This window comes from Arsenicibacter rosenii, from assembly GCF_001870735.1.
GTDB lineage: Bacteria > Bacteroidota > Bacteroidia > Cytophagales > Spirosomataceae > Arsenicibacter > Arsenicibacter rosenii.
This window is the reverse complement of record NZ_MORL01000026.1, coordinates 1-57,426: the sequence shown is the minus strand read 5'-3', so window position 1 is coordinate 57,426 and position 57,426 is coordinate 1. Positions and strand designations below refer to the sequence as shown.

Sequence of the window (57,426 nt, the reverse complement as noted above, 5' to 3'; positions counted from 1 at the left end):
TCTTTGAGCAGATAGTTCAGGGTCAGCTGCTTATTGGTGAGGGTGTTCAGGACCGGAAGCAGTACGCCGATCAGCACCAGCGATGATACCAGTGCCAGAAAGCTGAGCAGGAGTGATTCGCCTAAAAACTGAGCGATCAGCTGTTTCTTTTCGCTGCCCAATACCTTCCGGATACCTACTTCTTTGGCACGGCGCAGCGAGCGGGCCGTCGACAGGTTGATAAAATTGATACAGGCAATCAGGAGGGTAATGCCCGCAATGCCCATAAAAATGTAGACATAGGTAATGCTACCGGCAGGCTCAGGCGTGTTCTGGGCGGTTGAGCGGAGATGAAAATCACGCATCGGCTCCAGGGTGTATTCGATACCGGATGCGATTTCCTTATCGGCATGGGTTTTCAGGAAAGCCGGAAACCGGGCATTTACCCGCTCCGGCGCATGGCCCGGCCGCAGCAGTACGTAGGTGTACGAATGCGAAATCACAAAGTTATACGGCAGATTCTTGCGGGCCGCCTCGTTTTCTGTCGCAAACATGGTCTCATAGTTGGCGATCATGTCGGGGTAGATGTGCGAGTTGTCCGGGAAGTCCTCAATAACGCCGGTAATGGTCATCGGGTGTTTTCCTTCGTAGATCAGTGTTTTCCCGATCGGGTCGGTACTGCCGAAATAGCGCTGAGCAGCCTTTGCGGAGACCACAACCGCGAATTTATCGCGCAGGGCGGTATGGGGGTCTCCTTTCAGAAAGTGGAACGAAAAGATAGTAAGGATAGCCGGATCGCTGAAGAAAAATCGCTCTTCGTCAAACTTAACCGGTGCATGTTGTCCGGTAGCCCGCACCTCAACCGTGGCCGGGCTCCGGAACATCCGCGCCGACGTTTCCACTTCCGGGAAGTTTGCGGCCAGCAGCGGCGATACCGGCGGTGGCGTCAGGGCCAGCGGCTCCGTCAGCCCCGCGAATTTCGGCAGGTAGTTGATCCGGTAAATGCGGTCATACTTCGCATGAAACTTGTCGTAGCTGAGTTCATGCCGTACAAACAGCAAAATCAGGAAGCAACAGGTCAGGCCGATAGTCAGCCCGAAAATGTTAATGAACGAAAACCCCTTCTGTTGCAGCAGGTTCCGCCAGGCGATCTTAAGGTAGTTTTGGAACATGGTAGTTGATGGATTTAGTGATTGAGTGATTTAGCGGGGATTTACACTGATACCCGCATTTACGATTACGACCCACTCAATCACTCAATCGCTCAATCACTCAATCAATTCGCTCATTCACTCTTTAAGGACCGTACAGGATTGATGAGGGCGGCGCGGATGGTTTGATAGCTGATGGTCAGGAGGGCAATCAGCAGGGCCGCGATGCCGCCGATGATGAATATCCATGGGCTGAGCGGGGCGCGGTAGGCATAGGCGCTCAGGTATTTGTCGAGCCCCCAATAGGCGATTGGTATGGCAATGAGTGCCGCCAGGGCCACCAGCCACAGAAAGTGGCGGCACAGCATAACCGTGATACTGACTACCGAAGCACCGAGGACTTTCCGGATACCGATTTCCTTCGTGCGCTGACGGGCCGCCAGGGTAATCAGCCCGAAAATGCCCGCACAGGCCGTCAGAATGGCCAGAATCGCCGTGAAGTTGATCATTTTCCAGACGCCTTCGGTCCCTATGTAGGTCTTGTCAACTTCGTCGCTCATGTAGACGTATTTGAAGGGCCGTTTGGCGGGAATCTGTTTAAAGGCTGCTTCCAGTTCTGCCACGATAGCCGGGCTGTTCCGGACGTCGTCGAGCCGGATCGTGAGGTAGTCTTTTAGGTCCATTTTACCCCCGTACCAATGCAGCAGCGGCTCAATCTTGTCTTTCAGCGACTGGTAGTGAAAGTCTTTCATCACGCCGATCACCGTCAGGACTTCCGAGGAGTTGCGGCCCTGAATCTGTTTGCCGACTGCCGTAGTCCAGCCAAATGCCTTTTTGGCTGATTCGTTGATTAAAACAGGTTTCGAGGTAGCGTCGCTGGCAATCGTCTCTGAAAAATCACGGCCTTCGACCAGCCGGATGCCAAACGTTTGGGTATAGCCGATACCGCCGGCAACGTGCCGCAGGTTCACAAACTTTCGGGCGGTGCCAACGGGCTCATAATCGTTGTAATTAGACCAGTAGCGGGTCGGGATAACCGCCGAACTAGCCAGGCTGGTGACATGCGGGTTTTTGCGGAGCCGGTCGATGATGCCGGTAAACTGACTGTTGGCCGTTTTCGGGTCTTTATAATCCAGATTTGTGCTGACAACCAGCAGATTGTCTTTGTTGAATCCTAAGTCTGCACTTTTCATAAAGCTGATCTGCTGGCGGACGGCGATGGTGCCGATGATAAAGAGTACGGCAATGGCAAACTGAACCACAATCAGGCTGTTTTGGGTCATCCGGTTGCCGCGCGGATTGCTTTGCAGCTTGCCTTTAAGGCTGTTGGTCAGGTTGAGTTTGTTGAGCTGGTAGGCAGGGTAGGTACCGGCTACCAGCGTAACCAGCAGCGCAATGCCGAAAACGCGCAGAAACGTCGGATAATCCGTAGCCGGATCGATGGTCAGCTGCATACGTCCCTGCCGGAATTCATTAAACTGCGGCACCAGCACATAAAAAGCAAAGAGCAGGGATAGCCCGAGCGAGAGGAACACCACGAGGCCGGCTTCGACCCAGAACTGAGCCAGAATCTGACGGGTAGCCGAACCGATAACGCGTTTTACGGAGACCTCTTTGATGCGCATCAGCGAAGACGCCATACTCAGGTTAATAAGGTTGATGCTGGTAATGAGCAGGATGAAGGCCGCTATGGTGATAGCCCCGTACAGAATGTTTTTGAAGTTGGGCTCATCAATAAAAACACGGTCTTTGACCGGTGCCAGCAGAATCTGCCGGTTCTGAGCCTCCCTGTGAAAGTGCGTTTTAACCAGCGCCGGAAATTTGGCTTCCAGCTTGCGCGGGTCGGCGTCGGGCCGGAGCTTCACAAAAATCTGCGCAAAGGTGTTATACCAGTCGGCATTCTCTTTAAAGCCCGGAAAGTCGTACAGGTTGGCAGCCGGCAGCAACACATCAAACTGAGTAGAGGAATTGGCCGGCAGCTCTTTCAGGACGCCGGTGACGGTGTATTGCAGGGTGTCATCCAGCGTTACCGCCTTCCCGACCGGATTCGTATTGCCGAACAGGTTTTGAGCAACCTTATCGACCAGTACAACGGACTGTTTCGTTTTGAGCGCCGTGGCCGCGTCGCCGTATTTTAACGGAAAGGAAAATACATCAAAAAAGGTAGAGTCGGCGTAAACTGTTGACTCCTGGACGTTCTTGCCATTGGCTGTAATCCACGGATAACTCCAGGTCTGAATGTGCGTACCGGTTTCAATCTCAGGGTACTCCTTAAGCAGCTGTCCCAGCAGCGGATAGACGGTTTGCCCGTAGGCCTTGTCGTCGCTTTTCGTTTGTACAAAATACAGCCGGTCAATATCGCGGTGAAACCCGTCAAACGTAAAGGACTTCTGCACAAACAAGAGCAGTATAATCACACTGGCCAGGCCGGTAGACAAGCCCACGATATTGATCGTCGTAAACAACCGGTTTTTCCACAGACTGCGGACCGCGATTTTAAGGTAATTACGAAGCATGGTGAAGTTTTGGGGTTACTGAGTTATTTGTTGTTGCCGGGTTGCTGGTTGTTGCTGGTAGTGGTGGCACGACTCTAAGTCGTGCCACCACTATTCTATATACTACCACTGCATAATCCCGTCAAATCCTGTACCGGATTGGTAAGTGTCTGATAATAAGGATTTATGTTGAGTGTGTCAGCGTTTTTTGTCCGCCATCGGACACCGTCCGTTCATTTGCGGACGTGTTTTAAAGAGTGAGAGAGTGAAAGAGTGAGAGAGTGAAAGAGCGATAAAGGGATAGAAGTGAAAGCCGCTGTTTGGCAAGAGGGCTGCGTCAGCACGCTTTCGCTCTTTCGCTCTTTGCTGCAACGCAGCCGCTCTTTCGCTCTTTAGCCACTGAGTAGATAAGGGAGGGGTTGTTCTCTTTTTAACATGCAACGACGAACGTTTATTCAGCAGGCCGCTGTGGTGGCAGCAACGGTAGGGGCGACGGGACCGGTAGCGCTCGCAGGCCCTGAAGCCAAGCCGCAGAACAAACTGCCGAAATGGAAAGGCTTTAATTTACTCGACTTCTTTTCACCCGATCCGGCCCGTAGCCGGCCGGCAACAACCGAAGATCACCTGAAATGGATGCAGGACTGGGGCTTTGATTTTGTCCGGCTCCCGATGGCCTATCCCTACTACCTGACGTTTGACCGCAGCCGGCCCATCAAACCGGATGAGGTCTATCAGATAGATGAACGGGCCGTTGACCGTATCGACCAACTGGTACATCTGGCCCATAAACACAACCTCCACGTCAGCCTGAACCTGCACCGTGCCCCTGGTTATTGCATCAACGCCGGCTTTAACGAGCCCTATAATCTCTGGACCGATCAGGCGGCGGTCGATGCATTCTGCTTCCACTGGAACATGTGGGCAAAGCGCTACAAAAACGTATCAGCCAAAAAAATCAGCTTCGACCTGCTGAATGAACCCAGTATGCGGGCCGATATGAACGATCAACATTCCAAAAGCGGGCCGGTGCCCGGCGTCGACTACCGGCGCGTGGCCATAGCTGCGTCCGACGTAATCCGGCGCGAAAACAAAAAACACCTGATCATCGCCGACGGAAACAGCGGAGGCTCCACCGTGATTCCCGAGCTAACCGATCTCGACATTGCCCAAAGTTGCCGCGGCTATACGCCAGGTATTATTTCCCACTATAAAGCACCATGGGCGGTGAAAGACCCCGACCAGCAGCCCGAACCAAAATGGCCGGGGCAGGTCGGTAACCAGTACCTGAGCCGTCAGATGCTCGAAACGTTTTATCAGCCGTGGATCAACCTTGTGAAACAGGGCGTTGGCGTGCATTGCGGCGAGTGTGGCTGCTGGAACAAAACACCGCACGATGTTTTTCTGGCGTGGTTCGGCGATGTGCTGGATATTCTGTCGGCCAACGGCATCGGCTTTGCGCTCTGGGAGTTCATCGGTGATTTTGGCATTCTGAACTCAAAGCGGGCCGATGTGGCCTATGAAGACTGGCACGGCTATAAACTCGACCGTAAATTGTTGAATCTCCTGATAAAAGCCTGAGTTAATGTATCGTAACCTCCTTTCCCTTTGTGTCGGAGCGCTGATGGTGAGCTGCGCGCCGCAACGCCCTCTGAACCTGAATGTCGATAGCTTCTACAAGCCCGACCAGAATCCCATCGTCCGTGCCGATTCCAGCTACACGTTTTTGTGTCCTGTTAAAAAGCAGGAAGTACGCTGGCAGAAAGCCGATGTCTTTAACCCGGCGGCTATTGTACGGAACAATAAAGTGTATTTGCTGTATCGCTGCGAAGACAACCCGGCGGCTCACCTCGGGGGCCGTACCTCCCGTCTGGGGCTGGCCGAAAGTGAAGACGGTATCCACTTCAAAAAATACCCGACGCCGGTTTTGTATCCCGACAACGATGCGTTTAACCAGTATGACAGTCCGGGCGGCTGCGAAGACCCGCGACTGGTCGAAACCGAAGACGGGACGTATGTAGTCGCCTATACCTCATGGAATTACAAAACGCCCCGCTTGTCGATTGCCTTTTCGAAAGACCTGATTCACTGGGAGAAAAAAGGGCCGGCCTTTGCCAAAGCCCATAATCAGAAGTTCCTGAACGTACCCAGCAAATCAGGGTCTATCGTGACGAAAATGGTGAAAAACAAGCCCGTTGTGGCCAGGATCAACGGCAAATACTGGATGTACTGGGGTGAACACCTCGTTAATCTGGCGTGGTCGGAAAACCTGTACGACTGGTATCCGCTTCTGAACGACAAAGGCGATCTGCTGGCCGTAGCGCGGCCCCGTCCCGGTAAGTTCGACAGCAGCCTGACCGAGTGCGGGCCACCGGCCGTCATCACTGAAAAAGGCATTGTATTGCTCTACAATGGCCGGAACGCGACCAATCAGAATGCCGACCCGAATCTGGCAAAAGGGACGTATTCGGTCGGGCAGATGATTTTCGATCCGGCCAATCCCGAAAAGCTGATTGGCCGCTCCGACAATTCGTTTCTCAAACCAACGCTGCCACACGAGGTAGCGGGCCAGTATAAGTCCGGAACCACCTTTGCCGAAGGACTGGTTTATTTCAAAGGTAAATGGTTCCTCTACTACGGTACGGCCGACTCGTTTGTGGGGCTTGCCATGACCAGATAAGCTAAAAGTCAACCGTCAGGACCGACTCCAGTTGTTTGGTACTGACCGACGCGGGAATTTGCCGGAAAACAAAATTACGGATGGCGGCCAGCATCGGGCTGCTGAGCTGAGCGATTTTCCCGACCTGCCGCGACCGGTTTACGATGGCGTGGGTCCGCGAAAGCCGCCGCTTTTCAAACGCCTGAAAGGCCGCTTCAACAGTCAGGTGTTTGTACCATTCCTGGGCCAGCACCACCGCATCTTCAATGGCCTGACACGCGCCCTGCCCCATGTTAGGCGTTGTGGCATGGGCGGCATCGCCGAGGAGCAGGATGTTGCCGAATGCGTACCGGTCAATCGGCGTCAGATCGTTGATGTCGGACCAGATCAGCTGGTCGGGGCGGGTCTGTTCCAGCAGGGCCGGAATGGGGTCGTGAAACGAACCGAAATGCCAGAGCAGGTCATCTGGCGTGTAGCGTTTATAAGCTTCGTTTTGGGGCGTAGTGTTGATGCAGGCAAACCAGTAAACCTGATTATTTGTCAGCGGCACCACCCCGAACCGGCCTTCGGTTCCCCACGTTTCCGTTGCTTCGGTCAGGGTCAGGCCGGGCATATCAACGACCGCCCGCCAGCAGGTATAGCCCGCATACCGCAGCGGGCGGTCGGGCAGCAGCTTTTGCCGGACCGGCGACCGGATCCCATCGCAGGCCAGCAGGTAATCGGCTTCGGCCGACGTGCCGTCGCTGAAGTGGAGCGTTACGCGGCCGGGCGTTTGAGTAATATCCAGGCAGCGTTTGTTGGTCCGGATACAGGCCGGATCGATGAACGAAAGCAGGGTCTGGTGCAGGTCGGCACGGTGGATGGTGAAATTGTCGGCCCCGAACCGCTGCGACATAGCCACGCTGTCGGTTTTGGTCACGACCCGGCCCGATGGCTCTTTGATGGTGAAGGCATTGAGTAAGCGCCCCTTACGCATAATGGCGTCCTGAATGCCAAGCCGCGCGAATGCCTGCATGGCGTTGGCCGCCAGGGCAATACCTGCGCCCACCGGCCTGATATCGGGAGCGGCTTCGTAAATAGTGCAGGAGACCCCTGCTTTCCGGAGCGCAATGGCTGTGGTCAGCCCCGCAATGCCTCCGCCTGTAATCGCTACGTTCATTGTATCGTTTGTGAGATAAGGCCACAAAGGTCCTGAACGCCCGCGGGTTCTTTTTTTACATACGTTAAATTATTGGACGCCTGCGCGGATACGGCTGAGGCTGACCTGGGTAGTGCCCAGATACGAAGCAATGTATTTGAGCGGGCAACGGTTGCTGATACCGGGATACTGTTTTTCAAGTTCGGCATAGCGTTCGGCCGCCGAGTGAAACCGGAGGCTTTCGATCCGTTCCTGTTCCTGAATCAGGGCGAAAAAGGCCATTTTGCGGACAGCCCGTTCGAGGTCATGGTGCGCCGCACAACAGGCTTCAACGTCTGCCAGCGAAAAGCTGTCGACCTCCGAATTCTCGATCAGCTGAATGGCTTTGCGGGTGGGTTGTCGCGTAAAGGCGCTCGGCACGGCTCCGACAAACTGCCCGTCGATGGCAAAATAGTCTGTCACGTCCATTTCCTTGTAGTAGTAGTATACCCGCGCCAGCCCTTTGCGGATAAAATACATGGAGTGTGCGACCTGTCCCATTGTCAGCAGTTCGGTATGTTTGCGGTAGGTGTTCGTACGCAGCACGTCTGTCAGCGCCTGACGGCTTTCGGGCCGGAGGGGGCATACAGCGGTAATGGCCTCAATAATTGTCATCTTTTTAACCCCGGAGATTCGTGTATTTTTGCTTGCCGAACACGGCCATTCCGACCAAGCCATGACGCAACTCGCTATTCTTGAACAGGTATTACACCAGTTTGCCGGCATTGATGCCGAGCACTTTGCCTTATCGGCGCCTTACTGGCAGCCCAGAACCTACAAAAAAGGAGAATTTTACAACGAATATAAAAACGTTTGCAAGCACCTCGGCTTTATTTTCGACGGCCTGTTCCGGACCTATTACGTCAACGATGCGACGGGCGAAGAGCGGAATGTGTTTTTTTTCGGGAAGAATCAGGTGATTGTGGCCTACAAGAGCTTCATGGAGCAGTCGCCGTGCAACTACTACACCGAGTCGATGGTCGGATCAACGATTCTGTATATCCATTACGATCATCTGCAGTTGCTTTATCAGACCTCACACCAGTGGGAACGTTTCGGGCGGCTGGTGGCCGAGCAGGGGTTTGCTACCATCATGAACCGGACGGAAGATACCTTGTTTAAAACACCCGAGCAGCGGTATCTGAACTTAGTGGAAGCCCATCCGGACATTTTCAGCATGATTCCGCTCTACCACATCGCGTCGTACCTCGACATTCAGGGGCCGTCGCTGAGCCGGATTCGTAAACGGATTTCGGGGAAATAGGGTGTTCCTGATGGACCGGGAAAGTCTTATTGATAAATATTTCCTGTGATTGCATTTGTAAGCGTTTGAATAGCGTTGAAAGCATTTTATATTTGTTGAGTAGTAATTAAAAACGCCCCACCTTGGTAGGGTGGAGCGTCAGGAAACTAGCTTACGAATGTCGATACCAGTCTATCAACATTGAGAAGCCAGTACGGATCAGGGCTAAGATTGTTTTAATCCACCCCTGATTCTGGTCGAGCTTTTTGGATGTGTGCTTCATCCATTTGCTCAGTTTCGCTCTCGTCATATTGGTAGTATGATTTGAGTGTGAAACAAATAGCCTCAACCTCCGGCGAGGCTTCGGGTCGGTTGACTGTTGGTAGCAGTTAACCGACATGGCAATTTAATCATTTAAACATAAAACCCCGTTCAGGACATAGCTGAACGGGGTTGTTTGCTTTCAGAGCTGAGCTTCCAGGAGCAAAAAACAACCTTCCCGAAAGTTCTAAACTTTCGGGAAGGTTGTTTTTTGCGGCATCACTTCACCGCCTCCCGCACCAGACTGCGGATGCGGAGCGAGGTAGCGCGGCTGAGGGTGTAGCCCGCGTTGAGCTGGAAGGTGAAAATGTAGCCGGTCAGTTTTTTTGATGGCACAATCCACGGATGGGCGCCAAACAGACCAGGGCTCGAGACCTCTTCGGCCCGGTCGCCGGGGGCCACTACATCGCGCCAGCAGCCGATGCCGTAGCGGATCACCTCGTTGTGATAGGGGTTAAACGGCGGTTTGTCGGGGTAAGGCGAATGGCCGGTCACGACGTTGCCCGACTGGTTTTGCTGCATCGCCAGCACCGATGGCTCACTCAATACCCGTTTACCGTTAAACATCCCGCCGTTGACGAGCATGATCAGGAAATTGGTGTAGTCGCTGGCCGTCGACCGCACACTGCCCGCCAGGGCCGGATTGCTCAGTTGTCCGTAGTCGGTGTCGCGCATCTGGCAAGGCCCCGCAATTTTTTCCTGAAACAAGGCTTCCCACGCTTTTCCCGTTACGACTTCGGCAATGCGGCCGGCTACCTGCATACTCACTCCGCCGTATTCAAATGTGCTGCCGGGTTTGTATTTGAGCGGCACGCGCATGGCAATGGAATCGGCAATGGCGGCCAGCGTACTGTTACGGTATTTGATCAGTTCGTATCGCTGCTCCGAATTGCCGGGAAACCCGGAGGTATGCGACAGCAACTGCCGGATGGTAATGCCGCCCTTGCCATATCGCGAGAAAACCGGCAGAAACCGGCCGACCGTATCCGACAGACTCAGCTTGCCGTCATCGACAAGGCTCAGCAGCACCGCTCCCGTCAGCCACTTGCTGTTGGAGGCAATCGGGCGGCGGGTGGTGGGCGTCAGGTTACCGTATGACCGGACATAGGCCGGTTTGCCGTCAATGGTGATCATAATGACCGCATTGCCGTTGTAGATCGTGCTGACCGAATCGCGCATGATCCGGTCAATGGCCGAAAAGTCATAGGCGGTCTGCGGGCCGGCAGGGGGCAGGCCGGTTGTGCAGGCCATGCTCAGTAGGCCCGCAAAAAGAGTGAATACGGTTAACTGACGCATCATTTCCGGCCCCGACGCTCTTTAACTTCTTTCCGCAACGCCTCTTTCATTTGCTCATATTGCTGATATTGAGCCGCGTCGAGCACGGCTTTCATCTCCTTGTCTTTCCGTTGCATGATGTCCCGCGCCTGACGGGCCGTTTTCAGGTTGCGTTCGCCGTCCTGAAGAATCGGCTGCATTTCCCGGGCGTATTTCAGATTAATGGCCGAAACACTGGTGAGCTGGGTTTCTGTCAGGTTGAGCGACTCGTTCATGCGTTCGGTCTGGCGTTTGGCCCGCATATCGGGTGTACCAACCTGACGTTGCTGCGCGAATGAAGGTACGGCAAGGACAAGGCAAAGTCCGGTGATGATCAGTTGTTTTTTCATGCGATGATAGACTGTTGTTCACGATGTAAAAGTATAGCGGTGACAGACACAGGTGCGGAAAAAAAAGGGCGAAAACGCCGGATCCGGTCGTCAACCGGCCAGATCCGGTGGTCAATGCTCAGTAGGTTTCCATCCACTTCCGGAACAGCGGCACCCGCTCTTTGCTGATCAGCACCTGATGAACCGGCGCCGGCCGGAGTTTGAGCAGCAAGCGCCCGTTAAAATAGTACTCCGCTTCGGCAATGCTGGTCCGTGCGACGATAACCTGCCGGTTTGCCCGGAAAAACAGCGTCGGATCGAGTTGGGTATCCAGTTCGTCGAGGGTGGTATCGAGTGGGTAGCTGGTTTTGTCGGACAGGGTTGCCGAAACCACGCCGCCTTCGATCAAAAACCAGGCAATGTCGGCCGTTTTGACCGGAATGAGCTTGTCGCGGAACGGTACCAGAAAGCTCTGGCGGTAGGTGCGTGGCCGGAAATGCCCGTCGTTCAGCAGTTGTTGCAGCTGCCGCGTCACGGCATCGGTATGAGGCCGGGTAAGCGACCGGTATTTACGCAGGGCCCGCTCCAGGGCTTCGGTATCGATCGGTTTGAGCAGGTAATCAATGCTGTTGAGCCGGAACGCCCGGATCGCATATTCATCATAGGCTGTCGTAAAAATAATCGGGCAGGCTACGTCAACCTGTTCGAGCAGTGAAAAGCTGAGGCCGTCGGCGAGCTGAATATCCGAAACAATCAGGTCGGGCGAAGGCAGGGTCGGCCAGATCAGCCGCCCGTCGGCCACGCTGTCGATAACCTGGATGATCTGCATCGTCGGGTCGATTCCGTGCAGGAGTGCGGTCAGGTGGTGGGCGGCCGTGGGTTCGTCTTCCAGAATCAGTACGTTCATGCTTGTTTCAGAATGATAGGCAACGAAACGGTAAATGTATCGTGCTGACACGCAATACGGATGGATTGGCCGGTCAGCAGCTTGATGCGGGTGTCGAGATTGGCCAGGCCGGTGCCGGTACCGTCGGTGGGTTCGGCTTTGGGCTGGTACGGATTTGATACGCGGATTACGCCGCCGGCGTCGTCGCTTTGCATCAGAATCGTCAGCGGCCGGGCCCTGGAAATAACGTTGTGCTTCACGGCGTTTTCGATCAGCAGTTGCAGGGTCATCGGTGGAATGAGCCAGGGCGGATTGTCGGGCAGCTCGTCGATGATCCGGAGTTGCTCGCCGAAACGCATGTGGAGCAAAAAGGCAAAGGCCGCCGTAAACTGCCGTTCTTCGGCAATAGGCACGAGTTTTTGCTGCTGCACCTGAAGCGAATACCGCAACACCTGCGACAGCTTCTGGACAAACGGCTGGCTCAGCTCACTGTGCTCCCGGATAAGGGAGCTGAGGGTATTCAGGGAGTTGAACAGAAAATGCGGGTTAAGCTGATCGCGCAGGGCGTTGAATTGCGCCTGAATGGTTTGCTGTTTTAAGCGCTCGTTTTCGGCCAGCATCGTCCGGTTCTGGTCCAGCACGTTCAGGAAGTACCCGATCAGCAGCGCCACGAGCCAGATAAAAAAGCCCCGGAAATAAGCGGTAAACGCCACCAGCACAGGGTAGTTGGGAAGGGTCTTCATCACCAATACCACAAACAAACCAATGATAACGCCATACAGCAGCATGTTGACGGTGAGCCAGCCAATAAGCTGTAAGGCCCCCTGCATGGGCCGCCGCGTCAGTCCCCATCGGTTAAATTCAATAAAGAAAAAGGCGAAGGCGCTGTAAAAAAGAAAGCGCAGAACAAAAAACAACACGTCGGGTACGCCCTGAAAGAGGCTGAGCCGTGCCCTTGGCAGGAGACTGATCAGGGGTAGATTGGTTAGCAAAGCTACCAGTATTGCCGCGATAGCCGCAATCTGACGAAGTGAAAATCGACTGTGCATGCCTGAAATTAAGGAGCAAACGGCCAGACCTGGCCCGAATCAGCCTGAAACAGACAAAAAAAGCCCTGAACCCTCTTCCGGAGGGGGTAAAAAAACGGGCGGTTGGATCGATTTTAACCCGGGTTAATTTTTTTCAGCCGCCGCATGCTGACCTTTGTATTGTTCAAACAAGAAAACAACACAAAACCGCATAAAAACATGAAACGCAAAGCTACTGCCGTCTGGAACGGCTCCGGAAAAGAAGGTAACGGTCACTTAACAACACAAAGCACCGTCCTGAATCAGACCCAATACTCGTTCAACAGCCGGTTTGCCGAAGGTATTGGTACCAACCCTGAAGAACTGATTGCGGCGGCTCACTCAGGCTGTTTCACCATGAAGCTGAGCTTCGTTCTGGGCGAGGCTGGTTTTACGCCGGAATCACTCGAAACGACCTCGGTTATTACGTTCGAAAACGGGGTAATCAGCAAGTCGCACCTGATTCTGAAAGCGAAAGTACCGGGCATCAGCCAGGAGGTATTTGATGCCAGCGTAAAAGACGCCGAACTGAACTGTCCGGTAAGCCAGGTGCTGAAAGCCGAGATCAGTGTTGAGGCGACACTGGAGAATTAACGGTATGACCGTTAGTAGTGGCACGACCGCCAGGCGGCCCTGTTAGAGTCGTGCCACCACTTTTTTTATTCCTGATATATCGGTTTACCTCCCTGCTGAATCACCCATTTCCCTGCTTGATGGCTGATCGTCAACTGTTCGTCCTCCCATGTAGTTTGTGATTCGGATCGGCTCAATACCGGTACAGGCGCCTGGTTCGGGAAGAATACTTCGACCTGACTGCTGTCCGCGCCAAAAACGATAAACGCTGACATCGTTGAGTCTTGTCCTGCCGCCGCGTTCAGACGCACTCCCGACTCAAATACCCGGATACATTCTTTTTTTACGGCTGACCAGGTATATCCGGCTGATCTGATGCAATCATGACTATCCCGGTCGCTGCCAGGCAAATTGGGTTCTGAATGAGTAGTTTCCTGATTTGACGACTGACACTGAGTGAATAATAGTAGCGATGCAATGGCAAGTAAACCGTGAAATTTCATAAATACATTTGCTTAGGGCCTTCTATATATACATATATACGCTAAAAAGGTATTAAAAGGCATAAAATTGTGTAATACTTGGCAATTTCATATACAATGTAAATATTTGTGTAATTAATTACGTAACTACCTTTGTATGGATTTTATCGCGCAATTAGGCCCGTTAGCGTTTGTCAGCCGGATGCGGCGGTTAGCCGAAACCGTCAATGCGCAGGCAGGGGCCGTGTATCAGCAGTACGGGCTGGATTTTGATCCGAAATGTTTTCCGGTATTCTGGCTCCTGAGCGAACGGGGGCCAATGAGTATTACGGAGATTGCCGAACAACTGGGCTTTTCGCATCCGGCCATTATCCAGCTGGCCCGGCAGCTGGAGCAGGAGGACCTGATTGTGTCCGGTAAATCGGCAACGGACGGGCGTAAACGCATCCTGCAGCTATCGGAAACCGGGCAGGCGCGGCAACCTGAGTTCCGGCAGGTCTGGAGTTATATCCAGGCCGTGAACACGCAATTACTGAACGAACAGCGGCACAACCTGCTCTGGGCCGTGGAGGAGCTGGAAAACGCCCTGGCCCAACAGGATTACCTGAGCCGGTTCAGCGCGTACCTGAAAGAGCGGCAACAGGAGGAAGTGACGATCCTGCCTTACGAACCAGCTTTCGCGCCCTATTTCAAAGCCCTGAACATTGCCTGGATTGAGCAGTACTTTGCGGTTGAAGCCCATGACCTCGAACAACTGGATGCGCCGGAAGCGATTCTGGCCGGGGGCGGGCATATTCTGTTTGCGCAATATCGGGGTCATATCGTCGGGACGGTGGCGCTGGTGGCCGACGGGCCCGGCGTGTTCGAAATGGCCAAAATGGCGGTCGATCCGAAGGTGCAGGGCAAACAGATCGGCAAAAAATTAGGTCTTGCCGCCGTGGAAACGGCCCGTCAGGCGGGGGCTCGTCAGCTTTGGCTGGAATCCAACACACAGCTCTTTCCGGCGCTTGAGCTGTACCGTAAACTGGGCTTTTACAAAGTCGAAATGAGCGCAACTCCCTATGCCCGCGCCAATATCAAAATGAAACTTGACCTTTAATCCGGCGCTAATTGCTTGATTATAGTGCGCTCCTCCGGCAACAGCTGACCGTTTCTCCCCCTCCAAAAGGGAAGTCCGGACCAGTTTCCCCCTTTGGAGGCTAAGCTTGTAGGGGTTTTGAAAAGTAATGCCTTGGCTGGATACGAACGTCATGTACCCCACCCCAACCCCTCCCCTTGAAATAAGGAGAGGGGCCTTAGAGCTCTGAAACGCATCCCCTCTCCTGTTTTTCAGGCCGTGCCGACGATTCGGGAGGGGCAGGGGTGAGGTAAAACACGACTAAAACCCATAAAAGCTTAGCTTTGGAGGGGGCTAGGGGGAGGAAAAATTGTGAACTAGTTATAGTAGCCTACTTATGATGATACGATTAGCGACCATAGCCGATTTACCGGCATTGGGTGAATTACTAAAACAGGTGGTGCCGGTGATGCAGGCGGCCGGTAATTTTCAGTGGGATGCCGGTTACCCGAACGCAACCGTTTTCGGGCAGGACATCGAACGCGGCGACCTGTGGGTGGCCGACATCGACGGCACGGTGGCCGGTGTGGCCGCCCTGACTACCATCCAGGACCCTGAATATGCCCAACTAGGCTGGGATTTGGCGGAGACGGCGCTGGTCACCCACCGGCTGGCGGTGCATCCCGGCTTTCAGGGGCGGGGGATTGCGGCGGCCCTGCTGCAACAGGCCGAAGCCCTGGCGGTGGCGCGGGGGATCGGCGTGCTGCGCATCGACACCAACTCGGAGAACGCGGCCACACAGCGCCTGTTTCCCAGGCTGGGTTATGCCTTTGCCGGTGAACTGACGCTTGGCTTCCGGCCCGGCCTGCGGTTTCTGGGGTACGAGAAGCGGTTGGTTTAATAAAATAGACGCAAAAACAATTGACTATAAGCCATGATTATCCAGAACGAAGCCGAATACAAACAAGCCTTTGTTGAGTTTGACCAGCTTATTCAAATTCTGAAAGACTCTCCTGAGTTGCAAAGCAAGGCACAGGCACTGAGCGAAGCAATTCAGGCATACGAAGCTACACATGTGGCGTTTCCGAAGCCGACAACGCTGAGTAGCATGATTGAGCTGAAAATGTATGAAATGAAGCTCAAACAAAAAGACCTTGCCCAACTCCTGGGCATCGAATCATCGCGGGTATCAGAAATCCTGCATGGCAAACGACGGGTTACGCTGGAGATTGCCAAACGGCTCCACGAAAAGTTAGGGATAGACGGTAATTTTATTCTGGAAAGGGCCTGACCTGACTAACCCTTTTGTACGGTTCAGTCTGCGTTCCCCGTTTTGTTTATCAGGACTTTACCAATAAAAAGTTTTACCGTATCGTCATCAAGTATTTTAATACTTGCATCTATTTACTTTATTTGCGGATCGCCACCACTAAGTAAACACGATGCACCCATTTACGTACACCACCCCGCTTCTCCACCCGCCTGCCACGGGTACTATCTCTGCTTTACGTTCTGCTAGGATTTTATGGGAGGTATTGGCAACCTGATACGATGATGGTATTGGGAAGAACTCTGCTATGCGCGTTTTGTATTGTTGATGGGGCATCAAACTGCGATACAATACAATATACGCTATTCGTATTTTGTATTGTATCGATTGGGTAATAAAAGATAAAGTGTCATTATGTTGTTCAATATCAGTGGTGTAATGGTATTGTTGGATGGCGAGTTTTGATAAAAAAGAATATTCTTACTATTGCTTCAGATAGGCGTAAGTTGCGTCTATTTGAGAGTTATGCGTCAGGCTATGACGACAGAGCAGACATCAATAAAATATAAACAAAATGGACACTGACAAAATAAAAGAACTAATAAAAATCGGAGTTGCAAACGGACAGTATCCGCAATTCGTATATAAATATCGTATTTCTGACACAACGAAAAATCCGCATTTCGACAGTATCATAACGACAAACTCATTAATGTTTTCATCACCGAAAGCATTTAATGACCCTTTTGATTGTCAATTGCAGCCAGTAACATTTCCAACACCGACAGAAGTTACACAATTTCTAAACAGAGTTTTGCCCAGTGAACCAGCCAATATAATTTCCAATCTTGCGACAAATGCGATTAACAACCCACTCGCTTTTTCGAAAATATTGGAAGACGCAATAAATTTTGACGATAAAGGAGTTTTGTGTTTAAGCCAAGAGCCTGACAATATTTTACTTTGGTCCCACTATGCAGACAATCATTATGGTGTATGCTTAAAGTTTGACATACTTGAAGACCTTGACTTTTTCTCAATTCCGTTGACTGTTATTTACGACCAAAGTTATCCAGTATATAACCATATGACACAGCCGAATGAAATAGTAACCAAAATGATTAAGACAAAATTTGAGTTGTGGAAATACGAAAAAGAAATTAGAATTTTTAAGCAAGCAAAAGGTCTTTACAACTTCAACAAAAAGGCATTGACAGAAATTATTTTTGGTTGCAACAAATCACAAGCAGAAATTGACAGAATTAAAAATTTGGCGAATACTAATGGTTATGCACACTTGACATTTAAACAAACGGAAAAACAAAACGGAACTTACGGATTGACTTTAAAAACTATATAATTGAGACATTTGAAAGATACAATGAAAAAGCCCGAACGCATAACAGCGGTTTGGCGTAATGGCGGGTTCAGTTCTTCGTATGACAGTTTTGTGGTAGGTTCAAGTGCAGTTCTTCGATTGAACTTTTATGCTAAAAATCCGCCACTACGCCAAGCCGAAAAACGTTGGCAGAAACCGTGAAAACAAACAATATTCAAACATCTTGGGATTTAAATAAAACGAAATATGAGTAAAAGAATTGATTTAAGTGACTGGCTTATCCATTTTGTCCATAGAAAGAATCCCGACAATGTACCATTGGACTATACTTATGATGAAGAATATGATTTAGTTGAGGAAGAAGATGCCACTTTTCCAGATTCATTTGATTCAAATGGGAAAGAAATTTACAAGACGATACAATATGAAGAAGATTATTTTGAGTTGAGTCCAGATGAACACGCATTTACAATCCTAAAAAAAATCTTAACAAATGGCTATGTAAAAACAGGTTGGTCGCATAGAAAATCAACTTATGGACAACTTAAACCAACTATTTATGGACCATATTCAGCTTCATGTTTCACAGAAATGCCTCTTTATGGATTAATAGAATATGCGAAAAAGAGAAATTCTGAGAATAATGTGCAAACTTATGGTGTCGCATTTTTAAAAAATGAAATGTTTACATACGGTGCAAGACCTGTAATTTATGGGCTCTCAAACATTCATTCTGAGGCAAATAATTCCACAGACCCTTACTTTGATAAAGGATTGAGATGCTTATCCCATAGCTGTGGACTTGGTTTGCAAGAACAATATAGATATGTGGCAACAAATTTAGCTCAAACAAATAAAATTGATTGGACTCACGAAAGAGAATGGAGATGGGCAGACACAAATAATAAATATGAAACGCCTGGCTTACCATTTTATTTAAAGGACAATGCAACCAATTTTAGTAGAATTATTGTATTTGTTTCAAAAGATGAAGAAGCAGAAGACTTAATAAATTTCTTGAAAACTTTACATCACGCAACTTGTGACCCTTTTGGTAGAGAATATAATTTAAAAGCTATTGAAAATACTTTTGTATTAAGTTTAGAATCTATTAATAAATTAGGACTAAATACCTCAAACATAAGAATAGATGATTTACCATTCAAATCTTTACCAGCAATAAAGCAAAAAATTGAAGTAAGTGCTAAAATATTAAAATTTGTAAAAGATGTATGGGAAGAAGCCTGCATTAAAGCATTTGAAGAATCTGAAAGAATTTATAAAAGTGGTAAATATTCAGGAATGTCCGCATTTGTTAATGTGTCAACTTATACCTCGCACTCTGAAATTACACAAGCTTTAATTGATTTAGGAATTGCAAAAGGATATGCCGACAAGTATTATTTATATGGTTTGAGAACAATTGAAAGTATGAATTCTGTCGAAGTTGAGATTGCAGGAGCAAAAGTAGCAGCAGAGTATCTAACCCAAAAATTAAATCAGAACTTTCATTACGAATATCGCTGGGATTAAATCGGGTGAACAAAACGGCATCTGCCAACATGGGTTTGTGTCAAGTGGGGGCGGACGGAAGTGATTGAGCATTTGTAATTTTATTGTACTTTTGTTTCGGCAGACGGAAACCTATTGAACTTCTGTAAGTAATTGAACAGTAGTAATTTATACTGGAGGTCGTTTGAGCAGACGAGTTTCAAATGCCCCACCTGCCACAAGCCCTGTTCGTTACCTGCTATTTTAAACGACCCTACTGATGATAGAACGTAGACAATTTAAAGAAACTTCAATATTCTTGGTATTTCAAAATCTCATTGAAATGGAGCTTAAAGAAGTCGAAGATTATATAAATGAAATTTCATGTGAATTAAGGCAAAAACAAAAAAAGCTTGAAAAAGATTATGAGAATGCTAATAAGAAAGTTGAAGAAGATGCAGAGTATGATGTTAATTCATTCTTTGAAGATGACATTCATAAATATTTCAAAGTATTTCCCATTTACACCTATAATCCTTTATTGCTAACTCTTTATGGACAGTTTGAGAATTGGTTAAAAAAACTTTGTGATCTTGACAGCCGTAAAGGATTTTCAAAGGTGAGAGTAAAAGATTTAGCAGGGAATAATTATATTGAAAAAAGTAGACGATATTTAGAAATTGTTGCAGAAATTAATTTAGACGATACGAAATTAGAATGGCAAAAGATTACTCAAATACAGAAATTAAGAAATTGTATCGCTCACAATGATTCTAACATTATAAAGGATAAATCTATTCCGATTGAGAAACAGGAACTTTACAAAAATATACTAAATGACAACAGACTTGAGTTTGATAAAATCAAAGGCGATTTTTATATAAAAGAACCTGAATTTCTTTTTGACACAATTGGATTAATAAGAAAATATCTTGCAGCAGTCATTGACAAAATAAAATCCCGAAATGTTGTTGCAAAAAATATGTCAATGCCATTTGACAATGCAAATTGGGGACAAGAGAAGACTGAGAATCTTTTAAAGCAAATAATATCAGCCTTAAACCAGCTTGACGAAAATGAGGCACGAACTGATGAATATAAAGACAGCGATTTAAAAGGTAATTTGAGAGGCATTTTTGAAAGCATGGCCTTTAATGTAACAAAATTGTATTCTTTTTTTACAAATGGAAAATGGGAAACAATAGACCAAAAATATATTATTGAAGAGCGTGAAAAAGGACTTGAAAAAATCAAAAAACTTTATGATATCAAGTAACAAAATAGCATGCAACAAGGGTTGCAAAAATGGGGGCAGAAGTACTGAGTTGAGCATTTGGAATTCTATTGTACATTTGTGCTAAATTGAATATTTTTACTTCTAATTTTCCCGTTATCACTCACATATCGCGTGTGAGCAATATATAGGAGGGCCTCCAGCCCGAAAGCTGTCTTGTCGCAAAACAATTTACGGGGGGGGGCTATACGCATTAACCCCGCTCTCGCTCGCGTTTCGCGAGTGAGAAATATCGAGAAGGGCCTCTGGCCCAAAAATCGGCTTATCACAAGACAATCTATGGGCGGGACGTCCTTCTCGATAAAAAATACTCGCGGAACGCGAGCGATAACGGGAAAAGGTAAAATTGAAACTTAAGGAATGTCGAAACTTTTAGAGAGAATAAATACACTTGCAGAAGAGTTAGAAAAATTCCCACTCGGCAAATGCTCGCCAAGTGATGACCCTGATATGCAGACCGCTTATTTATACTCCTATAAAGATTTGGCAAAAAGGTTTGTAGCATCTTTGAAAAGATTAGATGATTTAAGGCTTATTAGAATGTTAGAGTCAATTGATTTAAATCCTGAATATATAACTGAAGCATATGACCTAAAAGCAGATTTGCAAACCGTTATCGACTACATAAACGATGTAGATAATTTAAGAGAGCGTGTTTCTATATCATCTAAAGAAGTGAAAAAAATATTAGAAGTGATAATAGATAATTTAGCACAAGAATCTGCAAATAACTTGCCTACAATTTGTACAGGTTATGGTCTTGAAGAGGGTACAACAGAAGAAGCTTTTAGAAGTAAGCGAAACTATATTTATAAACGAATATCTTATTTGGACAATTTGCAAATTCTTGAAATAGGCAGGAAAATGATAGGAAAATACCCAGAGAGTAAATTAGATAATCTTGTTTTGCAATACTTCGATTTAGATAAATTAGAAGTAATTTCAGAATTTGAGAATATTAAAGATTTTATTTTGAGAGAGATAAATAAGGCAAAATACACTATTTGGATTGCTGTTGCTTGGTTTACCGACAGGGATCTAGCGAATCTATTATACAAAAAAGTAAAGGAAGGACTGAATGTTCAAATTATATTGAATGATGATGAAATTAATTCCGTATTAAAGGAAAAACTGAAAAGTCACTTTGAAGTGTTTTTGGCTCCAGTGAATGATAAATTTAGTAAATTAATGCACAACAAGTTTTGTGTAATTGACTTAGAGAAAATTATTCATGGCTCATATAACTGGACAAATAAAGCTCAATATAATAATGAAACTATTTCAATTATTGAAAACCGACTTGAAGCTAAAAAATTTGCAAATCAATTTTTGAAAATAAAAACTGAAATAGTAAAAGGGAAATAATTTAATTCTTTCGATAGCTATGATAAAGTCAAGGGTTTAAGTGCAATTTTTTAAGCCTTGGGCATGGCGGTCATTTGGTCGGGCTTACCCTGCCGGATAACCGCCACCAACTGATGTAATAGCTTGTTACGGACGTTGTTAATGACCAGCATTTTGGCTTTACCTTCAGCCACTTTGCGCTGATAATAGGCTTTGAGGGGTTCATTAAAGCGAATGGCGTTCAGGGCCGCCATATGCAGCAGGGCTTTCAGCTTGAGGTGAGCAAATTGCGAGGTATGAGTTCCCTTCTGTACGCTACTGCCGCTTTGGTGGCGATAGGGCGCTACGCCTACCAGAGCAGCAATGCGTCGGGCCGAAAACTCCGCATCGAAATTGCGGGTGTAGACCATCAGCCACAGGACGGTGTATTGCCCTAAGCCTTTGATGGATTGGGCCAGTTGAGCCTGCTGCCAAAGGTGATGGTGGCGGTTGACCCAGAGCCGGATCTGCTCCTGAATGAGCTTCAGGCTCTCCAGCAGGCCGGCCTGAGCCTGTTGCTGAGCCGTGCTGAGCAGATTGGCCGAAGTGGGTGCGAGTTGAAGCAGTTCCTGATAAGCAGTTTTCAACTGATTGAGAGCCAGCAGGTGCCGGTTACGGGCTGTCAGCAGGTCCTGAAGCGTTTCCAGGGCCGGATCATAGCTTTTCAGACAACGGGCCTGTGTGGCAAAGTGATGGGCATAGCGGGCGATCCGATAGCTGTCGGCCTTGTCTGTTTTACCTCGCTGCAGGCCCATCGACTGATTGATCTGTAGGGGGTGTTCCAGCCAGACATGGGCTTGCTGGTCGACCAGATAGTGCATCAGATTGCGGCTGTAGAGGCCGGTATGCTCCATACAATAGAGCACCGACCGCAACGAGGATTGGGGCAGGTGTTGGCTGACCCATTGGGAGAGGCCAATCATGCCCTGAGGCGAGTTAGCGAACTGCTGATACGCAATTTTGTGGGCCTGTTGGTCGATGAGGGTGGCATCCAGCGTCGCTTTACTGACATCAATGCCAACAAAGAATTGGTAAGTGGGCTTGTCGGTAGTCATCAGAGTAAGTAAGTTTAACATGGAGAAACCGGATACCTAAGCAAGCTGAGTGGACGCTAAAACCCTGATAATAGGTCTGCCCCTATGGGGTACCTCAATAGCTATATGGCGATTGGCTCAGTGAAGAAAGCAGGGGGCCTGAATCGAAGAATAGGTGTTTGCCTGATCTCACTCATAGGTCGGCCCCTGCTTTCGCTTAGGATGCATCCATATTGCACAAGATACCGTTCTTCCTGGTTTTGTACAACAATGCAAAACTAAGGGCTCTCGCTCGTCTGTGGCGAGTGAGTAATATCGAAAAGGGCCTCCGGCCCGAAAGCTGGCCTGTCACAAAACAATTTACGGGTGGGAGCAGTCCGCCGCCGCAGTCCTTTTACTAAAAATCACTCTTTAGGAACCGAAAAATAAAGGGTTTTATGCAGATATTAAATAATGTATACTATCAAATATGACTAAATGAAATCGATAATAATAACCACACTGACCATCTTTATTGCACTGACTTCGGTTTTTGGACAGGATCGAAAAGACAGTTTACTGGTTTTTGTTGGCAAAAAAATTGAGGTTACGTATTCACCGGAGGAAAAGAAACCCCCTCGGGTAGTGACATGGATAACAGGCAATGATACCAGTTACGTTAAGGATTTTTCCATAAGTATGGACAGCCGCTATGTAGCAAAGTATAAAATACTGCAGATGGTTCACGGATCATATAAGGCCGATACAATAGTGTTTTTTGTTTTTGACCATTATGGAACACCGGCGTTCTCCCGATATCAAACTGTTTTATTATTCGTCTCAACATACAACGGGGCATTATACCATGAAAAATATCAGTTCTACAGTTTGTACAGGACTAAAAACGGTAAGTGGGCAAGTCCGTATTCATCCGTAGGCTATAATCACCCTTTTACCGATAGTATTACCGTAAAACCGGAACGGATTCTATTTAAAAAGAAGGTATCATATCCCGTCGATAACTTAACAAGCGAAGACAGAAAAAGACTGTATCCGGAACCCTATTATAAAATAAAAAACGGGCGTGCAACAGCTATATACGGTAACTATGTTGATGATCTGTTTACCCTCAAGCAACAAACAGTCTTGAAGGCAAGAGGAATCTATTAAAAAAAACAGCTAACAGGCGTTAGGCATACATGAGGCTGTTAGCATCCGCGTTCAAAAAACTTCCAACCTGAAAGCAGGCTTGTCGCAAAACAATCTACGGGGGGGGGGCTACACGCATTAACTCCATGCTTCAGCCTGGAGAATAGGGGGTAAGTCCTCCTAAAACCGGCCGGATCATGATACTGCAGCAGGAACATGGCACGTCGGGGCCTTGCCTATAGTCGGACCAGGCCAATAGCCGAAGCTTACTGCGATGCCTCAACCTGACGTTTGGGGTTGTGAAAAAAGGGAATAAAACGTAACATGAAAGGTCAAGGTTTACTGGCCTGAATGCCTCCACACTTGCCCATTACTCCTATTCTCTTACCTTTACTACTCATGAAACCCTTCCACGAAACACAACGCATGACCCAATGGTGGCTGTGGCTGATGCTGAGCGGCGTGGCCGGTATCTGGGTCTGGGGCATTGTGCAGCAGATCGGGCTGGGCGAACCGTTCGGCGATAAACCGATGTCGGATGCGGGGTTGCTCCTTTCTGCTTTACTGCCCCTTGGCCTGCTCGGGTTCTTCCGCCTGCTGACGCTCAGAACCACGGTCGATGAACGTGGCATCCGGATCAGCTACCGGCCGCTCTGGCGCACCCAACTCCGGTGGGACGAGATTCAGGATGTACGGCTCGAAACCTACAGCCGCTTCATCGGCTACGGCATCCGGTTTACCGGCACCTACGGCACCGTCTACAATGCCAAAGGCAATCAGGGGCTGCTGATCCGGAAGAAAAACGGCAGCCGCCTGATGATCGGCACCCAACAGCCCGATGCCCTGCTGCTGGCCGTGCGGACGTATCTGGACGCCCGTTAAAGCTCCTCTACCTTGACGTAAAAGCGGGTGGTATCCACCGCAAAATCATCTTCGGCCATCTGCGGGAGGGTCATTGTCTGCCATGCCGTCGTGGGCCGGATCAGTCCGTAATGCCCCGGCCGTCGGGTGACCGACACCGGCATGCGGAACCCCGGCACGTCGGCGGCCCACCGGTAGCGTACAACCAGCGCGTCGGCCTGTTCCTGCAATTGAAGCTGGAGCCGTGGCAGGCCGACATGGTGCAGGTACTGGTCAAAGAACCAGCTGTAATCGGTGCGGGTCACGGTATTGATATACCGGACCAGGTCCTGCGTACGGATCGTCTGCTGGCGGAAATGCTGCTGAATGCCGGTCAGCAGGCGCGCCCACAGGCTGTCGTTGGCCAGGGCGTGCCGGAACGTATACAGCATCAGGCTCCCTTTGGTATACATGTCGCCGATGTCGTAATGGATGTGGTTCACGTCGGGCACACCCGCTACCGGCTCCTTGCCGATCACCTGCGGCGGGAGCGAGGCGATATAGGCGAGCTCCGCATCGTTGCCGAGGATTGTTTCGAGGCAATATCCTTCTGAATAGGTCGCAAAGGCTTCGTGTATCCACATATCGGCCAGATCGCTGCAACTCACGTTGTTGCCCCACCATTCGTGCGAGGCTTCGTGCCAGACCAGCTGCCGGATGCGCAGGGAGTCGGTGGCCGACAGGCTGTCGGCGCGACCGGCGGGAAGCGGCCCGAACGAAACGGCACTCTGGTGCTCCATCGCGTGGAGCGATTCCATCAGCGTAAAGCCGTCGCGCGGGAAGGGGTAGGGGCCGTAGTGTTTCTCCAGGGTGGCCAGCATTTGTTTTGTCCCGTCAAACACCCAGGCAAACGGTTGGCGGTTGTAGGGCATGGCGTAGTAATCGAGCGTCAGGGTGTCGCCGCTGACGTAGTAATCCCGCCAGTGGGCATATTTTCCGATGTTGAGCGTGACGTTGTAGTTGTTGATCGGGTAGCTGACATACCAGTCGTATTCGGTCCGGTTGCCGGGCAGGTTGGTTGTGCCGCGCAGTCGCCCGTTGGAGATATTGATCAGTCCCGCCGGCACCGTTGCCCGAATCCGCATGCTGTCGGGTTTGTCGGACAGGTGGTCTTTGTTGGGCCACCACAAACTGGCCCCCGACCCCTGACAAACGACCTGTACCCACGGATTGCCGTCGCGGTCCTGCTGCCACAGAAAACCGCCGACCATTGGCTGAGTGCGGTCGGCCTCCTGCGGCGTTCCCGAATAGTCCACCTCAATTTCTTGCTGACTGCCGGGCGGCAGGGTTTCCGGAAAGCTGATAAATACGGCGTTATGCTCACGGGTATACGCCAGCGGCCGGCCCTTGTACGTAATCTGCCCGATGGCCATGTTGGCGTACAGATCGAGCTGGAGTTTATCGATTGGCGTCAGCACCCTGAACCGGATGCGGTTGCGCCCCGCAATTGACTTCGTCGCAATATCTACGCTGACCGCCAGATCATAGAACAACACATCGTAGCTGCTCCGCAGGGGTGTCAGCTTGCCCCGCAGCGTATCGGCCCGTCCGAATCCGTTCTGTCGGTTGCCTAAGCGTTGTCTAGGGGCGGCGGGTGCCGGTGAGGCGGCCGGTGTCGCCGGTTGGGGGGGCGGGAGAGTGTCGGCCGAAAGCGCCTGCTGGATGTTGTACTGCTCCCAGAACGCCGGATCGTTCTGATCGCCGACAATCCAGCTCATCGGGTTGCGGGTTCCGGTAATGTCGCCTTCCGCAAACGGCTCAATCCCCTTCGGCCCGACATCCGTAACGGTAAAGCTGGTGGCGACCTGCCATTTTTTGTCGGTCAGGTTGCGTTGCTTGCTGTTAATCAGGGCTTCATACCGGCGTTCGACATTGCCCAGATACCAGCGCCCGTCGGCCGGGTTTTGCCGGTAGGTGGTCATTTCGCTGAAACCGGACATCGTGAATTGCAGGTGGGTCATCATCGACGCCATCTTTTTCATCAGCCAGTTGTCGTTATTCTCGTGATCCAGCCCCTGATCGGTCAGCCGCAGGTCGCTCCGGACAAACGCCAGGGTTTCGGCGTCGATATAGACCTTGCCGGTCACGTAGCCCTTGCGTCGTTTGGGATTGGGTTTAATGTCGATGACGTACAGCATCCGGTCGCCGGTCAGCACCTGAACCGAGAACAGGTAGTATTTATAATTCCGCTCGTTGAAGGTGTTCCGCTTGTCGTGAATGAGCTTCACAAAATCGCCGTACAGCGAGCTGCGGGCCCCGTTGCTGAGGTTGATAAAGTCCGGCATGTTGTGGGCTTTCGGGTCAATGTTCCGTTTGCGTCCTTTAATGAGCCGGAGCTGATCCTTGCCCGCCGGCTGGTTGTTGGCCGATTTATAAACCGACAACACCGCTTCGTTATACCGCGCCGGGCGATTGTCGAACCGCGTGTCTTCGCGGTAAAAGGCCGTAAGCGCCACGGCCGTGGTGTCGTAGTTGCGGGGGATGGCGGCAACGGCCTCGCGCAGGATGTCGGCCGCACTTTTCCGCTGCGCTTTCACCTGCACTTCCTGCAAGGCAATCGTGGCGAGTTTCAGCCGGATCGTAACGGGCGACTTGCCGATGCGGTCGGGCGGCAGGGTCTGCGAGACATACCCGACCGACGAAACGACCAGCTCACCGGCACCCTGACCGGCCGGAAGTTTAAGGATAAAAGCCCCCTTTTCGTTGGAGACCGTGCCGAGGTTTTTGCCTTTTACCAGCAGGCTGGCAAACGGGATGGGCTCACCCCGGTCGTCGCTCAGGACAATGCCCGAAAACGTGGTGATACCGGTTTGGGCGCGGAGGCCGGTAGCATAGAAGGTGGCCCATAAGCAAAGCCACAGAGAACAGATCAGGCGTAGACGCATGGCGGTCATTAGCGTTGTTTTTTGCCAAAACACGCCCAAAATCGGGTGGCAGGCTACTCAAATCCGGATTTGAGCGCTCTTAAATCCGGATTTGCCCTGTTTTCAGGCGGTTTGCTGCTGTAGATAGGCGCCGGGGGTAGCGCCGGTTAGCTGTTTAAACGTCCGCTGAAAGGTGGCCTGCGAGTTGAACCCGCATTCGAAAGCAAGGCCGGTCAGTGTTAAGTGGCTGTGGGCGGGATCGGTCAGTTTGTGCTTGAACGCGTCGATGCGGTATTCGTTCACGAACTGGTTGAAGCTTTTGCCCAGGTGCTGGTTCAGGACGGCCGAAATGGTTTTGGCAGGCAACTGTACGTGGCGGCTGACTTTATCCAGGGTTAGTTCGGGGTCCAGAAACAGCTGGTCGGTGTACATTGCCCGGGACAGGCATTCGGCAACCTCGTTGGCCTGTGCTTCGGGCAAGGGTTTGGCGGTTACCTTTGGCGGGGTGGCTACGACCGGTGCTTCGGCGGGCTGGCTACGGGTATGCAGGTATCCGCGCAGGCCCAGCCAGTAAATCATGACGGCAATCGGAATGTAGAGCGGATACCAGCCCCACGCATCAAGCAGGGCGTTACGTGTGGCGGGTATGATGTACGGAATCAGGTGCATGAGCCACAGGCCCTGAAACGCCAGAAACGCAAGCATAAACTGACGCAGCCAGCGGACATGGGCCTGCTGCTGCTGTGGGTGGTTGCGGGCATACTGCTGTAGCCACCGATAGGTCAGAATGACATAGGTCGTTACCGACAGCCAGCGCGGAATGTCAGCATAGACGTTGTATTCGTCCATGAACCACGCGACGGCCTCGCGGTGGCTATAGTCGATCACCCCAAGCAGGGCGCCAAGGATAAATCCCCAACCCGCGAGTTTACTGCCGCAGTCGATAATTACGGGCCAGAAATGCCGCTTTTCCCGTTGGCTCAGCCGGAAATCAGGGTCTAAAAGCGAGCGGGTATAGAACCAGATCAGCGGACCCATCGGCATGATCACAATCAGAGGCAGCAAATCGAGCATCAGGCTGACCCAACTGTTCGTAACCGGAATGCCCACCGCCAGACAGGCTAGCCCCAGCAAGCCTACCACTGTCCCCAGCAACCGGTTTGCCAGCCGGTTTCCCGACCGGCTGCTCCACAGCAGCGTAGCCAGAATAAACCCTTGCAGCGTTCCGAAAAGCAGAAGGAGGTCAGGAAAAGAAATGTTCATAACGACAGTGCTTGTGAATGAATAAGGTAAACGGAATAACGGAGAATGTCAATCAGGTTACCCGTGTGGCAGAAAAATTCTGCCAAAAGTTTGTGCAACCGAATAGTTGCCTATATATTTGCAATCAAATGGTTGCATAAGGCAATTGTATGAGAAGAGATGTTTTTCAGGCCATAGCCGATCCGACGCGCCGGGCCATTATTGCGCTGATTGCGCTACAGGCGATGACGCCCAATGCCATTGCCGAACATTTTGATACGACCCGGCAGGCGGTGTCGAAACATTTGCAGATTCTGACCGAATGCGATCTGGTCAGGTCGCAGCAGCAGGGGCGGGAAATTTACTATCACCTTGAGGTGGAAAAACTAAAGGAAGTAGATCAGTGGCTGGCGCAGTACCGGAGCATCTGGGAAACGCGGTTCAGCCAGCTCGATGATGTATTAGCAACCCTTAAACAAAATACAAAATGAACACAAACCTGCTTTTCGACTTTGTCGTCGACAAGGAAAACAACGCCATGTATGTAACCCGCTCGTTTGCGGCCGGCCGCGATCTGGTGTGGCAGGCCTGGACCACCGCCGAACTGCTCGAACGTTGGTGGGCACCGAAACCGTATCGCGCCGAAACCAAATCCATGAGCTTCACGGAAGGCGGGCACTGGCTGTATGCCATGGTGTCGCCGCAGAACGAGAAGCACTGGGGCATGGTGTCGTATCAGGAGATTGAGCCGCAGCAACGCTTCAGCGCCCTGAACGGGTTCAGCGACGAAGAGGGTAACCTGAATCCCGACTTCTCGCGCTCCCACTGGACCAATGTTTTCACAGAAGAAGACGGCACGACAACCGTTTCGATCACGATCCGTTACGAAAGCCAACAGGCAATGGAAACCATCCTGCAAATGGGCTTTAAGGGAGGCTTTACGATGGGCCTGAGCAATCTGGACGAGTTGCTGCAGGAGCTTAACTGAGCGAATTAGTGAATGAGCGATTGAGTGAACAAGTCTCTGAAATACAATAGTTTGTTTTCTGGCGGGATCTGATTCTGCCTGATTGCTTTCTTAGTATTTGTAATACCTGCATCCGAAAAAGGCCGGTACTGCACCGGCCTTTTTTCGGATAGTTTAAAACTCACCTTCACCCACGTCTTTGGCCTTTTTCTTGGCCTGGCGCAGGCGGTAGTTAAACGTCAGGTTGATCTGCCGCAGACGACCCTGGGAGCTGCCGTAGGTATAGAAATTATCCCCCTCCGTGATCGACCGGAACCGGCGGGAGTTAAACACGTCGATGACGTTGAGCGTCAGCGTGGCGTTGTTGTTCAGAATGTCTTTACTGATCGCCAGGTCGAGCGTGGCAATGGACTTCCGGCGGCCCTGCGGCGTTTTCTGCGGGGCTTCGTAGTTGCCGCGCAGCTGTAGGTCGGTGTTTTTCCAGAACGTAAACCGTGTGGTGGCACGGGTAAACCAGCTGTAGGTATCGCTCTGGTAGCTCACGTCGAGGTTGCTGCCGTTGGTGATGGCGCGGAAAAAATTCATGCTACCGTCGATTTTCCACCATTTGTAGGGGGTATACGAAGCGGTAAACTCGGCCCCGTACGAATTTTCGGTGGCCAGGTTTTCGGGGCGGGTTGTCGAGTTGCCCAACTCATCTACCCGCCGGATCCGGATGATTTTGCCGTTGGTATGCCGGTAATACAGCGACGAGCTGACCGAGCCTTTTTCAACGTACTTAATGTGGCCGATTTCAAACGCGTTGGTAAATTCCGGGTTCAGGTCGGGGTTGCCGCTCCAGAAATTCCGGGCATCGCTGAAGGTCATAAACGGGCTCAGATCATTGTATTGCGGCCGCCGTACCCGACGGCTGTAACTCACCTGCAACGCATGCTGACGGGGCAGGTCATACGTCGCGTGAACGCTCGGAAACAGGTTGGCGTAATTTCGTGGATTCACCTCATTCGTCTGCTTCAGGGTGGTGGTTACGCCCGTCCACTCGGCCCGTAAACCCGCCTGATAGGAGAGCTTGCCGCTTTTATTGCCCACAATCCCATAGAGCGCATTGATCCGTTCTTCATACAAAAAATCGTTGGTCAGGCCCGGCAACGGAAACCAGCTCCCGTCGGCGCGTTGCTGCGTTACGGTATAATCGTTGGTCATGTTGCGGGTGCTGCTGCGGAGACCGGCCTCGAATTTACCTTTTACCGCAAACGGCTGCACATAATCTACCTGCACCAGAAACTGCTTTTCGGTCTCGTCGTTGAGCGAGCGCTGCAACTGACTGGAAATCGGTTTGTTGGTGGGCGAATAGATTTGCTGACCGAAATACTGATCGGAGCTTTCCCAGTTATCGAGGTAACGAACATCGGCGGTCAGCTCGTGGCCCTCGCGGGTAAACGACCGTTTGTAGGTGATGGCATATTCCGAGTTGGGTTCCGTTTCGGTTTCGTCCTGGGTCCGGTTGGTGATGGTTTGCAGGTTGTTCAGGCTATTGATGTAATCGAGGTAGCGCAGGTCGGTGTAGCGTTTGCCCTTGCTGATCCGCCACGTATAGGCGCCGGTCAGTACGTTTTTCGGGTTGAAAAAATAATCGATCCCGGCGCGGGCGCTGTTGTTCATGCCTTTGAGCTTGCTGGTCGAGGTTTGCTGGTAAATCCGGGTCGTGTCGCCGTCATACACTTCCTGATACAGCGAACCACGGCCGGGCGTATTGCGGAACGACGCGGTGTAGTTGACGAAGAAATTCAGGTTTTTCCGGCGGTAGTTCACGTTGGCAGCGGCCCCGTAGTTGGTCGGATAGCCCGTAATGATGTCGAACGAGCCGTTGAAGCCCTGCTTCTGCTCTTTTTTCAGGATGATGTTGATGATCCCGCCCATGCCCTCGGCTTCGTAGCGGGCCGACGGGTTGGTGATGATTTCGATGCGTTCGATGGCGCTGCCCTGCAACTGCTGCAACCCGCTGCCGCCCTTAATGCTGACGAGCCCCGAGGGTTTGCCGTCGATCAGAATCCGGACGCTGTTGCTGCCCCGCAGACTGACATTCCCCTCCACATCGACCGCCACCGACGGGACATTGCTCAGAATATCGACCGCCGTGCCGCCCGCGTTGGCAAGGTCTTTCCCGACGTTGAAAATCTTTTTGTCGAGGGCGAGCTCCATGGTGCTTTTTTCGCCCTGCACCACCACCTCGTCGAGGGTTTTCGACGAACCGGCCAGTTTGAGGTTACCGAAATTATGGGGTGCATTGGCTTTGGTGAGCTGAAAACCGGCGGTTTTGGTGGGTTTGTAGCCGATAAACTCCAGCAGGGCGTAATAGCTCCCGGCGGGGGCATCTATTGAAAAATCGCCGGATTCGGTCGTGATGCCGCCGGTGACAAACGAGCTGTCGGCCTGTTTAAACAGCCGTACGCTGGCAAACCCCAGCGGGGCGTTGGTCTGTGCGTCAACGATTTTGCCTTTTACTTTCAGCTTGCCGCCCTCCTGTGCCTGCGCCGTATGCACAAAAAACGTGAAGAGCAGCAACAGCCAGCCTGAAGCAGAAACCGGTAATCGGAAAGATAGCAAGGTAAAGGATTGTTTCATCAGGGAAGTAAGTACATGCTTTCTTTGAAAAAGGAAGCTTAGCAGTGTTTTACTCTAAATCTGGCACTTGTTTTTGCTCATACAAAGCTGAGCCGCTTACAAAAGCCCGGTCCTGAACTGATTTTTATGTAAACAAAGAGATAGTTCTCATATGAATATTCTGTTGATCAGTATCTTTACCGCGCCAATCCGTTTATTGACTACGTAAACCATTAACACCGTTGAAACATCTCTATCTTATCTTCGTATGGCTCTGTCTGTTCAGCCTGAACAGCATGGCCCAGACATCCTGCAACTGTGCCGTAACCATCAGCGCCGGTGGGATGTACCAGAACTCAAAACTAAAAGTGCAGCCCGGACAGACGGTCTGCATCCAGGCCGGGCGTTACGATGGTATCCGCCTGGTGGGCTTCGTCGGGACGGCTGCCAATCCCATCCGGATTGTGAACTGCGGCGGGCTGGTCAGCCTCGGCTCCGAAACCAGTAATTATGCAGGGCTTGAGATTCAGGATTGTAAACACATTATTGTGAGTGGTTCGGGCGACAGTGCGATCCCCTACGGCTTTAAAATCGACAGATCAAAGTCGGGCGTGGCGGCGGTGTCGGTCAGTGGCATGAGCTCAAACTACGAAGTGGAGCGGGTCGAGGTGGCCAAAGCCGGGTATGCGGGCTTTTTTATGAAAACTGACCCCGCCTGCGATACCACCGCCAACTACCCTAACTTCACGATTTACAACGTTAAAATTCATGATAATTACGTACACCATACCAGTGGCCCGGGCATGTTTCTGGGTAGTGGCTACACCATGGCTACCGGACGGACAATCACCTGCAATGGCGTGAGTAAAGTAGTGTATCCGGCGCAGACGTATGGCATGCAGGTATACAACAATCGCATCGAGCGCACGGGCAGCGCTGCCTTGTGGGTGAATAATGCGCCCGATGCCAGTGTACACGACAACACCATGTTGTATAACAACCTGGGCGCGGTACCGGCGGGCTGGCAGGTAGGCGGGTCGGCAGCTTGTGGCTGCGATTATACCATCACCAAAGCGGGTACCTACAACAACTGGCTGCTCGAAGTCGCCCCGGGCAAAAAGGTCTGTGTGCAGTCGGGACTGTACGACAACATCACCCTGGCCAACTTTGAGGGTTCGCCAACGCAGCCGATCCGGTTTGTGAACTGCGGTGGCCAGGTACTGGTGCAATCCAGTGCGGCCGCCAGCACGGTGCAGGTGAAAAACAGCCGCTATATTGCCCTGAGCGGTACGGGAGATGCCGCTTATCCGTATGGCTTCAAACTGAATAACCTGAACACCAGTGGCAATATGGGCATTGCGGTCGGCGACCTGAGTTCCGATGTCGAGATTGACCACGTGGAGGTGGCGAAAGCCGGTTTTGCCGGCATTATGGTCAAAACCGACCCGGGGTGTGATTCGGCTACCTGGCGGTCGAACTTTACGATGTATAACGTGAAGGTCCACGACAATTACATACACGATGTAGGTGGTGAGGGGTTGTATATCGGTAACTCGTTTTTCGGCGATGGTATGACAGTGACCTGCAACGGCATAACGAAGCAGGTATACCCGCACCTGATCTACGGCCTGGAAATCTACAACAACCGCATCGAACGGAGCGGGGCCGAAGGTTTGCAGTACGGTTGTGCGCCCGACGCGAAAGTGCATCACAACTGGATGAAAGACACGGGTATTTCGCCGTTTGCCAGCTACCAGAACAACGGGTTGCAGGTAGGGGGCGGTGCCGGCGGCGATTGCTACAACAACACCATTCTGAACGCCTCGGGGATGGGCATTATCGTGGTTGGTCACTGGGGAAATAACCGGCTGTTCAACAACGTGATCAGTCAGGCAGGCGGCGACGGGGTTTTCTGCGACGAGCGGACGGGCTCCCTGCCCAACACGTACGTACAACTGATCAACAACACCATTACCGGTTGCGGTCGCGACGGTATCCGGATGTATAACCAGATCAATAGCAACACGATTGCGAACAACGCGATTACCAATTACGGAACCAGTGGACCAGCGGCCAGCAACGGCTATGTCGGCAAACCATTTGCCTTCCAGCAGGGAGCAACGGCCACGATGCTCAATAACTACACCGTGGCCGCTACGTCGGCGGCTGGTTTTGCCGATCCGGCCAACGCAAACTTTGCCTTACTGCCCGGCTCCCCGCTGATTGATGCCGGGGCCAATGCGGCGCAGTGGGGCGTAACGGTTGCCCAGCTGGATGTGGCCCGTCCGCAGGGAGCCGGTTACGACATCGGGGCCTTTGAGTTTGTGCCGCAGGGTGCGCGTGAAGCGGCCGGTCTTTCGGCCGGAACCACGGCATGGGAAACACAGGCCTATCCTATGCCGGCGCAGGATCAGGTGACGATCCGTGTGCCGGAAGGGGCCTACATCCGCGAGATTGAGGTGTATTCGTTGCAGGGTAAACTAGTCCGGAACGTGCAGCTACCCGGTACGGCCACGACGCACACGCTGACCACCCGTGACTGGCCAACGGGCCTGTATCTGTACATGGTACTGACCAGCAAGGGGCATTTGCAGGGGCGTTTGCTGAAACAATAGGCGGTTGCCGGTAGGATAAAAAAGGGCTGTGCGTGCGCAGCCCTTTTTTATTTATTGACCAAACAGTAGGCCGCTGGCGGGTGTTAGGTACGTGAAGTTCCACCCAACTAACTGATGTGGTATGCGACGTGCGGTAGTGATTTCGATTTGGTTGGCAAGTGCCTCATTTATTTGTTACGGGCAGCGGGATACGGCGCGCCCCGCTCCGGCGCCGGCCAATCCGCCGATTATGACCCCTGGCATTGATTCCCCGATTTCGGCTCCCGGTACGATGTTGCAGTCATCGACCCGGACGCAGCCGGAACGCCCCGTCCGCCGGAAACGAAAAGGAAAACGCGGTATCCGGATCGAGCCGCTGAGTGATCCGCGCGGTTTTGGTGTCGCGATTCCGATCGGGACCGCCAAAAAGGATTCGTTGCGGAAGGAAAAACCGTAACGACAGGCCGGTCGCTTTGTTTCCGGAGTACAGCAAAATCGTTATCTTTAAGGAATGATTACCCGCCCCGTTATGCTGTCGCTGCGGCAACTGAACGGGCTGCGTGGTTGTTTCTTGAACAGTATAGTTAATTAAGAGAATGGGACAGGTAGCACAGGGAGGACTTAATTCGCTGCAAATCAGTTTGCTGAGAATGTTTGATAAGGGCATGACGGATGATCAGGTATTGGAACTAAAGCGTGTTCTGGTCAAACACTATTCATCACTTTTGCACAAAGAAGTTGAAAAGGTAGTTGAACAGAAGCAATTTACCCGGGATGACTTTGATGCAATGCTGAATGTGGACTCCTGATGCTTAAAGCTGTTATTGATACAAACTGTTTACTGGCATCTATATCCCCGAAAAGTGTCTGGTATAGGCTATATGAGCTATTTGAGGAAGAAAAGTTTGAATGGTATGTCAGCAATGAAATTCTGACAGAATATGAAGAAAAGCTGACCGACATATACTCTGCATCAACTGCCAGACTTGTGCTGACTATTTTAATGGTGGCGCCAAATGTTTCATTTCAGGAAGCTTATTACAAATGGCAGTTGATTGAGCAGGATGCCGATGATAATAAATTTGTAGATGTGGCAATAGCCGGTGGAGTAGATTATGTGGTTACCAATGATAATCACTTCAATGTTTTGAAGCCGATTGATTTTCCACACGTTACTATTATCGGGCTTACAGAATTTTTAGAACTTTTTGATTTCCGTAAAAATACTGCCGGTTAGAACTTAATTCCCTATTAGTCAGTCTGTAATCTGTTGTGCCGAATTTTCCTCTATAAAAAAAGGTTACCTTTGCAGGCTCAATTGCTTACGAACATGACCTTCGAGGAGTTAAATCTTAATAAACCCCTGCTCAACGCCCTGAATGACCTGGGCTATACAACCCCCACCACCATTCAGCGGAACGTGTTTTCGGTCGTGATGTCGGGGCGGGACGTATGTGGCATCGCGCAGACCGGTACCGGCAAAACCTTTGCGTACCTCTTACCGATGCTGCGCCTGCATCAGTTTTCGAAAGACCGCCTGCCCCAAATGCTGATTCTGGTGCCCACGCGCGAACTGGTGACGCAGGTGGTCGAATCCATCCAAAAACTCAGTACCTACATGAACCTGACGGCAGTCGGGGTATATGGCGGCGTGAATATGAAACCGCAGCAGGCTGAATTACAGGCCGGTGCCGATGTAGTGGTCGGGACGCCCGGCCGCTTGTTTGACCTGGCCCTGAACGGTTCCCTTAAACTGAAAGCCCTGAAGCGGGTTGTGATCGACGAGGTCGACGAAATGCTGAACCTGGGCTTCCGGCCGCAGATTACCCGTCTGTTTGACCTTATGCCCGCCAAACGCCAGAACCTGCTGTTTTCGGCGACGCTGACCAGTGAGGTAGAAGCGCTGCTCGACACCTACTTTGCGAACCCGGTCCGGGTGGAAGCTGCGCCGGCCGGTACGCCACTCGACAATATTGCGCAGACCGGCTACGAAGTGCCTAACTTCAATACCAAAATCAATCTGTTGCAATGGCTGCTGAAAACCTACGACGAAATGACCAAAGTGCTGGTCTTCGTCTCGACTAAGCAACTGGCCGATCAGCTCTATGACCGGCTGTCGGCGCTGTATCCGGAGCGGGTGGGGGTTATTCACTCCAACAAGGCCCAGCAGCACCGGTTTGCCAGTGTCCGCCAGTTTCACGAAGGTACGTATCGGGTGCTGATCGCGACGGATGTAATCGCACGGGGGATTGACGTGGCGGAGGTGACGCATGTGATCAACTTCGACTTGCCCGAACAGCCCGAAAGCTATATCCACCGCATTGGCCGGACAGGCCGTGCCGACCGGAAGGGGATCGCCATCAGCCTGATCACGGCGCGCGAAGAAGAAGAGCAGGCCGCTATTGAAGCCCTGATGAACTACCAGATTCCGATCACGCCGCTGCCCGACGACCTGGACATTTCGGACGTGCTCCTGCCGGGCGAGATGGAAAAGGTGCAGATGAAAATGCCGAAGCTGAAAGTAGCACGACCCGAAGACGGGGGCGGGGCTTTTCACGAAAAAATTGCCAAAAATAAAAAGGTAAACGTACGCCGGAACCATGCCGAAGAAATGATGAAAAAGTATGGCCGGCCCATTCGTAAAACCAGACCGAATAATTAATTACCGCAGCCAACGGGCTGATTAACAAACTGCCTGACTATGGGTCACTTGTCACGGACCGGTAGTCAGGCGGTTGCTCTTTTACCTATGTCATTTTCATCACTTGGTTTATCCCGGCCGTTGCTGAAGGCCGTTGAGGGACAACAGTATGCGAATCCGTATCCGATTCAGGAACAGGCGATTCCGGCCATTTTGCGGGGCAGGGACATTTTAGGCATTGCGCAGACAGGCTCCGGCAAAACGGCCAGCTTCGTGTTGCCCATTCTGGAATATTTTCAGGGCGAACGCATCGGCCGGAACCGGTTTGTCAAGGCCCTTGTACTCGTGCCGACCCGCGAACTGGCGGTGCAGGTTGCGGAGGTGTTTCAGACGTTCAGCGCCGGTCTGCCACGGAAAGTGAAGACGCTGGCCGTATACGGAGGTGTGTCGATTAATCCGCAGATGATTGCGCTGCAAAATACAGAAATTGTGGTGGCCACGCCCGGCCGTTTGCTGGATCTGGTATCCTCAAACGCCCTGCGCTTATCGGCGATAGAGATGCTGGTGCTGGACGAAGCCGATAAGATGCTGAATCTGGGTTTCGAAGAAGAAATGCAGCAGATTTTTGAGCTGTTGCCGACCAAACGCCAGACCCTGCTCTTCTCGGCAACGCTGGGCGATGCAGTCGATAAAATACAGGCGAATATCCTGAAAAGCCCGCTTCGGATCGACGTAACCGAAACCGCCCCTGATCTGGAAACCATCCGGCAGGTGGCTTACCGGATTGCGCCGGAGCGCAAAGGACCGTTTCTGCGGTACCTGATTAAGTCGCAGAATATGAGCCAGGTATTGGTATTTGTCTCGTCGACGCGCACGGCCGATAACGTGGTGGGTAAGCTGAATAAGAATGGCATTAAGGCCATTGGCATCCATGGCGATAAGGCGCAGACCACACGGCTGGAGGCGCTGCAACAGTTCAAAGACGGGAAGGCTACGGTGCTGGTATCGACCGATTTATTGTCGCGGGGGATTGATATTCAGGAGCTTCCGTTTGTGATCAACTACGAGCTGCCGCGTTCGCCGAAAGATTATGTACACCGCATTGGCCGGACGGGCCGGGCCGGTGCCGAAGGCGATGCTATTACCCTGATTTGTCCGGAAGACGAACACCACTTTAAGATTATTCAGAAAAAGATGGGCAAGCGGGTCGAAATCCGCGAGTCAGAAGGGTTAGATTTGACCGGCGAGTGAGCTTTTAGGGAAAACTAACCATGATGGAACACACAACTCAACGCGTATGGCGGGGCCTGGCCCTTGCGCTGGTATCGGCCGGATTCAGTTTATCGGTGCAGGCACAGATCGGTGTCGGAGCGAAAGCGCCTAAAGATGCTGAGGTCTTATTTGACGGCAGCCGCAGGATGCTGGACGAAAAATGGACGTACTGGGAGGGCCCCCGGCTGGCGGCGTCGTTGCCCATCAAATGGAAAATTGAAAAAGACCCTGCGGGTGCCGGGACGGTGATGAATACCAACGACCCGGCGGCTGCGGGCGGAAAATACGGTGCAGCCGACATCGTGACGAAGGAAGCCTTCCGCGATTTCCGGCTGCACATTGAATTCTACATCAGCAAACCCGGCGGGAACAGCGGGGTCTATCTCCAGAACCGCTACGAAATTCAGGTGCTCGACGGCGATACCACCTCGCACGGCCTGGGAGCGGTGATCAACGAAACGCCGTCGCCGTATTATGCCTACAATGGCGTCGGCAAGTGGAATGCCTACGATATTGTGTTCCGCGCCGCCCGGTTTAAAGATGGCAAGCGGGTCGAAAACGCACAGGTGACGATGTATTTCAACGGCAAAAAGGTCCATAAAAACCAGCCCATCAGTCAGGTATGGGGTGGGCCTAACTCAGGAATTGACGGCGGTAATGACGGAGGCAAGGGGATTACTGACACTCCCGGCGGGCTGAAACTACAGGCTGAGGGGCACGATGTGCTGTACCGCAATATCTGGATCAAACCCCTTGATCTGAAGGCGGCCAATACCGATTTTTCAAAGTAAACAGCGTATACGTCACAGGGGTATAAATGATGGATAAAGCCTGAATCTGCCATATAAACGCAGTTTTTTTCGGCTGAAGCTAGTATTTTATTAGATTGCTGACGTATTACACAGTTAGACGAGTTATCTACTAATTACCTCCTGCCTTAATACATGCGTAAACAGAAATCGAATACAACCAATTCCCGCCGGTCGTTCCTCAAAACGCTGGGCGTTGCGGGTGCCGCAGCCACAACTGCACCGGCCGCGCTGGCCGAAACAGCGAAAGCTGCCGAAGTAGGGGCGCCTCAGTACCTGAATCTGGTGAAAAGCCATGCGAGTACGGCTGCCAATGAAAAAGTCCGGATTGCGTTGATCGGTACGGGCGGCATGGGCATCGGTGATACCCAGACAGCCCTGATGGTCGATGGTGTTGAAATGGTGGCCGCCTGCGACCTCTACGACGGTCGTCTGCGCCGCGCGAAGGAACTGTGGGGCGATCAGATCATGACGACCCGTGATTACCGCGAAATCATTGAACGGAAAGATATTGATGCGGTGATCAACGCGACAACGGATCACTGGCACGAGAAAATTTCGTCGGATGCCATGCGCAAAGGCAAGCACGTATACTGCGAAAAGCCAATGGTGCAGAAAGTGGCCGACGGACATACGCTGATTAAAGTTTCAAAAGAAACGGGTAAGGTGTTTCAGGTAGGCAGTCAGTTTGCCAGCTCGATTCTGGTGTCGAAGGCGCAGGAGCTGCTGAAAGCCGGTGAGATCGGTGAAATCGTGTTTGCCGAGGCGCAGTATGACCGGCACAGCGCGATGGGGGCCTGGCAATATTCAGTGCCACCGGATGCCTCGCCGCAAACCGTAGACTGGGACACCTATCTGGGCAGTGCGCCGAAACGTCCGTGGGATCCGCTCCGGTTTTTCCGCTGGCGGAATTATCAGGATTATGGCACGGGTATCGCCGGTGACCTCTATGTGCACCTGCTGACCACTCTGCATACCATTACCGGCTCGAAAGGACCTAACCGCGTGTATTCGAGCGGGGGGATCCGGTACTGGAAAGATGGTCGCGATGTGCCTGATATTCAACTGAGTATTTATGACTATCCGAAAACAGACGTACACCCTGAGTTCAACCTGACCACCCGCGCCAATTTCGTGGACGGCGGGGGCGGCGGCTATCTGGTGCGTCTGGTCGGTACCGAAGGTGACCTGTCGCTGGGTTGGGATACGGTAACGGTTCGCCGGAACAAATTCCCGAAAGCACCGGGCATGTCGATCGACAACTTCCCGAAAGACCAGAAAGAGCTGTTCCTGGCACAGTACAATAAAATGTACCCGTCGCGGCCGGAAATGGAAGGCCCGAAAGAGTTTAAATATACTGCGCCGAAAGACTACAAAGGCGACCGCTATGAGCACTTTGTGAACTTCTTCAACTCGATCCGGACCAATTCGCCGAATATCGAAGATGCCACCTTTGGTCTGCGTGCCTGCGGCCCGACTCAGTGCGGAAATATGAGCTACTTCCAGAAGAAAATTGTTGGCTGGGATCCGGTCAATATGCAGATTCTGGGTTAATTGTAAAACGAAATGGGTCGCCCGGCGACCCATTTCGTTTTATTGTCTGGCGGATCACTGTACGATCCGGCAGGATTGTTAGATAAAAATTCCACCGGCTACTTCAATCCGCTGGGCATTGACCCACCGGGCTTCTTCTGAGCACAGAAAGGCAACTACCCCGCCAATGTCTTCCGGCAAGCCTACGCGGCCAAGCGCTGTCAGCGAAGAGAGCTGACGGTTATACTCTTCATTGTCGCGGACATGGCCACCGCCGAAATCGGTTGCGACCGGACCGGGTGCTACCACATTGGCCGTAATCCGGCGCGGGCCCAGTTCTTTGGCCATGTAGCGGGTCAGTACCTCAACCGCCCCTTTCAGCGAGCCGTATACCGACGATCCCGGATACGAAAAGCGGGCCAGTCCCGACGAGATGTTAATGAGCCGGCCACCGTCATTCATGATCGGTAACAGGGTCTGTGTCAGGAAGAAAACGCCTTTGTAGTGAACATTGGTTAACTGGTCAAACTCCGCTTCGGTCACCTGACCGATCGGCGTATAACCGGCAATACCGGCGTTATTGATCAGGAAGTCGAAGTGGCTGGTGTCAAATGTGGCTGATAAGGTATTGGTCAGTTCACCGGCGAAGGTGGCAAAGGTGGCCACCTCTCCGGTATTCAACTGAAGGGCTGCTGCTTTCCGGCCAAGTGCCTGAATAGCGGCAACCACGGCCTGCGCTTCGTCCTGGCGGCTGTGATAGGTCAATACCACATCGATTCCTTTTTGGGCCAGACTCAGGGCCATGTCTTTGCCTAAACCACGGCTGCCGCCGGTTACGAGGGCTGTTTTGCTTATTGCTGTCATTGTGTTTGCGTTTAAAAAGTGATGACACAAAATTGCAGCAAAACTGTCCCGCGCTGTTTGCAAACATCAATCGGTTATTTGCAAAAATCAAATTACCCCATCAGGAGCGGAAAGCTATAGGGGATAAGGTTGTCTGTTTACGGAAAAAGTTGGAGAAGTGGGCGACTTCTTCAAAGCCGAGACAGTAGCTGATTTCAGAGATGGTCCAGTTGGTTTGCCGGAGCAGAATCTTGGCTTCCTGAATGAGGCGGTTGCCAATCAGCTCAGTCGTGGTTTTGCCGGTATTTTCCTTCAGTACCTTGTTGAGGTGGTTGACGTGTACCGAGAGCCGTCCGGCATAATCCTTTGCCGTCCGCAAACCCAGTTGCTGTTGGGTCGACTCAATCGGGAACTGGCGTTCGAGCAGTTCGATGAAGAGCGACGAGATGCGGGCCGAGGCCGTATGAGCCGGGTAAAGAGAGGTCGCCGGTTGCAGTTTCTGGCCGTAATGGATCAGTTCCAGCACATACGTCCGCAGCAGGTCATACTTATACGCATAGTCTGACGCGATTTCGCGGTGCATTTTTCTGAAAATCCCTTTTATTTCGACCGTATCATCGTCGGATAACTGGAAAACCGGATAGCCGCCGGGCTGATAGATCGGTAGTTCATCCAGGGTAACACCGCTTTTGGCGGGGACCATAAAGGCATCGGTAAACAAACAAAAATGCCCTGCCTGTTCATCCCCGAGCGGCGTGTAGGTATACGGGATTTTCGGTGTGGCAAACAACAGGGCATTTTTTTCGATGTCAATTACCTTATCGGCATACTCGGCGCGGTTACGGCCGCATATCAGGCTGATTTTGTAGTAAGCACGCCGGTTGTAGGACATTGGGGTCGGTTTGGTTCCTTCGAGCTTCCGGATCATGTCGGCGGTATCAAACACATTGAAGTGGCCAATCTCCTTATTGATGCCTGCCGGAATCAACTGTGCGGTTTCCTGATAAAAATCTTCGATTGTTCTGATATCCATTGTTTGCTGCTGGTTGTAAAATTCAAATATAGGGAATTATAGCTTGTGTGCAGGTTGCAGGTATGAACGGATGGTTAACAAATTTGTCAACAGGGAGAAAAAAAATCCGGTTAACTTGGCCGCCAAACGCTTTTTAATCCATCATGAACACAAAATTCCTTTTCCCGATGCTGGTTGTACTTTGCAGCCTGACATGTGCTCAGGCACAGACGCCGTCTCAAAAAGTTTTACGGCATGTGGTGACGGTTACGTTTAAACCTACGGCTCCGGCCGCTGTGATCAAAGCCGTTGATGCGTCATTTAAAAACCTGGGCACTAAACTAAAGATGACCCGTGGCTATGAATGGGGGATCGCTCCGATGGATGCCCGAAACAAGGATATCCGGCATGTGTATGTTACAACCTTTGCTTCGGAAAAAGAGCTGCAGGCTTACGGTGCTTCGCCCGAACACCAGAAACACATCAAATTGGGGGCGTCCGAAATTGCCGGAGTACAGGCCGTCGATTTCTGGGTTGAAAAGTAAGGCTGTAACACATCGTCACCCAACCGTGTTTATCGGGTAGAGACGCAATATTTTGCGTCTCCTCAACCGGCAGGATTCGGACCGTAGCTGAGACGCAAGATGTTGCGTCTGTACGGGTCCGGCAGGATCGGGCCGTAGCTGAAGCGTGATAGCGTACGTATAGTAAAAGAATATGTTAATGAATCGTTTAATTGCCGTAACACTAAATGTGGTATTTTGCCTGATGGGCCTGGCTGTCAGGGCACAGAATACGCCCTGGAAACTGGAGAAAGATAAAAACGGGATTCAGGTATTCTCGCGCTTGCCTGAGGGAAGCCGGTTTAAGGAAATGAAGGTCATTTGCGAGATCGACGGGACCATGTCGCAGTTGTGTGCCTACGTCAGCGATGTGGAGCATTATCCGGAAGTGGTTTATAAGAATAAGCAGGCATACCTGATCAAGCGGATTAATGAGCGGGAAATGTTGTATTACAATGAAACGATGCTGCCGTGGCCGGTCAAGAACCGTGATTTGGTGATTCACCTTACGTTTATTCCGGACGCGGCTAAAAAGGAACTGCGGATACATACCGAAAACGCGGCAGGCTATGTAGCGGTACAGTCCGATAAGGTACGGGTACCCTACTGGCGGGCCGACTGGACAGTTGTGAAAAGAGGGCCGGACCGGCTGGGCATCGAATATGTTTTCCGCGTTGATCCGGGCGGCGAAATTCCGGCGTGGGTCATTAACATGACTGCTGCCGTGGGGCCTTATACGTCTTTTTCCGGGATGGAAGGTTTTCTGAAATTACCCCGTTATCAGAACCGGCAGTTTTCATTCCTTAATTTTTAACCAGGGAGAATCCTGTACCTTTGTGTTGATAACGGTTATGTGATTGGTCTGCGCCGCGGCCACTCAATCGCTCAACCACAAATCACTCAATAAACATGGAGCAAATCAAAGAAGACCTGTATAACCTTATCACAGAAACCATTAGTGCCGTGATGACCGACGATTGGGCGCTGATTCAACTGAATGTGCAGTTTCTGGGTGAAGGGCTGGATATTGAATTCGATGGCGTGTATCTGACACCGACACAGGACGTAGAGCCGCTGCTGATTGAGTATCCGGAAGAAGTTATTGAGGCCCTGCAGAAACTGTATTTGATCAACAGGGAGGAAACCGGCGAACGGGCTAATCTGATGCAAATCAACCTGACCAGTCAGGGGCAGTTTAAATCGGAGTTTAGCTGGGATCAGGAGCTACAGGACGAAGACGAGCATTTCAGCAAGGGCGGAACTGCCCGTGAATGGATGGAAATCCGGAAGGCAAAATACGGCTCACCGGAAGAGCAATAGGGCCTCCCGGACCGGTGCCGCAAATGCCCCGTTTATTGCCGCAAATACCCCCCGCTGACGGGTACAAAGGATCGTATTTTTGTCAGGTAAACCAAAACACAAATACGATATGGCAACTATGATTTTTGTAAACCTGCCCGTTAAGGACCTCAACCGCTCAATCGACTTCTTTACAGGCATCGGGTTTGCGTGTAACGCTCAGTTTACGGACGAAAAGGCAGCTTGTATTGTCGTTAGTGAAACGATCTATGTTATGTTGCTGACCGCGCCGTTTTTCAAAACCTTCACCAACAAAGAACTGGCCGATGCCACAAGCGTGACAGAAACCATTGTTTGCCTGTCGGCCGATAGCCGCGAACAGGTCGACGAACTGGTTGACAAAGCGATGGCCGCCGGTGCCAGCCCGTCGAATGAGGCGAGCGATCAGGGGTTTATGTATTACCGCAGTTTTCAGGATCCTGACGGCCACATGTGGGAAGTGATGTGGATGGACCCTGCTGCCGTTCAGGCCCAGCAAGCTGCCGCTGAGACAACCACAGCATAACCATACCCAAACAGGCATTTTCGGGAAACCACGTCTCCGCCCGGAGGGGTGGTTTCTTTTTCGGCAGTCATGGCGTATATTGGGGTATTAACCTGATCAACAAACGATAAGCCCGTGACTGACGCTCTTTTTATTCTGTTTATCCTTTCCCTGAATGTTGTTATTTGCGAATGGCTCAGCCAAAAGCCCGTTTTCCGCGACATCGGAACGGCCCTGCTCGTTATCATCCTGACCGCTGTCGAAGCCAATCTGCGCCTGATTCCTACAACCGATACACCGGTTTACGACGGTATTTTTGGCTATGTCGCCCCGTTTTCGCTGTTTTTACTTTTACTGAGCGTCAACCTGAAAGACCTCAGACAGGCCGGCTTGCCGATGGTAACCATGTATTTGATTGGCTCAGTGGCGGTGATCATCGGCGTTGTAACGAGCGTATGGGTGTTTTCGGCTCCTGAAACGGTTGGCAGGCTGTATTATGCACTGGCGGGGATGTTTACCGGTACTTATATCGGCGGGAGCATTAATTTTCACGCCGTTGCGCTGCATTATAATGTATCAAAAGCCGGTAACCTGTTTGTGGCAGCCACAGCGGCTGATAATATACTGACGGCGCTCTGGATGGTGGCTACGCTGGCTATTCCGCGTTATATGCAGGCCCGCTACCCGCGACGGCTACCCACGGCCAGCCGCGTGGTACCCGGTGAGGGGATAGGCGGCCATCCGGTTTTTTCTGACGCCGAAACGGTCAGCCCGATGAGTCTGGCACTGTTGCTGGCTCTCGGTTTCGCGGCCATTTTTGTATCAAAGCAACTGGCTGCCCTGTTTCCTGCCCTGCCTTTTGTCCTGATTCTGACGACCATTGCGTTGGTGCTGGCCCAGTTCCGGACCATCAACCATCTGAAAGGTGGGCGGTTGCTCGGGCTTTTTGGTGTATACATCTTTCTGGCCGTGATCGGGGCTTACTGCGATATTGCCGCCTTGCTGCGGGACGGCAAGCTGGCGCTGGTCCTCTTCGGCATGATTCTGCTGCTGGTGGCCATTCATGCCGTTATCCTGTTCGGTATCGGGGCGTTGCTGAAGCAGGACTGGGATGTACTTGGCATTGCGTCGCAGGCCAACATTGGCGGGGCAACGTCGGCCCTGGCGCTGGCCCGTAGCCTGAACCGTACCGATCTGCAGTTACCGGCCGTACTGGTGGGTACGCTCGGCAATGCCATCGGTACGTATCTGGGTATTCTGGTGGCCGAACTGTTACGGTAAGGTGCATCAGGCCATGGCTACCGGCCGGTTGTATTTCTGCCGGTATTCAATCGGCGAGAGGCCGGTAATTTTCCGGAACGTCAGCCGGAACGCTTTGGGGTCAGAGTAGCCAACGCTGTACATGACCTCATTGATATTATCCTGCGAGGATTCCAGACTCATCTTGGCGGCTTCAATTTTCACCCGCTGGATGTATTCGGTGACGGAATTGGCGGTAGCCTTTTTAAACCGCCGTTCGAGGTTGCGGCGGCTGAGCGCCAGCATCGACGCCAGTTCGTCGACAGTGATTTTTTCCTCTACATGTTGCTCAATGTATTCCTGTGCCTTGATAATACTCTGATCGCCATGTTCTTTCTGGCCGTGGAAAATCATAAACGGCGACTGGCTTTTACGCTCTATTTCAATCTGAAAGGCCTTCGACATGAAAACGGATACCTGCCGTCCGGCGTATTTTTCGATCAGGTACAGGATCAGATTCAGGTACGAAAAAGCCCCGCCGCTCGAATAGAGGCCCTGTTCGTCGGTAATGATGCGGTCTTCGACCAGATTGACATCGGGAAACAAGTGCCGGAACAGGCGGGCCGCCATCCAGTGGGTCGCACACTGTTTGCCGCCAAGCAGCCCGGTCGAGGCCAGCAGAAACGCGCCGACACACAGGCTGCCGGCCTCGGCTCCGGCTTCGTACTGCGTCTTGATCCACGGCAAAAAGGCCTGGTTGAGGGAAATGCCCTGTTGCAGGTCGCCGTCGAGCGCGGGAATAATGATCAGGTCGGTCCGGGCAATGTCGGTAATCAGGGCATCGGTGAAGACCGTGTATTTACCACCGGCTGCGGCCACTTCAGTCGTCAGGCCAACCAGCTGTACATCAAACAAAGCAGGCTTCCCGATGCTTTGCATGTATTTGTTGACTTCGGTAAGTACCTGACGCGGGCCTTCAATGCTACCCAGAATAGCCCCTTGAGGCACCAGGATCGATACGTGTTTCATGCGGAAATACGGGGAATAGGAAGGGGTGTTTCTGTTACAAATTTAGCCATTTTGTTTGTCGGAAACTACCCGAAATTTGTCGGAAATACCCCCTGTCTGCCGGCGGTCGGGTCGTTATTTTTGTCAGGTAATCAACCAGTAAACAACCCGATGAACACAGCAAGCACCCTGACTATGACAACCGGAAACATCGCCGCTAAACAGCCTAAAACTCTGAAAATCGCTTATTGGACCATGCTTGGCCTGTTTGCCATGGCCATGTTGATGGATGGCGGAGCAGGCATCGTACAGGAGAAAAACGGACTCGACGTCATGCACCAGCTGGGGTATCCGGCCTATGCCATGATTATTTTCGGAACAGCCAAGGTACTCGGTGCTCTGGCGTTGCTTCAGCCCTGGTTCCGGACCATTAAGGAATGGGCCTATGCCGGCTTTACGATTAACCTGCTTGGTGCGATGGCCTCCTGGCGCTTTGCTGTCGGCGATCCGGCCTATCTGCTGCCACCGCTGGTTATGTTGGTGTACCTGTTTGTGATGTATTACCTCTGGAAACGGATCCACCGGTAAAAAGCCGGGCATCCACAATGGATCGTTGTAGGCAAGGCAATTCCGGACCGGGGTTGCCTTGTCCGTTTTAGAGAGACTCCTGTCCGATTGTGGACAGGTAACGGAATTGTAAGTGGCTGAAAAGGTTGATTATACGCCGTATGACGTGTTTTTTGCCGGCTGGCACTACTTTTGTGCCAACCTGATTATCAGAAAAACGGCCTTGGCTATATGATTCAGAACTACCTCAAAATTGCCGTCAGGCAGTTAATGAAGCATTGGGGCCATACCCTGATTAACAGTGGTGGCTTGGCGCTTGGTATAGCGTGTTGCCTGTTAATTGGCCTGTACGTGACCGATGAGTTAAGCTACGACCGGTTTCATACGCAGTTTCCGCACATTTACCGGATTGTTGAAAAGCAAACCCAGTCCGGCGGTATTTTTGATGTGGCCGTCACACCCGGCCCGCTGGCTGCCAGTGTATTGCGCGACTTCCCCGAAGTGCAGGACGCCGCCCGTATTGGTCAGTGGCATGGCTTGCTGACGGCCGGCCGTAAATCGGTTGAAGCCAGTCAGATGCTGGTGGTCGATCCTTCTTTTTTCCGGTTGTTTTCATTTCCGCTCGTGAAGGGCAACAGTGACCGCCTTTTCCGGAGTCCGAACGAAGTAGTCATCAGCGAAACCGTTGCTGCCCGGTTTTTCGGCCCCGACTGGCAAAAGCAACCGGTATTGGGCAAACTGCTGACCCTGACCGGCAATGAGCCACTCAAACTGGTCGGTGTGGCTAAAAATCCGCCAAGGACGTCCCACATTCAGTTTGATGTGCTGATCCCGTTTATGTGGCTGGAGAAGAACGATGAGTGGAGTAATAAATGGAACAGCAACAGCTACCATACGTACATACAGCTGCGGCCGGAAGCATCCGGAAAACCGGCCGACCCAGCCGGCCTGGCTACAAAACTAGACGGGCAGCTGGCACAATATAACAACGACAAAGAGACCAGGCTGCTGCTGCAACCGCTTTCAGAGATCTATCTGTATTCCAGATTTGCTTTTCAGACCGACTACGGTAACCGGAGCGATATTACTTACATCCGCCTGTTTTCAATCGTAGGGATTATCGTGTTGCTGATTGCCATTGTCAATTTTGTCAATCTGGCAACGGCCCGTGCTTCGCAGCGCAGCAAGGAGGTAGGCGTCCGGAAAACGATAGGAGCCTACCGGAGTAGTTTAGTCATGCAGTTTTTGGGAGAGGCGCTGCTGCTGGTTATGCTGGCAGTAACCTTCTCGCTGGTGCTGGCCGAAAGGCTGTTACCTGCCTTTAATGAACTGGCCGTGAAAACGCTGTCGCTTCCCTACGCAGACCCGTTATTCTGGGCCATTCTGGCCGGATTTACCCTTTGCCTGAGTGTCCTGAGCGGGCTGTACCCCGCCCTGATTCTGTCCTCGTTCCGGCCGATGCCGGTTCTCCGTGGAAACATCCTGACAAAAGATGGCCGAACCGGATTAACCCTGCGGCAAACGCTGGTAGTCGGGCAGTTTATGCTTGCGATCGGGCTGGTTATTACAACCATGGTTGTGTACCAGCAATTGCTCTTTATGCAGACGAGGCAGCTCGGGTTTGATAAGTCGCAGTTACTTTATGTACGCTTAAAGGGCGCTCTCCGCGAACGTGCCATGCCCTTTAAGCAGGCTGTGGCCGGGCTGCCGGGTGTAGAAAATGCCGCTTTGTCGACCGGGAATCTGGTGAATATGGAGAATAGCAGTAACGTAGAGTGGGAGGGGCAGGCGCATAAAGATGAGTTTCAGATCACACAGATGAACGTGGATGCTGATTTTATGAAAACCGTCGGCATGTCGGTTGCTGCCGGACGAATGTTTTCCGATCGCGTGGTTGCTGATACCCTTTCCGGACAGGCAGCGTACATGATCAATGCAACAGCCGCTAAACGGATGGGCTGGCTGCCCCATCAGGCAATTGGTAAGCGGATGACGTTCTGGGGGACGCCCGGGCGCGTGATTGGCGTCGTAAACGATTTTCATTACAAACCGCTGCGGGTTGGTATTCAGCCGTTTATTTTCCGCTATCGACCAAAAGAATTCTACTTTACGCTGCTTGTCAGAACCAGTCCCGCCCGGGTGGCGCAGGCCATACAGGGCATTTCGGCCGCCTATAAAAAGCTTGAGCCGAATTACCCGATCAGTTACGGGTTTGTTGATCAGGACCTTGACGCGCAGTATCAGTCAGAACAGCGGATCGGGAAAATCATGTTTTGCTTTGCCGTTCTGACCATTCTGATCTCGTGTCTGGGCTTGTTTGGGCTGACCGCCTTTACCGCCGAACAGCGAACCAAAGAAATCGGTGTCCGGAAGGTACTCGGGGCCTCTGTGGGTAATATCGTTGCCTTATTGTCAAAGGATACGATGAAGCCCGTGGGCATGGCACTGCTGCTGGTTGTGCCGCTTGTCTGGCTGGGTTTACAAAACTGGCTGGCCAATTATGCGTATCGCATCACGCTGAGCGGCTGGATGTTTGCGGTTGCCGGGCTGGGGGCTGTCAGTATTGCGCTGATGACGGTAGGGTACCAAAGCATAAAGGCGGCCCTCGCAAACCCATCGAAGGCGCTGCGTTCTGAGTAGGAGAGGCCGTTCACTAAATGATCCGGAAAATTAGTTGTTAAGTCAATTAATTCGCAGAAACGTGCAAGGTTTGGCGGAACAATCCTGTCAGAATCAGTGTAGTTCTAACAGTACTGTTCTTTTTTATCATGACGCGGCGGCAACACTTTATTGTCATTCTGATCTTAGGCACCCTCTCCACCATTAGTCCATTCTCGGTTGATATGTACCTGCCCGGCTTTCCGGCGATTGCCAAAAGCCTCGATACGTCGATTGCGCAGGTCCAGCTTTCGTTAACAGCCTATCTGGTCGGGATTTCGGTGGGTCAGTTGCTGTATGGTCCGCTGATCGACCGCTTTGGCCGCAAACTTCCGCTCTATGCCGGTCTGGTGTTATACCTGCTGGCCTCAGTCGGGTGTGCGCTGAGTAATTCCATCGAAAACCTGATTGCCATGCGGCTGTTGCAGGCGCTGGGCGGTTGTGTAGGCATGGTGGCTGCGCAGGCGCTGGTACGGGATATTTTTCCGGTGAATCAGATTGCGCAGGTGTTTTCGCTCCTGACGCTGGTGATTGCCGTTTCGCCGATGATTGCACCGACCGTTGGCGGGTATGCTACGGTGGCGTTCGGATGGCACTCCATATTTATCATTCTGGCCGCTATCACGCTCCTGATTCTGATTGGTATTTACTTTGTCCTGCCCGACGGTAAGGCCCCGGACCCGACGCTGTCGCTCCGGCCGCAGGCGGTAGCGGGTAACTTCTGGCTGGTGTTGAAACAGCCTCAGTTCCTGACCTATATGCTGGCGGGTGGGGTTGCCATGTCGGCTCCGTTTGCCTACATTGCCGGTTCGCCCGATGTGTTCATGAACATCTACCATGTAAGTGAGCAGGAATACGGCTGGATTTTTGCCTTTCTGGCCATTTCCATCCTCGGACCAAATCAGTTCAACCACTTTCTGCTCAAGCGGTTTAGCAGCGAGCAGGTTATTTATACAACCCTGATTTATCAGTCGGTGATGGGTTTGCTGACGGTCTCACTGGCCGGTATGGGTTTTCTGGGCCTGTATGGACTGATTGGTATGCTGTTTCTGTTCTTTCTTGGTCATGGGATGGTTGCCCCCAATGCAACAGCCTTGTCACTGGCGCCCTTCACGCGTCATGCCGGTAGCGCCGTAGCGTTGATGGGCGCGTTCCGGATGGGGCTGGGTGCGCTGATTTCGGGTGCCGTCAGTGTTCTGCACGATAACACCGCTTTTCCGATGGTAGGCGTTATGACGCTCTGCGCGGTCACGGGGCTGGTCATTTTGCTGATCGGTCAGCGCGTGATTGCCCGCTACCAGGAAAACGAAACGCCTGCCGGCGCTGAAATGGCGCTTTAAGTATACTGGTAGAGGGCCGGTAACCATTGTTAACCCAGCCTTCATATTGGGGTTTCTGGCGAGCCTTTTAACCCGAATCGGTAGGGTATTACCTGTAGCATCATATTCTTGCTTCTGAACTATCGCCATACCTGTTTAGCAGGACTGTCGGCCAGCAACCCTGCGCTAAAGCGCAGGGTTAGCTTGTTTGGGCAAACTCTTACAAGAACAGCGTAAAGCGCGGAGTTACCTGCAATCGTATAACCGATATCTGAAAGACCAAATGTTGACTGATTTTAAAAAGCATATAGACAAATTTGCACAGGTTTCTGATGAAGAATTTGATGAAATTCAAAAATTCTTTGACATAAAAAATGTGGCTAAGAAAGAGAACTTATTAGAGGAAGGACAACTATGCAGACATCATTATTTTGTATTGGAAGGTTTATTGCGAAAGTTTTACATTAACGAAAAAGGTATTGAACAAACCACCGAATTCGCTATAGAAACCTGGTGGATGACCGACAACATTGCTTACGAACACAAAATTCCTTCAGAATTCTATATTCAGGCTGTAGAAAAATCTAAGATACTCTATATCACACAAGATAATCAGGAAATGCTATTAAAGGCATTTCCGATAATGGAGCGCTATTTTCGTTTTGTTTACCAACGGGCTTATGCAGCGGCTCAAATGCGTGTCAAATATCTTTTTTCTCTTTCAAAAGAAGAATTCTATTTTCAATCGGTTAACAGGTATCCCGAATTTGCGCAGCGTATTCCCCAATACTTACTCGCTTCCTTTTTAGGATTTACACCCGAATATTTAAGCGAGATCCGTAAGAAGCGTATTTCTTAAACCAGTTTAAGTTTTATCATTTTCTCATCTTTTACTTTTGCATTGAACAATTTTAAACGGAAATACAATGCAAAAACGATTTAATTTTAAAACAGTAGCTTCAAATGCACTAAAAGCAATGGTTGGTTTAGAAGCTTATCTTTCACAGTGTTCGCTATCTAAAACAACTAAGGAGCTTATTAAAATCCGTGCATCACAAATCAATGGATGTGCGTTTTGTATCAACATTCATACGCAGGATGCAATCAAAAATGGCGAAACAAATCAGCGTATTTTTTTATTGACTGCCTGGAGGGAAGCCGGAGATATTTTTACAGCAGAAGAAAAAGTCGTGTTAGCTATAACGGAAGAAATAAGTTTAATTCACAAAGGTGGGTTATCAGATGATACGTACACAAACGCCTTATATTTTTTTAGCGAAGTGCAAATTGCCGATATTATTACGGCAGTTGTTACCATCAATCTCTGGAACAGAGTTGTATTAAGTACCAACTTACTGATAGGGCAAAGTCTGGCATAAGACAACCACCAATAAAAACCGCAAGTCATTAAACCTGCGGTTTTTATTGGTGAGAAAGCTTGTTTAGTGTGCTTAAACACAATAAGTCAGAAATGTATAATAAAAACTACCTGAGCAATTGTTAAAATAAGTACAAAAGGGAATGCCGGGAGGTTTGAAGCGTACAGGATTCAGATAACGCAGGTTAGCCGGAAAAGTGGCTTAAGTACTATATTGTATCCGGATAAACTACATTAATTAATGAAAGTACATATAAATGATGTAGTTTATTTGCCGGACTTTTCAACGTTGATCGTTACTATAATGTATCCGGCATTAATCGTGCCGGTGGCTGTGCCTTTGGTTTATGCACTTTCCCGTTCAGAAACAAGCCTATAAATGTGTTCCTTACCAGATAGTGGTAGCTTACCAGAGCAACAATACAGGTTGCCGAAAAGGTAATAGCAAACTTTAGCACGGCAGGCAGCGGATAGTCAGCCAGCAAGCCAACAATAAACATGATGATGGGCAGGTGGATTATGTAGACCCAGTAAGCGGCTTCGGCCAGATAGCTCATTCGTGGCGAATAAGCAGCAAAACAGGTCAGGAACAGGGCCAGAAACCCAAAGACAAACAGTGGCGCGTTTAAGGCAGAAAAGGTGATTCTGAGTATGAGCGCCCATTCGGTTTTTGCCTGGACAGACAACTGCACCAGCAGAAGAAGAGTCGCTATACTAAGCTGTAATACCGGGTATCGGGTCATGGTGGTCAGACTGTCGGTCGTATAGATACACCAGCCCAGCCCGAAAAAAAGGAAGTAGGTTGCCATGATCGACGGCACAAGCGACCAGCCGAAACTGGTGAGCAGATACGGGCTTTGCTGCCAGTAGAGGCACAAAAAAAAGAACAGGCTTACACAGGTAAGGCGTAGCCCTGCATGTTGCAGAATAACAGTAAGTGCCTTTTGAACGGATGAGCTGACTGCCGGTGCCCTGCGGAACGCCATGACCAGTACCCGGCTGATGAGGGCATAGACCCCCAGAAAGTACAGGAACCATAAGTGACCAGGCAAAAAAGGCAGGAACTTACCGGCTGCCAGTGCGCCCCAACCCATCCGGAAAGGAGATGAAGCATGTTCAAATTTCGCTTCAGCGAATGTAAGAGCAAACGTTTCTAACGGACCAACGATCAGAACACCAGCCAGCAACGGCAGCACAATCCGTTTGACGCGGTTGATCAGCATGGCATCAGCCCCTTTTTTATAAACCAGTAAGGCGCAGAAAAAGCCGGACACGACAAAAAAAACGGGCATCCGGAAGCTATGAATGAAGCCGTTTGTAAGGTCAAAGAGCAGGCTTGTCGCTGTGTCTTTAATAGGCCATAAATCATTGTTCGTGACCATGTAGGTAAGCGCGCCGTGAATAACAATGCCAAGCAGCATCATCACGCTGCGCAGCGCATCGAGTGCATAAATACGTTCGCTGCTTTGTAATAGCTTTGTTTGCATTTGAGGAAAATCAGTCAGGTGGCCGGGACTGCCCGTCAGTGAGCAGTCCCGGCCATTTCACTTTACGGAATAATAAATTCAGAATCGCTGATACCTGTATTGAGTTGATAGCTTTCGATTTTCAGGATATTGCTTCCTGAGTGAATCATAAACGGGAGCTTGATGCCCTTTACTTCCCGGTAATCACTATACAGGTTTATGTCTCCGACGGACTGTCCGGGAACATATAGTTTTACTTTCAGGCCTGTCTGCGTATCGTAGTATGTGCTCCATGTGCTGCCGTCAGGCATGGTGTGAGTCAGTTTATAGGCCTCTTTTCCTTCCACGGCTTCTTTCCCTGCGAACGTGGTCTTTACGCCCTGGCCGGCTAAGTATAACTCAGGCATTATCTGCATGGTAATCATGAACCGGTCCATCACTGCGCGACTCATGGGCGTTTTGTTGTCACCGAAGGCCATAAACGCCTCTTTACCATCAGAGATAAAGGTGTATATAGCCTGCCCTTGTGCATTCGTTAATGTCGTGGCTTGTTTGAGGGGAGGTTTAAATTTGTTAACTGTCGGAAACCCGGCATCGCTGTTTCCGGTAGTGCCTTTCCAGCTAATGTCTTTGATGGCAAGGAGTGCCTTTTTGCCGCCCACTGCTTTGTAGTAGGCATTTAGTACGTCATCGGCAGTGGTCAGATTTTGGGCGTTTGCGGTTAGCAAGAAAGCAGGCACAAGAAGGAGCGTAATGATGAACGTTTTCATGATTTGATTACGAGTAATATGGTTTCGGTTTGGTCCCGGACAGAGCCTGAGCTGTTCGCTTTGGACAGTACAAAGGTCTCCCGGGCGAGGCAGTTAAGCTGTCACTTTTGGGTTAAATACTGATAGTTTTGGGTAACAGAAAGATAAATTAGATGATAAGAGGCAGCTTTAGTTCCCGGTATTGGTTAACAGACAACCTAAGGCTTTCTGGTTTCTGTATTTATTACATACCTTCTCTTAAAACGATCTTAGCAGGAAAGAATAAAGAGCCTTACCGACAACCTTACAACTATTCAGCAGGAAGCGTAGCCGCGTTGTGTAATAAGCACGGAATATACCCTCCTGACCACCAATGATAGTCAATTCTTCATAAAGTGGCTGATCAACTACCTGCAACTGCATTTTCTGACGCCTTTTGTGAAATGAACCTGCCAGAATTCGTGATTTGCCGGTTTGTAATGTTTTATAAAAAAGGATGCTGTAGAGCCAGATGCGCATCAGTCCGGAGACCTGATGCACATTCGTCCACAGACAACAGATTTCAACCAGATCTTTTTCATTTAATGCGTACTGCTCTAACAGCTGTCTGGTTTTATCAGCCGGAAACGAACTGAAATACCTGAAGTCTTTTTCTGTATTCAGAATGAATCCTCCATACCATACATCAGGTTGTTGATATCGGTAAAACACAAACGGCTTACTTTGTGCCTGATAGGTTTTAGACGCATACGTTTTACTTTTCTTGTAGTAGATAGTGTCGAACTGTTGAAACTCCTGTTCGGTACGTATCTGACGGCAGCACATTGGATTAAACAAGAATGACTTGGCGGATGCAACTTCGGGATGACGTGTTTCTGATAAGGTAAAATCGGTCATGTTACACATAGTTTAGGTGGAAACAAAAACGTACAGGTTTATTCCGCCGGACTGTTAACGGCTGTGCTATGGTGAATTAAAAAATTCCTTTGCTAGCTTATTGACCGCAGCTAATGGCGCTGTTTTTGACAAGTTGTTCCATCATTTGTGGCCATGTATGGATGGCTATGTAATAGGTGTAGCAGAGTAGCCCAAGACCGGATAGGACTATGATAGCCATGACAATGGTTACTGTTTTCTCAATTGTAACCCGCATTGGTGATCTGCTTGATTTAGTAATGGCTGGAAATACTGATTGGGATTGAGTGTGCAGTTCCATAGGAAAACCAGTGTATAGTTTGGCTGGTATCTGTGATAAACGTGTCCGTTAGATACAGTACAAAGGTCTCTCGGGCGAGGCAGTTAAGCTGTCACTTTTGGGTCAAATACTGATAGTTTTGGGTAACAGAATGTTGGCTAAACGGGCAGTCGCATGATAAACACCGCCCCCTCACCCTCGCGGCTCTCAACGGTTAACGTGCCGCCGTGGCCCTTGGTGATGATGTCGTAGCTGAGACTCAGTCCCAGCCCTGTGCCCTCGCCGGCAGGCTTGGTGGTGAAGAAGGGCTGGAAAATTTTGGACCGTACAGCCTCCGCCATGCCTGGACCGTTGTCCTCTACCCGGATGTAGATAAGATCGTCGTGCCGTTGTGTGCTCACCCATACGGTTGGTTGGTAGCCCTCGCCGGTTTGTGCAGCCCGTTGCTGCACGGCATAGAAGGCGTTCTGGCAGAGGTTAAGGAGCACCCG

At 50.9% G+C, this 57,426-nt stretch carries 53 protein-coding genes (1 of these 53 only partly in view); 33 read left to right on the top strand and 20 right to left on the bottom strand.

Going from position 1 to position 57,426, the window contains the following annotated elements; genetic code table 11:
• Positions 1-1,151, bottom strand: the start of a protein-coding gene (locus tag BLX24_RS26005) for an ABC transporter permease (RefSeq protein ID WP_071506151.1). 1,303 nt of this gene lie to the left of the window's left edge; 1,151 of the gene's 2,454 nt are visible here — the first part of the coding sequence; its start codon is at positions 1,149-1,151; the stop codon falls past the left edge of the window.
• Positions 1,152-1,264: 113 nt separating this feature from the next.
• Positions 1,265-3,646 (bottom strand): ABC transporter permease, encoded by a 2,382-nt coding sequence (locus tag BLX24_RS26000; RefSeq protein WP_071506150.1) that lies wholly within the window; start codon positions 3,644-3,646, stop codon positions 1,265-1,267.
• 414 nt (positions 3,647-4,060) lie between these two features.
• On the opposite strand from BLX24_RS26000, the gene BLX24_RS25995 reads away from it, so the two are divergent.
• Positions 4,061-5,203 (top strand): glycoside hydrolase family 5 protein, encoded by a 1,143-nt coding sequence (locus BLX24_RS25995; protein WP_071506149.1) that lies wholly within the window; start codon positions 4,061-4,063, stop codon positions 5,201-5,203.
• 4 nt (positions 5,204-5,207) lie between these two features.
• Positions 5,208-6,302, top strand: a complete 1,095-nt coding sequence (locus tag BLX24_RS25990) for a glycoside hydrolase family 130 protein (protein WP_071506148.1) — start codon at positions 5,208-5,210, stop codon at positions 6,300-6,302.
• Position 6,303: 1 nt separating this feature from the next.
• Here the strand turns inward: BLX24_RS25990 and BLX24_RS25985 are convergent, their stop codons facing one another.
• Both BLX24_RS25985 and BLX24_RS25980 read right to left on the bottom strand, forming a co-directional pair.
• Complete coding sequence (locus BLX24_RS25985; RefSeq protein ID WP_071506147.1) at positions 6,304-7,440, bottom strand: FAD-dependent monooxygenase; 1,137 nt, start codon at positions 7,438-7,440, stop codon at positions 6,304-6,306.
• Between the two features lie 69 nt (positions 7,441-7,509).
• Entirely contained in the window at positions 7,510-8,073 is a 564-nt protein-coding gene (locus BLX24_RS25980) for a Crp/Fnr family transcriptional regulator (protein WP_071506146.1), read from the bottom strand.
• A 61-nt stretch (positions 8,074-8,134) separates the two neighbouring features.
• On the opposite strand from BLX24_RS25980, the gene BLX24_RS25975 reads away from it, so the two are divergent.
• Positions 8,135-8,722, top strand: a complete 588-nt coding sequence (locus BLX24_RS25975) for a Crp/Fnr family transcriptional regulator (RefSeq protein ID WP_071506169.1) — start codon at positions 8,135-8,137, stop codon at positions 8,720-8,722.
• Between the two features lie 519 nt (positions 8,723-9,241).
• Here BLX24_RS25975 and BLX24_RS25970 read toward each other — a convergent pair.
• From BLX24_RS25970 to BLX24_RS25955, 4 genes are all read right to left on the bottom strand, one after another.
• Entirely contained in the window at positions 9,242-10,273 is a 1,032-nt protein-coding gene (locus BLX24_RS25970) for a serine hydrolase domain-containing protein (protein WP_177225926.1), read from the bottom strand.
• A gap of 44 nt (positions 10,274-10,317) precedes the next feature.
• Positions 10,318-10,686 (bottom strand): DUF4890 domain-containing protein, encoded by a 369-nt coding sequence (locus BLX24_RS25965; protein WP_071506144.1) that lies wholly within the window; start codon positions 10,684-10,686, stop codon positions 10,318-10,320.
• Positions 10,687-10,804: 118 nt separating this feature from the next.
• Complete coding sequence (locus BLX24_RS25960) at positions 10,805-11,572, bottom strand: LytR/AlgR family response regulator transcription factor (RefSeq protein ID WP_071506143.1); 768 nt, start codon at positions 11,570-11,572, stop codon at positions 10,805-10,807.
• The gene (locus BLX24_RS25955) at positions 11,569-12,600 is read right to left on the bottom strand and encodes a sensor histidine kinase (protein WP_083422182.1); all 1,032 of its coding nucleotides are present in this window, start codon (positions 12,598-12,600) and stop codon (positions 11,569-11,571) included. Before BLX24_RS25955 ends, BLX24_RS25960 begins: the two co-directional genes overlap by 4 nt.
• Before the next feature lie 198 nt (positions 12,601-12,798).
• On the opposite strand from BLX24_RS25955, the gene BLX24_RS25950 reads away from it, so the two are divergent.
• Positions 12,799-13,212, top strand: a complete 414-nt coding sequence (locus BLX24_RS25950) for an OsmC family protein (RefSeq protein WP_071506168.1) — start codon at positions 12,799-12,801, stop codon at positions 13,210-13,212.
• Between the two features lie 65 nt (positions 13,213-13,277).
• Here the strand turns inward: BLX24_RS25950 and BLX24_RS25945 are convergent, their stop codons facing one another.
• Positions 13,278-13,694 carry a hypothetical protein gene (locus tag BLX24_RS25945; protein ID WP_071506141.1) on the bottom strand — a complete coding sequence of 139 codons (417 nt, stop codon included), beginning with the start codon at positions 13,692-13,694 and terminating at the stop codon, positions 13,278-13,280.
• Between the two features lie 136 nt (positions 13,695-13,830).
• Between BLX24_RS25945 and BLX24_RS25940 the strand changes: the two genes are divergently transcribed.
• The 7 genes from BLX24_RS25940 to BLX24_RS25910 all read left to right on the top strand — a co-directional run bounded on the left by BLX24_RS25940 (position 13,831) and on the right by BLX24_RS25910 (position 21,489).
• The gene (locus BLX24_RS25940; protein WP_071506140.1) at positions 13,831-14,772 is read left to right on the top strand and encodes a bifunctional helix-turn-helix transcriptional regulator/GNAT family N-acetyltransferase; all 942 of its coding nucleotides are present in this window, start codon (positions 13,831-13,833) and stop codon (positions 14,770-14,772) included.
• Between the two features lie 355 nt (positions 14,773-15,127).
• The gene (locus BLX24_RS25935) at positions 15,128-15,631 is read left to right on the top strand and encodes a GNAT family N-acetyltransferase (RefSeq protein ID WP_071506139.1); all 504 of its coding nucleotides are present in this window, start codon (positions 15,128-15,130) and stop codon (positions 15,629-15,631) included.
• Positions 15,632-15,664: 33 nt separating this feature from the next.
• The gene (locus BLX24_RS25930; RefSeq protein WP_071506138.1) at positions 15,665-16,021 is read left to right on the top strand and encodes a helix-turn-helix domain-containing protein; all 357 of its coding nucleotides are present in this window, start codon (positions 15,665-15,667) and stop codon (positions 16,019-16,021) included.
• Between the two features lie 553 nt (positions 16,022-16,574).
• Complete coding sequence (locus BLX24_RS25925; protein WP_071506137.1) at positions 16,575-17,360, top strand: DUF2971 domain-containing protein; 786 nt, start codon at positions 16,575-16,577, stop codon at positions 17,358-17,360.
• A 225-nt stretch (positions 17,361-17,585) separates the two neighbouring features.
• Positions 17,586-18,872, top strand: coding sequence for a hypothetical protein (locus tag BLX24_RS25920; protein WP_071506136.1), 1,287 nt, complete (start codon positions 17,586-17,588; stop codon positions 18,870-18,872).
• A gap of 238 nt (positions 18,873-19,110) precedes the next feature.
• Positions 19,111-20,106 (top strand): hypothetical protein, encoded by a 996-nt coding sequence (locus tag BLX24_RS25915; protein WP_071506135.1) that lies wholly within the window; start codon positions 19,111-19,113, stop codon positions 20,104-20,106.
• Positions 20,107-20,484: 378 nt separating this feature from the next.
• Positions 20,485-21,489, top strand: a complete 1,005-nt coding sequence (locus BLX24_RS25910; RefSeq protein ID WP_071506134.1) for a phospholipase D-like domain-containing protein — start codon at positions 20,485-20,487, stop codon at positions 21,487-21,489.
• Between the two features lie 50 nt (positions 21,490-21,539).
• On the opposite strand, the gene BLX24_RS25905 is transcribed toward BLX24_RS25910, so the two are convergent.
• Positions 21,540-22,562 carry an IS110 family RNA-guided transposase gene (locus tag BLX24_RS25905; RefSeq protein WP_071506133.1) on the bottom strand — a complete coding sequence of 341 codons (1,023 nt, stop codon included), beginning with the start codon at positions 22,560-22,562 and terminating at the stop codon, positions 21,540-21,542.
• A gap of 456 nt (positions 22,563-23,018) precedes the next feature.
• Between BLX24_RS25905 and BLX24_RS25900 the strand changes: the two genes are divergently transcribed.
• Together BLX24_RS25900 and BLX24_RS25895 are read left to right on the top strand one after the other, a co-directional pair.
• Positions 23,019-23,690 (top strand): hypothetical protein, encoded by a 672-nt coding sequence (locus BLX24_RS25900; RefSeq protein ID WP_071506132.1) that lies wholly within the window; start codon positions 23,019-23,021, stop codon positions 23,688-23,690.
• A 378-nt stretch (positions 23,691-24,068) separates the two neighbouring features.
• Positions 24,069-24,551, top strand: coding sequence for a hypothetical protein (locus BLX24_RS25895; protein WP_071506131.1), 483 nt, complete (start codon positions 24,069-24,071; stop codon positions 24,549-24,551).
• On the opposite strand, the gene BLX24_RS31830 is transcribed toward BLX24_RS25895, so the two are convergent.
• Both BLX24_RS31830 and BLX24_RS25885 read right to left on the bottom strand, forming a co-directional pair.
• Complete coding sequence (locus BLX24_RS31830) at positions 24,548-27,454, bottom strand: M1 family metallopeptidase (RefSeq protein ID WP_177225925.1); 2,907 nt, start codon at positions 27,452-27,454, stop codon at positions 24,548-24,550. The two genes, BLX24_RS25895 and BLX24_RS31830, sit on opposite strands and share 4 nt — an antisense overlap.
• Before the next feature lie 102 nt (positions 27,455-27,556).
• Positions 27,557-28,696: a helix-turn-helix domain-containing protein gene (locus tag BLX24_RS25885; protein ID WP_071506130.1), complete on the bottom strand. Its 1,140-nt coding sequence runs from the start codon at positions 28,694-28,696 to the stop codon at positions 27,557-27,559.
• Between the two features lie 149 nt (positions 28,697-28,845).
• Between BLX24_RS25885 and BLX24_RS25880 the strand changes: the two genes are divergently transcribed.
• A complete protein-coding gene (locus BLX24_RS25880) occupies positions 28,846-29,166 on the top strand; it encodes an ArsR/SmtB family transcription factor (RefSeq protein WP_071506129.1) in 321 nt (106 codons plus the stop codon).
• Complete coding sequence (locus tag BLX24_RS25875) at positions 29,163-29,663, top strand: SRPBCC family protein (protein WP_071506128.1); 501 nt, start codon at positions 29,163-29,165, stop codon at positions 29,661-29,663. Before BLX24_RS25880 ends, BLX24_RS25875 begins: the two co-directional genes overlap by 4 nt.
• Positions 29,664-29,816: 153 nt before the next feature.
• Here BLX24_RS25875 and BLX24_RS25870 read toward each other — a convergent pair whose 3' ends face one another.
• Entirely contained in the window at positions 29,817-32,267 is a 2,451-nt protein-coding gene (locus BLX24_RS25870) for a TonB-dependent receptor (RefSeq protein WP_071506127.1), read from the bottom strand.
• Positions 32,268-32,488: 221 nt separating this feature from the next.
• Between BLX24_RS25870 and BLX24_RS25865 the strand changes: the two genes are divergently transcribed.
• The 8 genes from BLX24_RS25865 to BLX24_RS25830 all read left to right on the top strand — a co-directional run bounded on the left by BLX24_RS25865 (position 32,489) and on the right by BLX24_RS25830 (position 41,116).
• On the top strand, positions 32,489-34,861 hold the full coding sequence (locus BLX24_RS25865) for a right-handed parallel beta-helix repeat-containing protein (RefSeq protein ID WP_071506126.1): 2,373 nt from the start codon (positions 32,489-32,491) through the stop codon (positions 34,859-34,861).
• A 121-nt stretch (positions 34,862-34,982) separates the two neighbouring features.
• Positions 34,983-35,297, top strand: coding sequence for a hypothetical protein (locus tag BLX24_RS25860; RefSeq protein ID WP_071506125.1), 315 nt, complete (start codon positions 34,983-34,985; stop codon positions 35,295-35,297).
• A 139-nt stretch (positions 35,298-35,436) separates the two neighbouring features.
• Entirely contained in the window at positions 35,437-35,649 is a 213-nt protein-coding gene (locus tag BLX24_RS25855; RefSeq protein WP_071506124.1) for a DUF8507 family protein, read from the top strand.
• Positions 35,649-36,077, top strand: a complete 429-nt coding sequence (locus BLX24_RS25850) for a putative toxin-antitoxin system toxin component, PIN family (protein WP_071506123.1) — start codon at positions 35,649-35,651, stop codon at positions 36,075-36,077. The genes BLX24_RS25855 and BLX24_RS25850 overlap by 1 nt, the downstream gene beginning before the upstream one ends.
• 93 nt (positions 36,078-36,170) lie before the next feature.
• The gene (locus BLX24_RS25845; RefSeq protein WP_071506122.1) at positions 36,171-37,502 is read left to right on the top strand and encodes a DEAD/DEAH box helicase; all 1,332 of its coding nucleotides are present in this window, start codon (positions 36,171-36,173) and stop codon (positions 37,500-37,502) included.
• A gap of 87 nt (positions 37,503-37,589) precedes the next feature.
• A complete protein-coding gene (locus BLX24_RS25840) occupies positions 37,590-38,732 on the top strand; it encodes a DEAD/DEAH box helicase (RefSeq protein WP_071506121.1) in 1,143 nt (380 codons plus the stop codon).
• Positions 38,733-38,752: 20 nt separating this feature from the next.
• Positions 38,753-39,544 (top strand): 3-keto-disaccharide hydrolase, encoded by a 792-nt coding sequence (locus tag BLX24_RS25835; protein ID WP_143092813.1) that lies wholly within the window; start codon positions 38,753-38,755, stop codon positions 39,542-39,544.
• Between the two features lie 153 nt (positions 39,545-39,697).
• Positions 39,698-41,116: a Gfo/Idh/MocA family protein gene (locus tag BLX24_RS25830; RefSeq protein ID WP_071506120.1), complete on the top strand. Its 1,419-nt coding sequence runs from the start codon at positions 39,698-39,700 to the stop codon at positions 41,114-41,116.
• 78 nt (positions 41,117-41,194) lie between these two features.
• Here BLX24_RS25830 and BLX24_RS25825 read toward each other — a convergent pair whose 3' ends face one another.
• On the bottom strand, positions 41,195-41,959 hold the full coding sequence (locus tag BLX24_RS25825) for an SDR family NAD(P)-dependent oxidoreductase (protein WP_071506119.1): 765 nt from the start codon (positions 41,957-41,959) through the stop codon (positions 41,195-41,197).
• A 100-nt stretch (positions 41,960-42,059) separates the two neighbouring features.
• Positions 42,060-42,971, bottom strand: coding sequence for a helix-turn-helix domain-containing protein (locus BLX24_RS25820; RefSeq protein ID WP_071506118.1), 912 nt, complete (start codon positions 42,969-42,971; stop codon positions 42,060-42,062).
• Between the two features lie 143 nt (positions 42,972-43,114).
• Between BLX24_RS25820 and BLX24_RS25815 the strand changes: the two genes are divergently transcribed.
• The 5 genes from BLX24_RS25815 (at position 43,115) to BLX24_RS25795 (ending at position 46,637) form a co-directional block, all read left to right on the top strand.
• A complete protein-coding gene (locus tag BLX24_RS25815; protein ID WP_071506117.1) occupies positions 43,115-43,495 on the top strand; it encodes a Dabb family protein in 381 nt (126 codons plus the stop codon).
• A gap of 178 nt (positions 43,496-43,673) precedes the next feature.
• Positions 43,674-44,327, top strand: coding sequence for an SRPBCC family protein (locus BLX24_RS25810; RefSeq protein WP_229201895.1), 654 nt, complete (start codon positions 43,674-43,676; stop codon positions 44,325-44,327).
• A 95-nt stretch (positions 44,328-44,422) separates the two neighbouring features.
• A complete protein-coding gene (locus BLX24_RS25805; protein ID WP_071506115.1) occupies positions 44,423-44,833 on the top strand; it encodes a hypothetical protein in 411 nt (136 codons plus the stop codon).
• A 109-nt stretch (positions 44,834-44,942) separates the two neighbouring features.
• Positions 44,943-45,377, top strand: a complete 435-nt coding sequence (locus BLX24_RS25800) for a VOC family protein (protein ID WP_071506114.1) — start codon at positions 44,943-44,945, stop codon at positions 45,375-45,377.
• A 114-nt stretch (positions 45,378-45,491) separates the two neighbouring features.
• Positions 45,492-46,637: a DUF819 family protein gene (locus tag BLX24_RS25795; RefSeq protein WP_071506113.1), complete on the top strand. Its 1,146-nt coding sequence runs from the start codon at positions 45,492-45,494 to the stop codon at positions 46,635-46,637.
• Positions 46,638-46,643: 6 nt separating this feature from the next.
• Here BLX24_RS25795 and BLX24_RS25790 read toward each other — a convergent pair whose 3' ends face one another.
• Positions 46,644-47,624 carry a GlxA family transcriptional regulator gene (locus tag BLX24_RS25790; protein ID WP_071506112.1) on the bottom strand — a complete coding sequence of 327 codons (981 nt, stop codon included), beginning with the start codon at positions 47,622-47,624 and terminating at the stop codon, positions 46,644-46,646.
• Positions 47,625-47,774: 150 nt separating this feature from the next.
• On the opposite strand from BLX24_RS25790, the gene BLX24_RS25785 reads away from it, so the two are divergent.
• The 5 genes from BLX24_RS25785 to BLX24_RS25765 all read left to right on the top strand — a co-directional run bounded on the left by BLX24_RS25785 (position 47,775) and on the right by BLX24_RS25765 (position 53,526).
• The gene (locus BLX24_RS25785; protein ID WP_083422184.1) at positions 47,775-48,191 is read left to right on the top strand and encodes a DoxX family protein; all 417 of its coding nucleotides are present in this window, start codon (positions 47,775-47,777) and stop codon (positions 48,189-48,191) included.
• A 210-nt stretch (positions 48,192-48,401) separates the two neighbouring features.
• On the top strand, positions 48,402-50,810 hold the full coding sequence (locus BLX24_RS25780; RefSeq protein ID WP_071506111.1) for an ABC transporter permease: 2,409 nt from the start codon (positions 48,402-48,404) through the stop codon (positions 50,808-50,810).
• 128 nt (positions 50,811-50,938) lie between these two features.
• Positions 50,939-52,168: a multidrug effflux MFS transporter gene (locus BLX24_RS25775; protein WP_071506110.1), complete on the top strand. Its 1,230-nt coding sequence runs from the start codon at positions 50,939-50,941 to the stop codon at positions 52,166-52,168.
• Positions 52,169-52,430: 262 nt separating this feature from the next.
• Complete coding sequence (locus BLX24_RS25770; protein WP_071506164.1) at positions 52,431-53,006, top strand: Crp/Fnr family transcriptional regulator; 576 nt, start codon at positions 52,431-52,433, stop codon at positions 53,004-53,006.
• 67 nt (positions 53,007-53,073) lie between these two features.
• On the top strand, positions 53,074-53,526 hold the full coding sequence (locus BLX24_RS25765) for a carboxymuconolactone decarboxylase family protein (protein WP_071506109.1): 453 nt from the start codon (positions 53,074-53,076) through the stop codon (positions 53,524-53,526).
• Positions 53,527-53,824: 298 nt separating this feature from the next.
• On the opposite strand, the gene BLX24_RS25760 is transcribed toward BLX24_RS25765, so the two are convergent.
• The 4 genes from BLX24_RS25760 to BLX24_RS25745 form a co-directional block, all read right to left on the bottom strand.
• The gene (locus BLX24_RS25760; protein WP_071506108.1) at positions 53,825-55,012 is read right to left on the bottom strand and encodes an acyltransferase family protein; all 1,188 of its coding nucleotides are present in this window, start codon (positions 55,010-55,012) and stop codon (positions 53,825-53,827) included.
• 62 nt (positions 55,013-55,074) lie between these two features.
• Positions 55,075-55,761, bottom strand: coding sequence for a hypothetical protein (locus tag BLX24_RS25755; protein ID WP_071506107.1), 687 nt, complete (start codon positions 55,759-55,761; stop codon positions 55,075-55,077).
• Positions 55,762-55,998: 237 nt separating this feature from the next.
• Entirely contained in the window at positions 55,999-56,637 is a 639-nt protein-coding gene (locus tag BLX24_RS25750; protein ID WP_143092812.1) for a hypothetical protein, read from the bottom strand.
• Positions 56,638-57,093: 456 nt separating this feature from the next.
• Positions 57,094-57,426 (bottom strand): sensor histidine kinase (locus tag BLX24_RS25745; RefSeq protein WP_262483007.1); only part of this gene is annotated, 333 nt, incomplete at its 5' end.

Excerpts from the sequence above, each read along its gene's own strand:
- BLX24_RS26000 (WP_071506150.1), bottom strand. The coding sequence starts at position 3,646 with ATGCTTCGTAATTACCTTAAAATCGCGGTCCGCAGTCTGTGGAAAAAC.
- BLX24_RS25995 (WP_071506149.1), top strand. The coding sequence starts at position 4,061 with ATGCAACGACGAACGTTTATTCAGCAGGCCGCTGTGGTGGCAGCAACG.
- BLX24_RS25990 (WP_071506148.1), top strand. The coding sequence starts at position 5,208 with ATGTATCGTAACCTCCTTTCCCTTTGTGTCGGAGCGCTGATGGTGAGC.
- BLX24_RS25985 (WP_071506147.1), bottom strand. The coding sequence starts at position 7,440 with ATGAACGTAGCGATTACAGGCGGAGGCATTGCGGGGCTGACCACAGCC.
- BLX24_RS25980 (WP_071506146.1), bottom strand. The coding sequence starts at position 8,073 with ATGACAATTATTGAGGCCATTACCGCTGTATGCCCCCTCCGGCCCGAA.
- BLX24_RS25975 (WP_071506169.1), top strand. The coding sequence starts at position 8,135 with ATGACGCAACTCGCTATTCTTGAACAGGTATTACACCAGTTTGCCGGC.
- BLX24_RS25970 (WP_177225926.1), bottom strand. The coding sequence starts at position 10,273 with ATGGCCTGCACAACCGGCCTGCCCCCTGCCGGCCCGCAGACCGCCTAT.
- BLX24_RS25965 (WP_071506144.1), bottom strand. The coding sequence starts at position 10,686 with ATGAAAAAACAACTGATCATCACCGGACTTTGCCTTGTCCTTGCCGTA.
- BLX24_RS25960 (WP_071506143.1), bottom strand. The coding sequence starts at position 11,572 with ATGAACGTACTGATTCTGGAAGACGAACCCACGGCCGCCCACCACCTG.
- BLX24_RS25955 (WP_083422182.1), bottom strand. The coding sequence starts at position 12,600 with ATGCACAGTCGATTTTCACTTCGTCAGATTGCGGCTATCGCGGCAATA.
- BLX24_RS25950 (WP_071506168.1), top strand. The coding sequence starts at position 12,799 with ATGAAACGCAAAGCTACTGCCGTCTGGAACGGCTCCGGAAAAGAAGGT.
- BLX24_RS25945 (WP_071506141.1), bottom strand. The coding sequence starts at position 13,694 with ATGAAATTTCACGGTTTACTTGCCATTGCATCGCTACTATTATTCACT.
- BLX24_RS25940 (WP_071506140.1), top strand. The coding sequence starts at position 13,831 with ATGGATTTTATCGCGCAATTAGGCCCGTTAGCGTTTGTCAGCCGGATG.
- BLX24_RS25935 (WP_071506139.1), top strand. The coding sequence starts at position 15,128 with ATGATGATACGATTAGCGACCATAGCCGATTTACCGGCATTGGGTGAA.
- BLX24_RS25930 (WP_071506138.1), top strand. The coding sequence starts at position 15,665 with ATGATTATCCAGAACGAAGCCGAATACAAACAAGCCTTTGTTGAGTTT.
- BLX24_RS25925 (WP_071506137.1), top strand. The coding sequence starts at position 16,575 with ATGGACACTGACAAAATAAAAGAACTAATAAAAATCGGAGTTGCAAAC.
- BLX24_RS25920 (WP_071506136.1), top strand. The coding sequence starts at position 17,586 with ATGAGTAAAAGAATTGATTTAAGTGACTGGCTTATCCATTTTGTCCAT.
- BLX24_RS25915 (WP_071506135.1), top strand. The coding sequence starts at position 19,111 with ATGATAGAACGTAGACAATTTAAAGAAACTTCAATATTCTTGGTATTT.
- BLX24_RS25910 (WP_071506134.1), top strand. The coding sequence starts at position 20,485 with ATGTCGAAACTTTTAGAGAGAATAAATACACTTGCAGAAGAGTTAGAA.
- BLX24_RS25905 (WP_071506133.1), bottom strand. The coding sequence starts at position 22,562 with ATGACTACCGACAAGCCCACTTACCAATTCTTTGTTGGCATTGATGTC.
- BLX24_RS25900 (WP_071506132.1), top strand. The coding sequence starts at position 23,019 with ATGAAATCGATAATAATAACCACACTGACCATCTTTATTGCACTGACT.
- BLX24_RS25895 (WP_071506131.1), top strand. The coding sequence starts at position 24,069 with ATGAAACCCTTCCACGAAACACAACGCATGACCCAATGGTGGCTGTGG.
- BLX24_RS31830 (WP_177225925.1), bottom strand. The coding sequence starts at position 27,454 with ATGCGTCTACGCCTGATCTGTTCTCTGTGGCTTTGCTTATGGGCCACC.
- BLX24_RS25885 (WP_071506130.1), bottom strand. The coding sequence starts at position 28,696 with ATGAACATTTCTTTTCCTGACCTCCTTCTGCTTTTCGGAACGCTGCAA.
- BLX24_RS25880 (WP_071506129.1), top strand. The coding sequence starts at position 28,846 with ATGAGAAGAGATGTTTTTCAGGCCATAGCCGATCCGACGCGCCGGGCC.
- BLX24_RS25875 (WP_071506128.1), top strand. The coding sequence starts at position 29,163 with ATGAACACAAACCTGCTTTTCGACTTTGTCGTCGACAAGGAAAACAAC.
- BLX24_RS25870 (WP_071506127.1), bottom strand. The coding sequence starts at position 32,267 with ATGAAACAATCCTTTACCTTGCTATCTTTCCGATTACCGGTTTCTGCT.
- BLX24_RS25860 (WP_071506125.1), top strand. The coding sequence starts at position 34,983 with ATGCGACGTGCGGTAGTGATTTCGATTTGGTTGGCAAGTGCCTCATTT.
- BLX24_RS25855 (WP_071506124.1), top strand. The coding sequence starts at position 35,437 with ATGGGACAGGTAGCACAGGGAGGACTTAATTCGCTGCAAATCAGTTTG.
- BLX24_RS25850 (WP_071506123.1), top strand. The coding sequence starts at position 35,649 with ATGCTTAAAGCTGTTATTGATACAAACTGTTTACTGGCATCTATATCC.
- BLX24_RS25845 (WP_071506122.1), top strand. The coding sequence starts at position 36,171 with ATGACCTTCGAGGAGTTAAATCTTAATAAACCCCTGCTCAACGCCCTG.
- BLX24_RS25840 (WP_071506121.1), top strand. The coding sequence starts at position 37,590 with ATGTCATTTTCATCACTTGGTTTATCCCGGCCGTTGCTGAAGGCCGTT.
- BLX24_RS25835 (WP_143092813.1), top strand. The coding sequence starts at position 38,753 with ATGATGGAACACACAACTCAACGCGTATGGCGGGGCCTGGCCCTTGCG.
- BLX24_RS25830 (WP_071506120.1), top strand. The coding sequence starts at position 39,698 with ATGCGTAAACAGAAATCGAATACAACCAATTCCCGCCGGTCGTTCCTC.
- BLX24_RS25825 (WP_071506119.1), bottom strand. The coding sequence starts at position 41,959 with ATGACAGCAATAAGCAAAACAGCCCTCGTAACCGGCGGCAGCCGTGGT.
- BLX24_RS25820 (WP_071506118.1), bottom strand. The coding sequence starts at position 42,971 with ATGGATATCAGAACAATCGAAGATTTTTATCAGGAAACCGCACAGTTG.
- BLX24_RS25815 (WP_071506117.1), top strand. The coding sequence starts at position 43,115 with ATGAACACAAAATTCCTTTTCCCGATGCTGGTTGTACTTTGCAGCCTG.
- BLX24_RS25810 (WP_229201895.1), top strand. The coding sequence starts at position 43,674 with ATGAATCGTTTAATTGCCGTAACACTAAATGTGGTATTTTGCCTGATG.
- BLX24_RS25805 (WP_071506115.1), top strand. The coding sequence starts at position 44,423 with ATGGAGCAAATCAAAGAAGACCTGTATAACCTTATCACAGAAACCATT.
- BLX24_RS25800 (WP_071506114.1), top strand. The coding sequence starts at position 44,943 with ATGGCAACTATGATTTTTGTAAACCTGCCCGTTAAGGACCTCAACCGC.
- BLX24_RS25790 (WP_071506112.1), bottom strand. The coding sequence starts at position 47,624 with ATGAAACACGTATCGATCCTGGTGCCTCAAGGGGCTATTCTGGGTAGC.
- BLX24_RS25785 (WP_083422184.1), top strand. The coding sequence starts at position 47,775 with ATGAACACAGCAAGCACCCTGACTATGACAACCGGAAACATCGCCGCT.
- BLX24_RS25780 (WP_071506111.1), top strand. The coding sequence starts at position 48,402 with ATGATTCAGAACTACCTCAAAATTGCCGTCAGGCAGTTAATGAAGCAT.
- BLX24_RS25775 (WP_071506110.1), top strand. The coding sequence starts at position 50,939 with ATGACGCGGCGGCAACACTTTATTGTCATTCTGATCTTAGGCACCCTC.
- BLX24_RS25770 (WP_071506164.1), top strand. The coding sequence starts at position 52,431 with ATGTTGACTGATTTTAAAAAGCATATAGACAAATTTGCACAGGTTTCT.
- BLX24_RS25765 (WP_071506109.1), top strand. The coding sequence starts at position 53,074 with ATGCAAAAACGATTTAATTTTAAAACAGTAGCTTCAAATGCACTAAAA.
- BLX24_RS25760 (WP_071506108.1), bottom strand. The coding sequence starts at position 55,012 with ATGCAAACAAAGCTATTACAAAGCAGCGAACGTATTTATGCACTCGAT.
- BLX24_RS25755 (WP_071506107.1), bottom strand. The coding sequence starts at position 55,761 with ATGAAAACGTTCATCATTACGCTCCTTCTTGTGCCTGCTTTCTTGCTA.
- BLX24_RS25750 (WP_143092812.1), bottom strand. The coding sequence starts at position 56,637 with ATGACCGATTTTACCTTATCAGAAACACGTCATCCCGAAGTTGCATCC.